The sequence below is a fragment of the Flavobacterium sp. genome (genome assembly GCF_017985075.1).
Lineage (GTDB): Bacteria > Bacteroidota > Bacteroidia > Flavobacteriales > Flavobacteriaceae > Flavobacterium.
In genome coordinates this window covers 31,929-89,599 of sequence record NZ_JAGNYF010000004.1, presented here as the reverse complement: position 1 = coordinate 89,599, position 57,671 = coordinate 31,929, and the positions used below count along the sequence as shown (strand labels likewise).

Genomic DNA, 57,671 nt, shown 5'->3' with positions numbered 1-57,671 from the left:
CAGTCATCTTTCGGTGGAACTTATAAATTGTTTTTTTATATACTTTTTGAAATAATCACACATTAATATAAAATTTAAATTTAATGAAATACAATGTCTTCATTTGTTTGTTTTTACATTTAATTACTTCTGCTCAGTCAAATTTCTGTGGTTCATCAGAGGTAAATAATAATTTAAAATTTTCAAATCAATATTACTTCGATAAACATGAAGAAGCTCAACAAAAGATGTATACTTCTTTGTTATCTAAAAAACACGAAAAGAATTCAATAGTTTATAACATTCCTGTTGTTGTTCATGTAATACATTCAGGTGAAATGTTGGGAACTCCTTATAACCCAACTGATATTCAAATAGAAAATTATATTAATTTGTTAAACCAATCATTTTCTGCAACCTTTCCTTATAATCCAGATATTTTAAATGGTGGTGTTGATGTTGGTATTCAGTTTGTTTTGGCTAAAAGAACCCCTAATTGTACCTCAACCAATGGTATAAATAGAATCAATGCTTCGAATAACCCTACATATGTTAATTATGGTGTTGGTTATTCAAGTTATCAAGGAATTTCTCATTCTGAATTAGCAAATTTGGCATTTTGGGACAGTAGAGATTATATAAATTTATGGTTGGTAAATAGAATTGGCGGTGGATATGGAGGGTATGCTTTTTATCCAATTTCTGGTTCTTTTTTTGGGGATGGTACTGTTATTCAAATTTTAGATCTTAATAGCATAAATCCCGGTACTTCACCACATGAATTTGGTCATTTATTTGATTTAAGACATACTTTTGAAGGTTATTATAATAGTGTTTGTCCACCAAATTATAATTGTCTTATTGATGGTGATTTGGTATGTGATACTGACCCTGTTGCGATGAATGGCGGTTGTAATTTTAATGAAATAAATATATGTACTGGTTTTACACAAGAAGCATTAGGTGTAAATTATATGAGTTATGCTTGTAAAAAATTGTTTACTCAAGGTCAAAAAGAAAGGATGAGAAATGCTTTATTAACCTTAAAACCAACTTTAATAAATTCATTAGGAGGACAACTTCCAGGGCCAATTCAACCCACCGTTTTGCAGATTGATAACTATCTAAAAGTTACTAATTATACAGATGGTCAAGGGCAATGGTATAATAACAATATACCAATATCAGGAGAAACAAATCATATTTTTTACCCATCAGAATCGGGATTATATTCTTTTGTAGTTTTTAATAATCTTGGTTGCTCAAATATATCCAAACCGATAGAATATAAGATTATGTTTGAAACAAAAATTTTCCCAAACCCAACAGACAAAATAATCTTTATTAAATCAAACAATATTATAATAAAGGTAGAATTTTTTGATTTACAAGGTAGAATGTTGAAGATAATTGAAGATAATAAAAATGAATTACAAATAGATATTTCGAATTTTACATCCTCAACCTATTTATTAAAAATAACTACAAATAAAGGAATTCAATCAACTAAGATAATTAAAAAATAAATTTCTTTACTACCAATTTTAAAAATTCTGAAATTCAAAAAAACATTTTTGGCTGTAATGGATAACCGTTTGAAAAGGAAATTAATAAAAAAAAACACGCTTGTAGTGCTTAAAGCAATGGAACTATAGCTTCAAAAGAGGTTGTTAATCAGAATTTCAATAATTCAAACAATTGGTTTATCTCTTCTTTTGATGAGTTTGAATTGATTTACAACACTTTATCAATTCCAAATTACTTAACATTTGATAATTCTTATTATTGGAGTTCGACAGAATTTGGTATTACAAAAGTAAAAGTTATAAATTTACAAACTGGAGCCAATAAAAATATTGAAAAAAAACAGCAGTAACATTAAAACATTAATCATTAGATATTTTTAGATAATTGAATTTAGATGAAATTATTATTGGATGTAAAAAACAAAGTATAACCCATCAAAAAGAGTTATACCTTATTTACAGCAAAACACTTTTCAACTTGAGTTTGAAGTATTGTACTTCAATTACTGAAGCAGAAGATAATTTGCACGATAGTTTCATGGAAATATACCAAAGCATTGATAAATATCAAAACATAGGTTCATTTGAGGGTTGGATTAAAAGTATTACAATTAACAAAGCAATAAGTAAGTTCAACAAACGGAGCAATTTCAAAAGTATTGACGAATATCAAAATATAGAATACGAAGAGTTTGATGTAACAGAAAGTGTTTTAAGTTTAGATATTTTATTGAAACTAATTCAACAGTTACCAAATCAGTATCGAATGGTTTTTAATCTTTATGAACTCGACGATTATTCACATAAAGAAATTGCAAAACTATTAAACATTAGCGAAGGCACATCTAAATCAAATTTATCAAAAGCCAAAGCCATACTTAAAAAGTATATTTTAGAATTTAAACCAATTAAAATTCAAAATGGAGAATAAAAAAGACATAGGTAAACTTTTTAAAGATAATTTAAGTCAATTAGATTATTCTCCTAACGAAATGGTTTGGGATAAAATTGAAATGGATTTAAAAAAAGACAAGAGAAAAAAAAGATTTTTCTTTTGGATTTTCTTTTCGGCAATTTTTATTGTTGGAATTACTTGTTTTACTTTCTATTATTTTATTTCAGTTAATAAAGAAACAAATAATGGAACAATTAGTACTACTATAATTTCAAAAACGAATAATAATAATAACATCGTTTTAAACAACTCTAAAGAAACTATAATTTCAAATAACTGTCGAAATAATAACACAAATAGTGATAATAAGTCTAACAATTTCAATTTATTTGAAAAGAGTGATTTAAAACTCAATTCGAAAAGCGTTAAAAACAATGGTTACAAAAAAAAATTAACAAAGAAATCTTTATTTTCAAATACAAACAGAACTAAAGAAAATTTAAGTTATAAAAACTATAGAAACTCAAAAAATAATAAAATAAATTCAGTCAATACGACTGATAATAATTTTTATAGTAACACTATAAAAAAAGTATCGAAACAATTAATTAACGAAAAAAAGTACAGCAATAATTTAAACAAAACAAATATTACAAATTTGGGTAAAAACAATATTTCAGTATATAATACTTCAACAGATTTAGATGAAGAAAATTTAGCAAACCATGAAGAAATTAGAATTTCAGAAATTGAAAATTGTTGTTCTGACGAAAATTATATTGTTACTACCGAAAAAATTAAAGAAAAAATACAAAAGAAAAAACTAACAGAAACCAAGGAAGATTCTGTTATTAATTCAAAAAGCAAAACATTTTTTTTTAGTCCATTTGCTGGATTTAATAGTCATAACAAAATTGGTAAAGAAAACATATTCGGAAATAGCAAAGCAACTGATAATCAACAAAAATATGGAAATGTTTTTGGTTTAAAACTAAAATGGATGTTTTCTGAAAAAACGGGGATACAATCTGGAATAAGCATAAATACATATTATTACAATACAGCAGTGAGAAATCTGAACGGTAATTTACAAACTGAAAGTATCGAATTAAATCAAGATTCAAGTACTATTAATACTCTATTTAGCAATAGTAAAAAAGTAACTTTTCAGCAACATTTTAAATATGTAGAAATTCCAATTGAAGCCTATCATTACTTCAATACAAATAAATTAAGTCATGCAGCCGCTTTTGGATTAAGTTTTTACTTGCCTCTAAAAAATGAAGTTAATGCTTATTCTGAAAATATAAGTAAAATGAATATCGGTAAATCCTTAGCCTATTTAAAGCAAGGATATAGTGTAAATTTAAATTATTATTTGAATTACAATTTAAGTAACAAAATTCAATTATTTATTTCTCCGGCTGCACAGTTTCAATTTTTAGGGAATTTTGATTATGCACAACCAACATCATATACCTTTTCAATAAGTTCTGGAATCAATTACAAATTATAAAGTTAAAAAAAACTTGATAAGCTTAATTCTGAAATTTAAATCCCGATAGTGTAAAAAGTATCGGGATTTTTATTTTTTTATAACTTTTTGTAACTTTTTTATTTTTCTTGCGTATAACAATTAGAACATTAAACGTGAAGGGGAAAATTCAATGAGACAACTTAAAATAACCAAGCAGGTTACCAATCGTGAAACTGCTTCCTTAGACAAATATTTACAAGAAATTGGTAAGGTAGATTTAATTACTGCCGACGAAGAAGTAGAATTAGCACAACGTATTAAAGCCGGTGACCAACGTGCCTTAGAAAAATTAACGAAAGCGAATTTACGTTTCGTAGTATCGGTTGCCAAACAATATCAAAATCAAGGTTTAACTTTACCCGATTTAATTAACGAAGGAAACTTAGGTTTAATTAAAGCCGCACAACGTTTTGATGAAACACGTGGTTTCAAATTCATTTCATATGCCGTATGGTGGATTCGTCAATCAATTTTACAAGCGTTAGCAGAACAATCTCGTATCGTACGTTTGCCTTTGAACAAAATTGGTTCTATCAATAAAATCAACAAAATGTATGCTTTGTTAGAGCAATCTAATGAAAGACCACCTTCTGCTGAGGAAATTGCAAAAGAATTAGATATGACCGTAAATGACGTAAAAGAGTCTATGAAAAACTCTGGTCGTCACTTATCAATGGATGCACCACTTGTAGAAGGAGAAGATTCTAATTTATACGATGTATTACGTTCCGGTGAATCACCAAATCCAGATAGAGAATTAATTCACGAATCACTTCAAACTGAAATTGAACGTGCTTTAGAAACCTTAACTCCAAGAGAAGCAGACGTAGTGCGTTTGTATTTTGGTTTAAGTGACCAGCATCCAATGACGTTAGAAGAAATTGGCGAAACTTTCGATTTAACTCGTGAGCGTGTGCGACAAATTAAAGAAAAAGCAATTCGCAGATTGAAACATACTTCAAGAAGTAAAATATTAAAAACATATTTAGGGTAATCCTATCAAAACTCCGGCTTTAATCCGGAGTTTTTTTTAATTAAAAATTTTCAATATCAACTTGGAATTTTGAATGTTGAACAAAAAAACACAATTACAGATGAAAAACACACTTATCGCTCCTTCGGTTTTAGCAGCAGACTTTGCTAATTTACAACGCGACATTGAAATGATTAATACCAGTGAAGCCGATTGGTTTCATATTGATATTATGGATGGCGTTTTTGTTCCGAATATTTCTTTTGGAATGCCGGTTTTACAAGCTATTTCAAAACACGCTAACAAAACTATAGATGTACATTTAATGATAGTAGACCCTGACAGATACATAACTACTTTTGCTAAATTAGGCGCGAATGTATTGACAGTTCATTATGAAGCTTGTAATCATTTACACCGAACGCTTCAGGCAATTAAAGCAGAAGGTATGAAAGCTGGAGTTGCAATAAATCCTCATACAAGCGTAAAAGTTTTGGAAGACATCATTCAAGATATTGACTTAGTATGTATTATGAGTGTAAATCCAGGTTTTGGCGGACAAAGTTTCATTGAAAAAACATATGACAAAGTCAGCCAATTAAAAGAAATGATACAAAGATGTAAAGCCAACACCATTATAGAAATTGATGGTGGAGTAACCAATAAAAACGCAAAACAATTAGCCGATGCTGGCGCTGATGTTTTAGTAGCTGGAAGTTACGTTTTTGGCGCACAAGACCCAATCGCCACTATTGCCGATTTGAAACAAATTACGAAATAAAAAGTAATCCAATCATAAAAAAAATCCTTCCCAAAAAGAAGGATTTTTTGTTTATAGCGATTTTCTCAATATTAACTGACTTTCGTTTTCTATTTTTTCTTTCGTATTATTCAAAATCATTTCTGCTAAACGGATTCCCATTTCACTAAAATTAGTTGAAATAGTTGTAATGCCTTTAGCAACTACTTTTTTCAAAGGCGTATCGTTATAAGAAATCAACCCAATATCTTTTCCAATTGTTAATTTACTTAAGGCTGCATTTTCAATAATTGTTACTAAATCCCTATCATTTGGTAAAATATAAACATCGCCTTTTTGAAGGGAATCCACTTTAAATTCCGACTTAATTTCATACTCAAAATGATACGTAGTACAGAAACTTTCAAAGCCCAACACCATTCCAATGGGTTCCTTTTTTCCAGGAAAAATTAAAACCAATTTCTTATATTTTTTTAAACGTTTCAACCCTTTTTCTAAAGCAGTAAAAATATCCTTCACAAAATTCTGATACACCGCTGGATACTTTTTTAAATCGTCTCGAGTTTGATCTAAAATATACGTTTCATCCAAAGGTAATTTATTAATAATTTCAGTGGTATGTTCTAAATTAGAAGGCATAATAATGTATTTGGAATAATTACCAATACTGTCTTGTATCAATTTAGCAAACACGTCTCTATTAAAATGATGAAAAAAAATATCCACATTTGCCTTGTCATTAATCGCATCTATAAACGAATTATAAATTTCTTCCTTAAAAGCATTTAATTCGTCAAACAAAAGAAAGATGCGCTGTTCGGATTTAAAATCTACACTCTTAATAAAATATCCTTTTCCTAAAATAGCATAAATAACGCCTCGTTTTTTTAATTCGTTATACGCTAACAATACCGTGTCTCTTGATAAATTATGCCTTAAGCAAATCTTATTAATGGAAGGTAGTTTCTCGTTTTTTACCAATTTATGCAACAAAATTGCCTTTTCTATTGAAAAAATAATTTGCTTATATTTCGGAATTGAAGAAGTTGTATCTATAGTTATCATAAAAACAAATGTATGAAACTGGTAGTTAAAAAACAACAAACTGGTAGGTACCGGTATGATATTATTTATAAAAAATATAAATTTGAATAGTAATCAAAATACCTTTAATAATATTGTCAAGTAGTCAAAAAGAAAATCAAAATATAACTTCATTCGGATGTACTTCGAATGGGAAAGAATCATTTTGCTATACATTACGAAATTCAAATGGTGTAGAAATAGCAATCATTGACTATGGTGCTACCATTCAATCTATAAAAATACCCGTTTCACCAACAAAAAAAGTAGATATTGTGTTGGGTTTTGATGCTGTTTCTGGTTATGAAAAATCATTTTCGCTTTCGGGTGTTCCCTTTATTGGTGCAGTGGTGGGAAGGTATGCCGGGAGAATAAAAAATGCAACTTTCAAAGTAAATGATGAGGTTTTTCAACTTAATAAAAATTTAGACGCGCATCATTTACACGGAGGAAAATCAAACTTTAGCAACAACTTTTGGAACGTTTTTTCATTTTCAAATAACAGCATCACTTTAGAATACATTTCAAAAGATTTGGAAGAAAATTATCCCGGAGAACTCACCACGCAAGTAACTTATTCCTTAAGTGAAACAGATACTCTAGCTATTGATTATACCGCAAAAACAACAAAAGATACCATAATAAATTTAACACAGCATTGCTATTTCAATTTAGACGGACACGAAAACGGAATTGAAACTCAAAAGCTACAAGTAGCAAGTTCAGAAATTTTAGAAACCGATGAAGAGAATGTTCCTACAGGAAAATTTTCAAATATTATTGATACTTCATTTGATTTTTTAACTTTCAAAAATTGCCCAACAAAAATTGATACTTCATTTGTAATTTCTGATAATTCTACGTCTGTTGCTACTTTAAAAAGTGCCACAAACAAAATACAAATGAAGGTTTTCACCAACCAACCTTCAGTTCATATTTATGTTGGTGGCGATTGCAATACTGAAGTAATAGGAAAAAATAATGTAAATTACCATCCTTTAAGTGGTATTTGCTTTGAAACGCAAAATTTTCCGGACGCTCCAAACCAAAGTCATTTTCCAAATGCGATTTTAAGAAAAGACGAAACCTACCATCAAAAAACTAGTTTTAAATTTGAAAAAATATAACCTATGAAAACTGTAATTAAATTTGTCTGTTTTATTCTTGCGCTATTTGTGCTTTCTTGTTCTTCAAATGATCCAGAAGTAACGCCTGCTCCTATTCCAAATATTCCAACTTCAGACGATTTTATTCGTGCTGCAGATATGTCGTATTTACCATTAATTGAAAGCGAAGGCACCATTTATAAGAAAAACGGAGTGGCAGAAAATGCTATCACTACTTTGAAAAATGCAGGTTGCAATACCATTAGGATCAGAGTTTGGAAAAATCCATCGACTACTAGTTCAAGCTTAGCGGAAGTTAAAGCTTTGGCTTTAAGAGTCAAACAAGCGGGAATGAAAGTTTGGTTAACTGTTCATTATTCTGATACTTGGGCAGATCCTGGCAATCAAACACCGCCATCGGATTGGGCGAGTTTATCATTTGCCAATTTAAAAACAGCCGTTAGCACTTATACTACGTTACTAATGACTGAAATTCAGCCAGACATTATCCAAATTGGAAATGAAATAAACAGCGGATTTCTTTGGCCGCAAGGGCATTTAATTAATAACGAATCGCAATGCTTACAACTTATTTCAGCAGCAAGTACTGCCATTAGAAATCAATCTGCAACAACAAAAATAATGATTCACTATGCAGGAATTGGAAGTGGCGCCACTTGGTTTTTTAATAAAATGAGTAGTATTAACTATGATTATATTGGTTTGTCTTATTATCCCGTTTGGCACGGTAAAATACTTTCAGATGTGAATGCTACCATTACTTCTTTAGGTGAAACACATAATAAAAAAGTTATTATAGCTGAAACTGCCTATCCGTTTACCTTGGGATATAACGATTATACAAATAATATTTTAGGATTGGCCAATCAATTAGTACCTACTTATCCTGCTACAAACCAAGGACAAAAGGAATTCCTTTTAGCTATAAAAAATCTTGTAAAGCAAAATTCAAGAGGATTAGGCTTTTGTTATTGGGGTGCCGAATGGGTAGCGTTTAGAGGTCCAACAGCTACTAATGGATCGTCTTGGGAAAATCAGGCGTTGTGGGATTTTAACAACAATGCACTTCCTGTGATGGATGCGTTTAGTCAAAACTAAGATGAAAAATTCACTTATATTATTTCTGGTTTCGCTAGTTTTTACTTCTTGTACAAGCACCAAAAACGCTTTTGTAAAAGGAGCTGATATTGGTTGGTTACCTCAAATGGAAGCCACAGGTTATACCTTTTATGACCAAGACGGAACAGAAAAAGAATGCTTACAATTACTGAAAGACAGAGGTATGAACTCAGTACGATTACGCGTTTGGGTAAACCCAAATACCGATAAAGCCAGCGGACATTGTAGCAAAGAAGAAACGGTTGCGATGGCATTACGAGCTCAGAAAATGGGAATGCGTGTAATGATAAACTTCCATTATTCAGATTCTTGGGCAGATCCTGCCAAACAATACAAACCAAAAGCTTGGGAAACACATTCGTTTCCAGAATTATTAAATGACGTTTACAACCATACATATGAGGTGATTTCAGCTTTAAAAGCCGCTGGCGTAACTCCAGAATGGGTACAAATAGGAAATGAAATTCCTGGCGGAATGCTTTGGCCAGAAGGCAGTACCAATAATTGGAAACAATTAGGTCAATTGTTAAACAAAGGATACGATGCTACAAAAGCAGTAGATAAAAATATAAAAGTAATTGTTCACGTTGATGAAGGCAATAACAACACTAAATTCAGAACTTTTTTTGATAATGCTACGTCACAAAACGTAAAATATGATATTATTGGTTTGTCGTATTATCCGTTTTGGATAAAAAAAGATTATACTGAAACCATTGCCGACTTAGAATTCAACCTAAACGATATGGTAAAAAGATATAATAAAGACGTGATGATAGTTGAAGTTGGCGGCGAAGATGATAAAGTTCAAAATACCTACGAATTATTAAAAGCTACAATAGAAGCCGTAAAAAAAGTACCCAATAATAGAGGTTTAGGCGTTATGTATTGGGAACCACAAGGCGCCAAATCGTGGAGTGGTTATAGCTTAAGCGCTTGGCAAAACGATGGAAAGCCCTCACCCGCTTTAGATGCTTTTAAAGAAAATTAAAACTATGAAAAACACATTAGTACTATTGAAAAACAAATCCGTTTTAATTATTTTGCTTCTTTTTGCGATTACAAACGTAATGGCGCAAGAAAAAATAAGTTTAGATGAAGATTGGAAATTTCATTTCGGTCACGCAGCAAATGCAGAAAAAGATTTCGACTATAGTAAAACCGCTTTACTTCACAAATCGAATGTTTATGCAACCACAATTGTACATCCAAAATTTGTAGATAGTACGTGGCAAAAAATCAATGTACCCCACGATTGGTTAGTGGAACTTCCGTTTGTAAAATCAGAACAGGTTGAAATGGATAGTCACGGCTACAAACCCGTTGGAGGTACCTATCCCGAAACAAGTATTGGTTGGTATCGCAAACATTTTTTGGTAGACAAATCAAATAGCAACAAACGTTTCGAAATACAGTTTGATGGCATTTACAGAAATGCCGAAATTTGGTTAAATGGTTTTTACGTAGGAACTAATTTTAGTGGCTATGTAGGCAATTCCTATGACGTATCCGATTATATTAATTTTGAAGGTGATAATGTACTCGTAATTCGTGTGGATGCTACACAATACGAAGGTTGGTTTTATGAAGGTGCTGGAATATACAGACACGTTTGGTTACACATAACAGACAAAATATTTATTCCAGAAGATGGCGTGTTTGTGTATGCGGATGTAAAAGATAAAAAAGCAACGGTTACGGTTGAAACAACGGTACAAAACAATCTTTTGAACCAAGCAAATGCTACAGTTTATTCTTATATTACCAATAGAAAAGGAACTGTTTTAGCCAAAACCGCTACTCAAAAAATCAAGTTAGACAGTCGAAAAGACCAAACCATCAAACAACAGGTAGCCATAAAAAATCCAGAACTTTGGTCGCTAGAAAATCCATATTTATACCGAGTTGTTTCTGTTTTACAATCTGAAAATAAAATCGTTCATCAAACCAAAACCCGTTTCGGAATTAAAACCGTAAAATTTGATGCCAAAGAAGGGTTTTTCTTAAATGGTAAACCCCTTAAAATTCAAGGAACTAACAACCATCAAGACCACGCGGGTATTGGAAGTGCCCTACCCGATTATATGCAATATTACCGCATAAAATTATTAAAAGAAATGGGTTGCAATGCATACAGAGCAAGTCATAACGCGCCAACTCCAGAACTTTTAGAAGCGTGTGATAGTTTAGGAATGTTAGTACTAGACGAACAACGTTTATTAAACAGCAGTCCAGAATATATCGATCAGTTTACACGTATTTTAAAGCGAGACAGAAACCATCCTTCAGTGTTTTTATGGTCTATTGGAAATGAAGAACAAAACATACAAGGCAATGAATACGGCAAAAAAATTGCACAAACGCTATTGGCCATTCAAAAAGATATCGACCCAACACGAACCAGCACGTATGCTGCCGATATGGGAAATGATTTTAAAGGCGTAAACGAAGTAATTCCTATTCGAGGATTTAATTACAGAGAATATGCTGTAGCCGATTATCATAAAGACCATCCCAATCAACCGCTTTTGGGTACCGAAATGGGAAGTACCGTAACCACAAGGGGTATTTATGAAAAAGATGAAACTAGAGCCTACGTTCCAGATCAAGATATTACGCATCCTTGGTGGGCGAGCAAAGCTGAAACGTGGTGGAAATTGGCTGCAGAAAACAACTACTGGTTGGGTGGATTTATTTGGACAGGTTTTGATTATCGCGGAGAACCTACCCCTTATAAATGGCCTAATATCAACTCGCATTTTGGAATTATGGATGTGTGTGGCTTTCCAAAAAACATTTATTATTACTATAAAAGTTGGTGGACGAATGAAGATGTGTTACACCTTTCCCCACATTGGAATTGGCCTGATAAAGTGGGCAAGCCTATTGATGTTTGGGTAAATTCAAATGCAGATGAAGTAGAACTTTTTTTAAATGAAAAAAGTTTAGGTAAAAAAACAATGGAAAGAAACAGTCATTTACAATGGAATGTATTGTACGAACCTGGAACTTTAGAAGCTATTGCTTATAAAAAAGGTAAAAAAATTACTGCAAAAATTGAAACAACAGGACAAGCGACAACTGTGGTACTCACTCCAGATAAAACTATTTTAATGGCTGATGGAAAAGATGCGACTGTTGTAAATATTTCAATTACAGACGAAAAAGGAAGAGAAGTGCCAACGGCGAATAACCAACTTGCATTTACCATTTCTGAAAACGCAAAAATAATTGGTGTAGGAAATGGCGACCCAAGTAGCCACGAAGCAGATACGTGTAAAGAGGGCAACTGGCAAAGAAGTGCGTTTAACGGAAAATGCCAAGTAATTATTCAAGCGGGTAAAAATGTGGGTGACATAACACTAGAAGCCAAATCAAACGGATTGAAATCTGGCGCAGTGCTTTTACAATTAAAAAAATAAAATACTGAAACAAATTCAGCATAAAATGAAGAAGAAACTCATTCAAAATACCAAAGACCATTTTGAAAAATTATTTCAAAAACCTGCGAAACATATCTTTCTTTCACCAGGAAGAATTAATATCATTGGCGAACACGTAGACTATAACGACGGTTATGTACTTCCGGCTGCCATTAACAAATACATTTGTTTTGCCATTTCTGAAAATAAAAATTCAGAATGTGTGCTTGTAGCTAAAGATTTGAATGATGTATATACATTTGACATAAACGACCCTTTACAACCCATTGATAAAATGTGGGCAAATTATATTTTAGGAGTACTGCATCAGTTAAAAGAAAGAGGTTTAAAACTAAAGGGCTTTACCCTTGTGTTTAGCAGTACCATTCCTATGGGTGCTGGCTTATCTTCTTCTGCAGCCTTAGAATGTGGTGTGGCTTACGCAATGAATAACCTGTTTCAACTTCAGTTGTCTAAAGAGGAAATGGCGAAAATAGGACAAAAAGCAGAACATACTTTTGCGGGTGTCAATTGCGGCATTATGGATCAATTTGCATCTGTATTTGGTAAAAAAAATAAGGTTATAAAATTAGATTGCACCACGTTAGCGTACGAATATCATCCCGCTAATTTTAACGAATACCAGTTGGTTTTGTTTGATAGTTGTGTGAAACATACCCATTTAACTTCGGGGTATAACGACAGACGAAATGAAGTAGAACAAGGATTAGCCATCATAAAAGCGAATTATCCTGAAGTAACTTCGTTTAGAAATTGTACCGAAGCAATGGTGGTGGCATTGAAAGATACGTTAGGCGAAATCATATTCAACAGGTGTTTATTTGTGGTACAAGAAATAGAACGTGTACCCTTAGCCATCGCTGCTTTATCAAAAGGAAACATAAATCAATTGGGCGAATTAATGACAAAAACCCATTATGGCTTATCGGAATTGTACGAAGTAAGTTGCCCCGAAATGGACTTTTTAGTTACCGAAGCACTCGGTGAAGCTGAGGTGGTTGGCGCACGAATGATGGGTGGTGGTTTTGGTGGCTGTACCATAAATGTAGTGAAAAAAGAAACGGCGAACAACGTAATTCAGAAGCTTACAAAAGCCTATAAAATAAAATACAACATCGATTTAAAAGCATATAAAATAAAAATTGCCAAAGGCACCAGCACGTATGGAATTTAACATTAACGAACATCCGCACAGAAGATTCAATCCGTTACTAAACGAATGGATTTTGGTCTCACCACATCGGGCAAAACGACCTTGGCAAGGGCAAAACGAAACGCCATCTACGGAAAACAGTGTAGCGCACGACGAAAATTGTTATTTGTGTGCTGGAAATACTCGATCTAATGGCGAACAAAATCCGAAGTATGACGCGTGTTATGTTTTTGATAATGATTTTCCTGCCCTATTGGAAGATGACATTACTTTTGAATCGAAATTGAATCCTTTATTTCAAATAAAACCAGAAAAAGGAATCAACAGGGTCATTTGTTTTTCACCCAAACACAACATTACGTTAGCCGAAATGGATGTGAAGGAAATTGAAAACGTAATACACACTTGGAAAGAAGAATATGCTACTTTGGGCAGTAAAGACTTTATTAATTACGTGCAAATATTTGAAAACAAAGGCAGTGTAATGGGTTGTAGCAATCCCCATCCGCACGGACAGATTTGGGCACAATCGTCGCTACCTACTCAAGTAGAAAAAACACAAAAAAGTTTGCAAGCCTATTTTGAAAAAAACAATACTAGTTTACTGGAAGATTATATAAAACAAGAATTAGTAGCACAAGAACGCATAGTCATTGAAAACGAACATTTTGTGGTTTTGGTGCCGTTTTGGGCTACTTGGCCTTTTGAAACTTTGCTAGTTAGCAAACGTCATTTTGGAAGTTTGTTAGGATTAACTACTAAAGAATCTGAAGCATTAGCCGAAGCTATACAAGGCATTACGGTAAAATACGACAATTTATTTGAAACGTCTTTTCCATATTCGGCAGGCATACACCAAGCGCCAACAGACCGAATTCCGCATCCCGAATGGCATTTACATATGCATTTTTATCCGCCGTTATTGCGCAGCGCGTCGGTGAAAAAGTTTATGGTAGGCTACGAAATGTTAGGCGAAGCACAACGCGATATTTCTCCTGAAAAAAGTGCCGAAATGTTACGTAATTTACCAAATACACATTATAAATTAACTCACAAAAATTAAAACTATGCAAACATTAGCCAACTTAGATTACTTAGTTTTCTTTATTTATTTTATCATCATTGTAGGATACGGACTTTGGGTATATCGCAAAAAAAAGAAAGCCGAAGCCAGTAGTAACGATTATTTTTTAGCTGAAGGTTCGTTAACGTGGTGGGCTATTGGTGCCTCGTTAATTGCCAGTAACATTAGTGCCGAACAATTTATTGGTATGAGTGGGAGTGGTTTTAAAATGGGATTGGCCATTGCCACATACGAATGGATGGCGGCGGCAACCTTAATTATTGTAGCGGTATTTTTTATGCCGGTATACCTAAAAAACAAAATATTCACGATGCCGCAATATCTGGAAAAAAGATACAACAGCAATGTAGCTATGATTATGGCGGTGTTTTGGTTATTACTCTATGTATTGGTTAATTTAACCTCTATTTTATATTTAGGCGCGTTAGCCATTAGCAGTATTTCTGGTTTAAACCTTACTTTTTGTATGGTAGGTTTGGCCTTTTTTGCGTTAATGATTACGCTTGGCGGAATGAAAGTAATTGGATATACCGATGTTATTCAGGTGTTCTTTTTAATTTTAGGGGGCTTGGTTACTACTTATTTGGCCTTAAACTTGGTTGCTGAATCGTTTGGAACTACTGGAGTATTAAACGGGTTTCAGTTAATGACGGAAAAAGCCAATGATCATTTTCATATGATTTTTGAGAAATCGAATCCAAATTATATGGATTTACCGGGGCTTTCAGTGTTAATTGGCGGGATGTTAATTATCAATTTAAATTACTGGGGTTGCAACCAATACATTACGCAACGCGCTTTAGGTGCCGATTTACAAACTGCTCGTTCTGGAATTTTATTTGCTGCTTTTTTGAAAATACTAATGCCTATTATTGTGGTATTACCCGGAATTGCCGCGTATGTATTATACCAAAATGGGGGCTTTCAAACAGAAATGTTACACGATGGCAGTGTGAACCCGGACCGTGCCTACCCTGTTTTGCTTAACTTATTGCCAGTGGGCTTAAAAGGATTGTCTTTTGCAGCATTAACAGCCGCTATTGTGGCATCGTTAGCAGGAAAAGCAAATAGTATAGCTACCATTTTTACGTTAGATGTGTATAAAAACAAAATTAATACAGAAGCTACCGACAAAAAACTGATTTCGATAGGAAAAATAACCATTGCCATTGCTTTATTTGTAGCCGTGTTGGTAGCGCCATTTTTAGGCATAGATAAAAAAGGCGGATTCCAGTACATACAAGAATATACCGGATTTGTGAGTCCTGGTGTGTTTGCGATGTTTATATTGGGTTTCTTTTGGAAAAAAACAACTTCTAACGCGGCTTTATTTGCTATTATTGGTGGATTTATACTTTCTATCTTGTTTAAATTTATGCCTGGTGTTGTAGACCTTTCTTTTTTAAACGGTGTAGGGTTTTCAGTACCGAATGCAGAAGGCATTTACGAAATACCATTTGTAGACCGTATGGGCTTTGTGTTTCTAATTTGCCTTATTGTAATGTATTTTATAAGTAGGTACGAAACCAAAAACGGCGTAGTAACCAACGGATTAGAAATAGAAAAATCGATGTTTAAAATGTCGCCTGGTTTTACTGTTGGCGCACTTATAATTACCGGAATTTTAGTAGCGCTATACACGGTTTTCTGGTAACAGCTACTTCTTATACAAATAAAAACCTTTGCTGATAATTGGCAAAGGTTTTTTTATTTTGTAGCCACGCGAAAGGATTCGAGCGGGAGCTGGGTATCTTGTTTTAAAATAACATTAGCCATTTTTTCTTTTTGCGGCTTTAAGTTGTTTTAAATTCTCTTCAAAGTCAAAATTTTCAACTCTTGGACTATCCAACCCTTTTTGAATTGCATTTTTCAAAGCAGTAGTTTTACTTTCTTCATCTTCTAAAAGTCGAAGTCCTGCACGAATCACTTCACTTACATTTTTATAGCGTCCTTCTATTACTTGACTGCTCACAAATTGGTCAAAATAATTTCCGAGTGATATTGATGTGTTTTTCATTTTTTAAAACTTTTATCAAAGTTACCAAAAATTGGTAAATGTGCAAATTTTTAGATTTATTTTTAGATTTGATTGTTCTTTTGCCTTTGTGTGGCTCAAAGTCGGGAGACTTTGCGCAGCGGGTTTTTTTTATATTAATAGCCACGCGAAAGGATTCGCGCGGGAGCGGGGTTTTAACTGCTACGCGAAAGGATTAACTTCGCTGAAATATTTTTCTCAAGTGAGCTTATGTGGCTTAAGCGGTATATTTAAAGGATATTAATAAAATAAAAAGCTTGTGAAAACACAAGCTGTATATTAAAAAATTAATACTTTTTTCCTGAAAGGCTTAGCCTAAAATGATGTCATTTTTCATAATAATTATTTTTAGTTTATTAACTTATAAATAAAGATAAACAAATTTAATACCAAAAATTGAAATAAACAAATAATATTTACTAATTCACTGTTAAATCGTTACCCGATAAAAATCTTTTTTCTGTTATACAATCCTTACTTAAAAAATCTTTAATAAAAACTTTATTAAATCCAGAGAGAGAATGCTTTGCAATAATTGAAAGCCTAATAAATGAACTCGGATCACTCCACATTTGCTCAATATCATCAGTCGTTCGAATCCTAACTGCGTGCAAATTATGAGGGTCATTCGTAGAATTACAAGGCATATAGGATATAAAATTATCTTTTAGTTTAATATCTTTTCCTTGTAAATTTCCTCCATTATAATCTCCTATTGGTTTATAAAATGTTAACTCTATATGAATATCAAAAATTTCAGAATCTGTCATATTAACAAATTTTATTAAATAACTATTTTCTCCATTTACAATCTGGTTTGAAATGTGTTCAGAAATAGCAACAATGGGTTTCTTTTTACTTAGAAAAAATTTCAAGAAAAAATAAGATGCTGCAATACCAGTAGCAACACCAATTATTATATTTAATAGAAAATCCATATTTTCATTTTTTACATTATTTGTTAATTATTTGTTGTTGTACTGTTTAATTTGTTTTTATTTTCAACTTAACACGCGAAAGGATTCGCGCGGGAGCGGGGGGCAGCGGTGGCTGGTTATAATTTCACTCTACAGTTTTAACTACTGTACCATACATTTGAAAGTAAAAATATGCAAAACCGTTTGTGTCAAGGTCAATATCTTGACGCATATTGATTATAGCATTACCACCTAGCATACGAGCTCGTTCTTTCATCTCCTCAACGGCAACAAAAAATGCTTTTTCAAAATCATTTTGCCCTACAGACCATTCTCCCCAAAGAAAACCCCAGTCAGCTCGTTCTCCTGAAATAGAACCTGATTTTTTCTGATCGTCAATTTGAGCTTTGTATTTTTTTACTAGTGTTCCCAAAGCACTACCAAACATACCCTTATTTGAAACTTGAAAAAACACAGGACCAATTATTTCATAATTAGTTTTTAAATCTCCTGTAGTAACAGTAACGTCAATTTTATTCATAGTATTAGTTTATTTTGTTTTAGATGCAGTAGTGAAATTTTTGTTTTCGCTATTATAGAATTCAAGGTCACCACTTAAATTTAGTATAAAGTATTCCCCATTAAATCCACCTTCTTTATAGAAATACTTAACTCCATTTTGAACTTTGAGGTCTGTTAACTCTTCTTTAGAAGTTTGACCATTTTTAAATGTTGTTTTTAAAAATGTTCTATTTTCTTTAATGTAGATAATGTAATTAGAAGAAGTATATTGCTCTTCTATCCATTTACCAATTACTTCACCGTCAATTTGTTCGCTTGAAATTTTGTTTGAATTTTCATCCTCTTTTGAAGTTGAACCAATTATTTGTATATCTAATTCTGGGTCAAAATGGCTCGTTGCCCAAGTACTTGAGCCATTCTTCATTCCCGAAAGTATATAGAAAATGTAAAACCGTCGCTGATTGTTTTTTGATTTAAGAAGTTCTTCGGCAAGTGTAGCTATTTGCCCCTCTGTCAATTTTTGATTGATTTCAAGTGTTAATTGATTTTTTTCAAGAGCATCACTACTTTTGTCTTCAATTATGTTGTAAGAAAAATTGTCGGGTAAAGGCTCTTTTTGATACTTGCCGATTTTTCCGCCATCGCAAGAAACTAAAAGAAAAAGTGTTGTAAAGATTGTAAAGATTAAATTTTTCATTTTTCTATTTTTTAAATTATTTTTTCTGAGTTTTATCTGATAAAATTACCTCCAACGTTCTTAAACTTTGAGTGTGAATAATTTTATAATGTTAAATTTTGTTTTGTGTAGCTCAAAGTCAGGAGACTTTGCGCAGCGGTTTAATTAATTAAAGATTTTCTGTAACACTAATTAAATTATAGTTTTTGTCACTAACAACTTTTGAACTACCTATAATTAAAGCATTAAATTTGTTTTTCGCTCTGTATTCTATTTTGAATTCTATTTGATTTTCTGGCAATTTTAATTTTTCTGTCGCCTTCAAATAGCTATTCTGCTTTAATATTTCTTCTTTATTATTTGCTTTCTCTGCTTTTTTAAGTTGATTTTTAATGTCTGCAATTCTTTGCTTTATGACTTCTCCACCAAAATTATCTTCTTGAAAACTAATAAATTCATAACTTGAAGGATTGTTGAGTCTTGAAATGACTTCTTTTTCGGCATCTTCTTGTAACTTTTCAATCGGTTTTTTTGGTTCGCAACTAATTATTACAAATAAGGTAAATACAATTAGGATAATTCTCTTCATAGTGAAATTTTTATTTATTTATTATTACTTTTTTTCAGATTTTTAAAAATTATTTATTTTTTTATGGATACTAATTTTAGGTTTTCCACATTTCAGTTATATGTTTTATAAAAGTCGATTTTAGAAGTTCAGCGGTAAACTGACGGCTAACTCATTTATATGCGAAATAAAACTTAGTATATACACCCATTTGGGTAGCTATGCGAAATTTTATTTTGCTTTTTATTAAAATCAAAAATAAGTAATCAATTTCAATATTATTTGTAGAATTATTCCTACAAAACAGGTAAAGGGTTTTGGGTTATATATATTTTTTTTTGAAGCACTTTTATTTATTATGAACTTCAATTTTACAGCGGATTGTGGATAACCTAAAATTTCACGTTCCAAACGTAAAAATTTAGGTTGTATAACGTAAAATTTTAGGTTCTGAACGTAAAAATTGGGGTTGCATAATGTGAAATTTTAGGTTCAGAACGTAAAAATCGGGGTTGCATAACGTAAAATTTTAGGTTCTAAACGTAAAAATTTAGGTTGTATAACGTGAAATTTCAGGTTCTAAACGTGAAAATTGGGGTTTCGTGTTGAGTGAAGGGTGTTGGGTGAAGGGAAAAAGTAGAAAGTCTGAAAGTCGAAAGTTTGAAAATTAAAAGATTTACATTTTTGCAACAGCGTGACAATTAATTATTAGAGAATGTTTTATGTGTTGCCTTCGATAAGGTGTGATGTGTTGCCTTCGAGAACCTCAGGCAACACGTATACACATAAAAAAAACCTTTGCCAATTATTTTGACAAAGGTTTTATGTGACCTCGGCAGGGTTCGAACCTGCAACCAACGGAGCCGAAATCCGTCATTCTATCCAGTTGAACTACGAAGCCTTTTTTTTAGAGTATAGAAAAAAGAGTATAGAAAATAGAAGTGTACTACTTAATCTGATGTCTATTTTCTTTTCTCTATATTCTATTTTCTATTTTTAAACCAATAATTTCTTAACAATTGTAGAAATGGTTTTTCCTTCTGCTTGTCCGCCAATTTGTGTTGCGGCTAAGCCCATAACTTTTCCCATTGCTGCAATACCTGATGCGCCGGTTTCTGCAATTATTTTAGCAACAATTGCTTCTACTTCTGCTTCTGATAATTGTGCAGGTAAAAACTTTTCGATAACTGCAATTTGCGCCAATTCTGGTTCGGCTAAATCGGCACGGTTTTGTGCTGTAAAAATTTCGTAACTGTCTTTACGCATTTTTACTAATTTTTGTAAAATTTTAATTTCGTCTGCTTCCGTAATTTCTTCTTTAGAACCTGAAGCCGTTTGCGCTAATAATATTTCTGATTTAATAGCACGTAATGCTTCAAGAGCCACTGTATCTTTGGCTCTCATCGCTTCTTTCATACTATCCATAATTTGTGTAGCTAAGCTCATATATTTTGAATTTAATTGTTTTGTGTAATTGTTATGCGAAAGTAATAAAAAATCCCGACTCGTTACTAACTTGTCGGGATTTAATAGTATTTGGTTTGTTTCTTTTTGATTAATCTACATTGTCATGTAAAAAAGAATTGTTTGAACGCAATTGCATGTCGTCATTACTATCCATTCCTAAAGACATACGCGATGGCGGGTTTTGGTTTGGCATACTCGTAACGTCTAATCCTAAACGACGAAAAGCAGGTTCCTTTTCTAAATCGTCAATACGATTTGGATTGTTAAACTTATGATTGAAGTTTTTCAATTTGCTTTTACGTTCTTCTGCTCTTGATTTTAATATTTCTTCAATTGTCATTTCCACTGGTGAAACGCCATCAAAGTTAAAATTAGGATCGAAACTAATTGGTGCTGCAACTGGCTCTGATTGTTTGATTGTGAAATTAATTTCTTCATCAATTGGCTCTGCTGCTACTTGAACTGCTGCTGCAGGTTCAAACGTTTCTTCAATTTCTTCTTCTAATGTATATTTTATTATTCCTTCTACTCCAAGTTCGGTAACTGGATAAAACTGAACGGCTTCGTTTACTTTGATGTCTTTTGTTTCTTCGCTTAATTCGAATACCACTGTGTTTTGTGTAGTTTCTGCTTTGGTATCAAACAAATCTAAAGAAAAGTTGAAATCATCCATACCTACAACAAATTCAGGATCTATCACTTCAATTTCTCTTACTGAGTTTGAAATGATTTCAAATTCTTGTACCGGTTGAACGGTTTCTACAACAGGTTGTGCTACTGGAGCTGCTGTATTGTATACAGGCGCCGCCACAACTGGTGTTTGAAATTCTGCAGATACATTTTCAAAAAATACATCTAAATTTTTAATATAGTCTGTTGTTGGAATTAAATCTGAAACAGGAGCTGTAACAACTTGTGGTTGTTCTACTTCAAAATCATTTAAATCAAAAACAATTTTAGTTACTGGTTCAGCTGGCGTTTCGATAGGTGCTGCGGCTTCAACAGTTTCAACTTTTGCGAAAGGCTCCTCAAAAGAAATAGTTGGAGTTGCCACCGCATTTGGTGTTAAATTATGTTCTACTTTTTGCTCCCCATCTAAAGAATGAATAATCTTTTTTGGTTCTGCATTTACGATTTCTATTTGTTGTTCGATATTAAATCCTGTAGCAATAACGGTTACCGAAATAGAATCGCCTAACTTTTCATCTTCACCAATTCCCATGATGATGTTTGCGTTATGCCCTGCTTCGGATTGAATGTATTCGTTAATTTCACTAATTTCATCAATAGTAATTTCATCAGAGCCAAATGTGATAAGCAACAACACATTTTTAGCACCTGTAATTTTATTATCGTTTAATAATGGAGAATCTAATGCAGATTGAATCGCAATTCTTGCTCTATCCGCACCTGAAGCAACATAAGATCCCATTATGGCTGTTCCGCTATCACTTAAAACTGTTTTAGCATCTTTTAAATCAATATTCATGGTTAAGTGATTGGTAATCACTTCTGCAATACCTTTTGAAGCTGTAGCTAACACTTCATCGGCTTTAGAGAAACCTGCTTTAAAACCAAGATTTCCGTATACTTCTCTTAATTTGTTATTATTGATAACAATTAATGAATCTACTTGTTTTCTTAATCTTTCCACACCTTCCATAGCTTGGTCGTAGCGATTTTTACCTTCAAACTGAAAAGGAATAGTAATAATTCCTACGGTTAAAATCCCTCTTTCTTTTGCCAATTGAGCAATTACTGGCGCAGCACCTGTACCGGTACCACCACCCATACCAGCTGTAATAAATACCATTTTAGTATTTACATCAAGCATTTTCTCAATTTCTTCAATGCTTTCTAATGCGGCTTGTTGACCGATTTCTGGCTTTGCTCCTGCCCCTAAACCTTCTGTTAGGTTTACACCTAATTGAATTTTGTTAGGCACTGGGCTTGTTTGAAGGGCTTGTGAGTCGGTATTACACACCACGAAATCAACGCCAATGATTCCTTGTCTGAACATGTGGTTAATGGCATTACTACCACCGCCACCTACTCCAATTACTTTAATTACGTTTGATTGATTTTTTGGTAAATCAAAAGTAAAGTTTCCAAATTCGTTGTTGCTTTCCATATATTTGGCTTTGTTTTTTTTGTGTTATTTGCTACTAATAACCTTATTCTACATTATCTAAAAACTCTTTAATTTTCCCTAAAAGGTTATTAAAGTCGTATTTCTTTTTTCTTTCTGTTGGTTCTTTTTCAACCGTTGTTGACGTAGTTTCTTCCGCTACTACTTCATTTGCTACACTTTCCTCAACCACTGGTGCTTGTGGAGTTACTACAACTGGTTCAGGGATTTTCATCTCTACAAACGGAGTTGCACTATTGGTTTGGTTACGTAAACTTTCCATAACTAAACCTACTGATGTAGCGTATAATGGACTCGATAATTCTTCGCTTGAATTTCCTGCCAAATGCTCGTTTGGATATCCTATTCTGGTGTCCATTCCTGTAATGTATTCTACTAATTGTTTAATATGTTGTAGTTGCGAACCACCACCTGTTAACACAATCCCTGCAATTAATTTTTTCTTCGGCTCGTCGTGTCCGTATAATTTTATTTCAGCGTATACTTGTTCAATAATTTCCACTACTCTGGCGTGAATAATTTTTGACAAGTTTTTTAATGAAATTTCTTTTGGTTCACGACCTCTTAATCCAGGAATAGAAACAATTTCGTTATCTTTATTTTCTCCTGGCCAAGCCGATCCGAAACGTGTTTTTAATAATTCAGCTTGTTTTTCGATAATAGAACAGCCTTCTTTAATGTCTTCTGTAATCACATTTCCTCCGAAAGGAATTACAGCAGTATGACGAATTACACCATTTTTGAAAACGGCTAAATCTGTTGTACCACCACCTATATCGATAAGTGCTACACCGGCTTCTTTTTCTTCTTCACTTAAAACGGCATCAGCTGAAGCTAAAGGTTCTAAAGTTAATCCTGTTAATTCTAAACCTGCGTTTTTAACACAACGTCCTAAATTTCTGATAGAAGCGGCTTGTCCTACTACAATATGAAAACTTGATTCAACTCTTGCCCCATACATTCCAACAGGTTCTAAAATTTCTGATTGGCCATCAATTTTAAATTCTTGAGGTAAAGCGTGAATAATTTCTTCACCAGGAAGCATTGATAAATTTTGAACTTGACATGTTAATTGTTCAATATCATATTCTCCAATTACTTCTTCTGGATTTTTTCTACTGATATAATCGGTATGTTGTATACTACGTATGTGTTGTCCTGCGATACCAACTACTACATCATTAATTCGATATCCCGAATTATTTTCTGCTTCTGAAATAGCTGCCTGAATAGATTGAATGGTTTGCGTAATGTTATTGACTACACCTCTGTGCACCCCTAAACTTTTAGATTTCCCTACCCCAAGGATTTCCAGCTTACCGTACTCATTTTTCTTGCCGATCATTGCTACAATCTTTGTTGTACCAATGTCTAAACCTACTGCAATACTTTCTTTGTTCATCATCTATTCATTATTTTGAACACACTACCTGTTGTGTGAAAATTAAATTTATTGATTTGTACTTTTCAATTATCGAATCTTTCGATGCGAATTGATAAAACGCTTTGTAATTTTTAAACTTTTTATCAATTAAAATTGGCTTTCCAAAATTTATATCGTAATCATGTTCTCTTGTTAGCATGTTCATGCTTCCGTTTTCCTGAATCGTGATTGCTATGATATGTTTTTTTAAAAATTCATCTTTTTCAATGGTCTTAAAAGTTTCTATGAAACCTTTTTTAAATTCGCCTTCAATATTTCCTTGAACAATAGGAACTCTTGATGAAAAATTATTCGACAATTGAAAAATACTACCATTTTTATCAACATATAAAACACGATTATTATTAACAACTCTTGCGACTGGGGACTTCTGCAAAACTTTAGTTATTAACATACCGTCTTCTGAAATAAATACTTCAGCATTTTCGATAAATGATTGCTTTTTTAGGGCACTTTCCAAATCTTTCAAATCTACTTTATCTTTTTGAATTGAGGAAGTCCCTCCCAAATTTTGTATTAACAAGTTATTAACCATTTCATTTGTTAAAAACATTTTGTTATTACCCTGAAACTCAACTTGTATTTTAGCAATTTTCTTGTTTTGGCTTCTGCTTTTTGTGAAAGAAAACAGAAAAATCAACACAAAAAGCATCAATACTAACCGAATATTTTGCCAATTAATTTTTTTCATTTAGTACTTTTTTTATGTCCTTTACCATTTCACCAATATCTCCTGCACCAATTGAAATATATACATCTGCATCGGAATTTTTAAAGTATGTTAATAACTTTTCTTTGGTTACTAACTGTTTATTTTTGTTAGTGATTTTTTCTAATAACCAACTTGAATTTACACCTTCAATAGGCAGTTCTCTTGCTGGATAAATTTCCAATAACAATATTTCGTCAAACTGCGACAAACTTTCTGCAAAACCATCAACAAAATCTTTTGTTCTACTAAACAAATGAGGTTGAAAACAAGCAATTATTTTTTTGTTTGGATACAATTCTCTAACCGCTTGATGCACTGCATTTATTTCGGTAGGATGATGTGCATAATCATCAATATAAACTAATTTTTCGTTTCTTATTTGAAATGAAAAACGACGTCTTACACCTTGAAATGTAGCTAATGCATTACTTATTTTGTCATTTGAAATACCGTACGATTTTGCCATAGCAAAAGCCAATAAAGCATTTGTTAAATTGTGATGACCTGGTAAGCCAAATTTTATATTTTCAATTAATTCCGTAGCGGTTTTTACATCAAAAACATAAAAACCATTTTCAATTCTTATGTTTTGAGCAACGTAATCCGCGCCTACATTTACAGCAATTGTATTTCCTTCTAAAGGCAAACCTTTAATAATAAATAAATTTTCTGAAGGTACTTTTTGTGCAAATTCTTTAAATGAAGCTTCAATAGCTGCCACATCACCATAAATATCTAAATGATCCGCATCCATTGAAGTAATGCAAGACAAATTTGGATGTAAATGTAAAAACGAACGATCAAATTCGTCAGCTTCAACAACTGTAACTGTTTTTCCTGTACCGATTAAATTAGAATCGTAACCTTCAACAATTCCGCCTAAAAAAGCAGTAACATCTACACCACTTTCATACAAAATATGTCCTAAAATACTTGATGTTGTTGTTTTTCCGTGCGTACCTGCCACTGCAAAACAAAACGTATCTTTTGTAATAATGCCTAAAACTTCTGCTCGTTTTTTTACCGTAAATCCATTGTCTAAAAAGAAGTTCCATTCGGTATGATTTTTCGGAACTGCTGGCGTAATAACCACTAATGTATTTTCTGTATTTTTAAAACGTTCTGCAATTAAATTTATATTGTCTTCAAAATGAATTTGTATACCATTTTCTTGTAACTCGGAAGTTAATTGGGTTTCTGTTTTATCATAACCTGCCACATTTTTTCCAAGGAATTGAAAATAACGCGCCAAAGCACTCATTCCGATACCACCGATACCAATAAAATAGACGTTATGTATTTGATTTAAATTCATTTTATTATTGCTGTTGCACTTGTTTTACTATTTAATTAATTTTTTTATTTCTTCAACTATCGCTTTCGTGGCATTGGGTAATGCTAATCTTTTAATATTTTGTTCTAAGCTTTGTAATTTTCCTTTATCTTTAATTACTGCTTCGAAAACAATTTTAAATTCGTCATCTAGATTTGATTCTTTAATTAAAATGGCGGCACCTCTTTCTACAATTGCTTTAGCATTTTTAGTTTGATGGTCTTCTGATACATTAGGCGATGGAATAAAAATGGTTGGCTTTCCAACAATACACAACTCGGAAACTGAAGAAGCCCCAGAACGAGAAATTACCACATCAGCCGCTGCATATACCAAATCCATTCTATCAATAAAAGCCGTTACTTGCACGTTTTCTTTTTCGTTATATTTTGAATATTCGTTTAAATAATGCTTTCCGCATTGCCAAATAATTTGAAAATCTAATTGTAATAAAAAATCAAGTTCTTTTTCAATTAGTTGATTTATTCTTCTTGCACCTAAACTTCCACCTAAAATTAGAAGTGTTTTTTTAGAGGCATCTAATTTAAAATGAGCAATTGCTTCTTCTTTTTTACTGGCCACTTCCATTAGATCCTGACGAACAGGATTTCCAGTAAAATGTAATTTTTCTTTTGGAAAAAAACGTTCTAAGTTTTCGTATGCCACACAAATAGAATTGGCTTTTTTGGCTAATAATTTATTGGTAATTCCTGGATATGAATTTTGCTCTTGAATAACAGTAGGAATACCTAACATTGAAGCAACTTTTAAAACAGCACCACTTGCAAAGCCTCCAGTTCCTATAACCACATCTGGTTTAAATCTTTTTAAAATAAAAAACGATTTAAGTAAACTTGAAGCTAATTTTATTGGAAACATTGCGTTTTGAACTGTGATTTTACGTTGCAATCCAGCAATCCAAAGTCCTTCAATTTTATAACCTGCTTGCGGTACTTTTTGCATTTCCATTTTATCTTTCGCGCCTACAAACAAAAACGTAGCATCTGGAAATTGCGCTTTTAATTCGTTTGCAATAGCAACTGCTGGATAAATGTGTCCACCAGTTCCTCCGCCGCTAATGATAAATTTATTTGCCATTATTTTTTGTTTATTACTGCATTCATTGGATTTTGTCCGTTCACCAAACTGTCGCCTTGTTCTGTTTCGTTATCTTGTTTTAAAGATTCACGAATAGAATACTTCATATCATTTATTTTATGCTCGTCTTCCGAAAGGTTTTCCACATCATTTTCAGCATTCATAACTACTACTTCTCTTTCGATTAAACGTTGTAAAGCGGCTTCTTTATCTTGAAAATCTTTTAAATCAGCGGCAATTTCATCTTCTCTTTTAGTAACACTTAATATTATCCCTAAAGACAAACACGTCATCCAAATAGAAGTTCCTCCACTACTAATTAATGGCAATGGCTGTCCTGTAACTGGTAATAATTCAACCGCTACACCCATATTAATTAATGCCTGAATTATAATTGGAAAACCAAGTCCGATGATTAATAATTTCCCAAACAAATTGGTTGTTTTATTGGCTCGTATTAAAAATCTAAAAAACAACAGCATATAAAAAAACACTAAAACATATCCGCCAATTAAACCGTATTCTTCAATAATAATGGCGAAAATAAAATCGGAAGATGATTGAGGTAAAAAATTCTTTTGAATACTTTTTCCAGGTCCTACGCCATTTATTTTCCCGACTGCAATGGCTATTTTAGCATTTTCAATTTGGTATTTATCTTCATCTGGTTTATCTGAAGTGAAATTTTCAATTCTACTCACCCAAGTATTTACACGACTAAAGGTTTTGTGTTTTGGAAAAGCTTGTGCCAATAGGAAAAAAAGCGCTAATAATGCCACACCTGAAGCTAATACAATTCCTAAATATTTTAATGGATATTGACCAATGTATAACAACATAAAAACCATTGCAAACATTAAGGCTGCCGTAGAAAAATTTGATGGTAAAATAAATATTAATACCGCTCCAACTGGTATCCATATTTGAATAACTGAATCTTTAAACGTGTATTTGGTTTCGTTAATTTTTGTTAGCGTTCGAGCTACATATACCATTAAGATTGCAAAGGCAAGCGTTGAAGGTTGAAACGAAAAATTAACAAATGGAATTTCCAACCATCGACTTGCATTCGCACCACCAATGGTTTTTCCTTGTAATAATGTAAAAAGTAACGCTGGAATAATAATCCAAATAGCAAAAATGGAATATTTTTTAAACTTTTCGAAATGTAATTTATGTATAAAAAATACAATACCTAACCCTATTATTACGTGTGTACAATGTTTTAGTAAAAGGATTAATGTAGAACCTTTTCCATTACCAACTGTATATACTAAGTTTGTACTCGCGCTATATACGGGTAAAAAAGACACCAAAGCCAGTAATACAATTACAGCCCAAATGGTTTTATCTCCTTTAAGTTGGTTTATGATTTTGTTCATTTTAATTTGTTGCTTTGATTAAAAAAATCAATTATAAATTTTGTACCGCTTGTTTGAATTTACGTCCTCTGTCTTCGTAATTTTCAAATAAATCGAAACTTGCACAAGCAGGAGAAAGTAGCACCGTATCACCTTTTTCTGCCATTTTGTTTGCAATTTTTACTGCTTCAGACATAGAAGTTGTTTCTACAAACATTTCAACCAATCCTTCAAACTTATCGGCTAACTTTTTATTGTCAACTCCTAAGCAAATGATGCCTTTTACTTTTTCACGTACCAATGCCATTAACTCGTCGTAATCATTCCCTTTATCAACACCTCCAACAATCCAAACTGTTGGTGTAATCATACTATCTAAGGCAAAAAAGGTAGCGTTTACATTCGTAGCTTTCGAATCATTAATGTATTGCACATTATTAATTTTTAACACTTTTTCCAATCTGTGTTCTGCACCCTGAAAACTGGTTAAACTTTCTCTAATAGTTGCTTTTCTAATATTCATTAATTGTGCAACCGTTGTTGCAGCCATAGCGTTTTTTACGTTATGTTTTCCTTCTAAAGCAAGTTGATGAATTGGCATAGTAAATTGGTCTTCGTTTAGGTTGATACTTATTTCGTTATTCTCTGTTATGCTTCCGCCTTTAGTTAATTGTTTTGAAATTGAAAAAGGCACTTTGTTTGCTTTTGTTTGATGTGAGGCAAACCAATTTGAAATGGCTTCGTCATCTTCATCATAAATTAAATAGTCTGTTTCTGTTTGATTCATTGTTATTCTGAACTTTGAATCGATATATAAATTATAATCGTAATTGTATCTGTCCAAATGATCTGGACTAATATTCAAAATAATCGCTATATCTGGCTTATAATTTAGTATTCCGTCTAATTGAAAACTACTTAATTCTAACACATAACAATCGTGTTTGTTTTCGGCAACTTGCCAAGCAAAACTTTTTCCAATATTTCCTGCTAAACCTACATTTAAACCGCCTTGTTTTAGGATGTGATAGGTTAGCAAGGTTGTGGTAGTTTTACCATTACTTCCAGTAATTCCGATTGTTTTTGCAGTAGTAAATGGCGCTGCAAATTCAATTTCCGAAATCACGGGAATATTTTTTTCAAGTAACTTTTTTACTATAGGCGCTTTATCTGGTATCCCAGGACTTTTCATTACTACATCGGCATTCAGAATTAAATCTTCTGTGTGCTTTTCGTCTTCCCAAGCAATTGCATTAATACTAAGAACTTCTTTATAATTTTCTTTTATTTTTCCAAAATCGGACACAAAAACATCGTATCCTTTTTTCTTTCCCAGAATAGCTGTTCCAACACCGCTTTCTCCGCCACCTAATACAACCAATCGCATATTATCTTAATTTTAAAGATACAAGTGAGAAAATTGCTAGAATTATAGCTACAATCCAAAAACGTGTTACGATTTTACTTTCGTGATAACCTTTTTTCTGATAATGATGATGTAAAGGCGACATTAAGAAAATACGACGACCTTCGCCAAATTTCTTTTTGGTATATTTGAAATAGGCTACTTGTAACACCACTGAAAAGTTTTCCGCTAAGAAAATTCCACATAAAACAGGAATCATTAATTCTTTACGAACTGCGATTGCAATTACTGCGATAATTCCCCCGATAGTCAAACTTCCTGTGTCGCCCATAAATACGGTTGCTGGATAGGTGTTGTACCATAAAAATCCAATAAGTGCTCCTACAAATGCGGCAATATATATGGTCATTTCACCCGAATTTGGGATGTACATAATATTTAAATAGTTAGAGAAAATAATATTTCCCGATACGAAGGTGAAAATACCTAAAACCAATACGGAAATGGCCGAAGTACCTGCCGCTAAACCATCGATTCCATCGGTTAAGTTAGCACCATTTGAAACCGCAGTAATGATGAAAATAACTACTGGAATAAAAATTAACCAAGCCCAATTTTGATAATCATCACCCATAAATGATAGTAATTCCGCATAATCAAACGTGTTATTTTTCATAAATGGAATAGTCGTTTCCATTGATTTCACTTCAGGTGAAGTAGTTTTAATTACTGTTTCTATTCCTTGCTTTCTTAAAACAACATCTTCTTTTATTGTTACGCTTGGATGAAAATATAAGGTAGCCCCTACTATGATTCCTAAACCAATCTGACCTATTACTTTAAACTTACCTTTTAAACCTTCTTTATCTTTTTTGAAAACTTTAATATAATCGTCTAAAAAACCAATACTTCCCATCCAAATAGTTGTCACCAAAAGCAAAATGATATAAATGTTATCTAATTTTGCCAATAGCAAAACCGGAACCAGCGTAGCTAAAATAATGATTAAACCACCCATAGTTGGCGTTCCTGCTTTTTGCACTTGCCCATCTAAACCTAACTCACGAACAGTTTCACCCACTTGTTTGTTTCGTAAATAGTTGATAATTCTTTTTCCATATATGGTAGAAATTAACAACGATAAAATAACCGCAATCCCAGAACGGAACGTGATATATTGAAACAAACCTGCACCTGGCAAATTGTAAGCTTCGTCTAAGTATTTAAAGATGTAGTATAACATAATTTTTGGGTTTAAAAGGTTAAAAGTTTATGAGTTTAAAAGGTTTTGGCAAGTTTATCCGCATCAATTACACTCCTTACTATTCACTCTTTACTTTTTACTATTTTTCTAATTGTTTTAATATTTCTTGTACGATTTGCATATCGTCAAAATCCTGACGGACTCCGTTTATTTCTTGATAGGTTTCGTGGCCTTTTCCTGCAATCAGAATAATGTCGCCTGAATTTGCCATTTGACAAGCGGTTTTTATGGCTTGTTTTCTATCTAAAATAGCTACTGTTTTTTTATAATTCTGAGCCTCTACTCCTACTTCCATTTCATCAATTATGGTTTGAGGATTTTCGGTTCTTGGATTGTCTGAAGTAAAGATGGCTTTATCGCTAAAAGAAGCAGCAATATTTGCCATAATTGGTCGTTTCGTTTTATCTCTATCGCCACCACAACCTACGATGGTAAATAATTGTTCGTTTTTAGTACGAATATTTTCTATTGTTTTCAGCACGTTTTCTAACGCATCTGGCGTATGTGCGTAATCGACAATTGCTGTAATTTTGGTAGCAGAAACCACAAACTGAAAACGACCTGAAACACTTTCTAATTCAGACAATAATCGTAATGCTTCTGTGCTTTCTATTCCTAATTCGAGTGCAACACCGTAAATGGCTAAAATATTATATGCGTTAAACGAACCAATTAGTTTCGTCCAAACTTCTTCGTTATTGATTTTTAAAACCAATCCCGTTAATTGATTTTCTAATATTTGTGCTTTAAAATCAGCATACGTTTTTAAGGCGTAAGTTTTTTTTCTTGCTGCCGTATTTTGAAACATAACTTCGCCATTTTTATCATCAACATTTGTGATAGCAAAAGCAGATTTTGGCAATCCATCGAAAAATGATTTTTTTACATCTCTATATTCTGCAAAAGTTTCGTGATAATCTAAATGGTCGTGAGATAAATTAGTAAACACACCACCTTCAAAATGTAAAGATTCGGTACGTTTTTGATGAATTCCGTGTGAGGAAACTTCCATAAAACAGAATTCGCAACCTACCGCAACCATTTCATCCAAATATTTATTAATAGTTAGCGAGTCAGGCGTAGTATGAGTCGCTTTATATTCTACCTCATCAACCATAATTTTTACGGTTGACAATAATCCTACTTTGTATCCTGCTTTTTTAAACATTTGATACAATAATGAGGCAATTGTAGTTTTTCCATTGGTACCTGTAATCCCAACTAATTTTAGTTTTTCTGACGGATTATCGTAATAATTTGCTGATAAAAAGGCTAAAGCTTGATTAGAATTTTGCACCTTCACATACGTGCAATTATCTGATAATGTAGTTGGTAAAACTTCACAAACGATAACCGATGCACCTAAAGAAATGGCTTTGTCAATAAATTGATGTCCGTCTGAAAGTGTACCTTTAATTGCTACAAAAACATCATTGTTAGAAACTTTTCTGGAGTCGAACTCGATTTTTTCTATAGTCAAATCAGTAGAACCGTGAACCGATTCAATGGCAACTTTATATAATATGTCTTTTAACTGGCTCACGATAATTCTATTGTAATGATTTGATTTTTCTTGAATGTTTCACCTGGATTAATGGATTGTTTTTTTACTTTTCCAACTCCAATAAATTTTACTTTAAACCCTAAATTTTCTAATAAAGAAACCGCATCCATTCCTGCCATTCCTTTTACGTTTGGCACTTTGTTTGTGTTTCCTTGAGATTTTTTTTCAAATTCGCTGTATAAAGCTTCTTGTTTTTTACTTTTTAATTTGATGTCAGTAAACTTATTTGTGTTTGGAACATCTGTAAATATTTTTTGCGCAATACGTTTAAAAACTGGTCCCGCTACATCAGCTCCATAATATCCTTTTGACTTATCTGGATTATGCACCACAACTATGCAAGAATATTTTGGTTGATCTGCAGGAAAATAGCCCACAAAAGAAGACGCATAAGACATTTCTGCTTTACTATAGTTTACTTGAGCAGTTCCTGTTTTACCAGCCATTGAAAAATCGGCAGAATACAAACTTTTACCTGTCCCGTTTTTAACCACATTTTCCAATACTTTTCTAACTTTTAGTAAAGTTTCATCAGAACATATTTTCGGATTAATTACCTCAGGATCGTACTTTTTAATGGTTTTACTCCACTCTTTTATTTCGCTTACAAAAATTGGTTTTACCATTTTACCATCATTTGCTACCGCATTATACAAGGAAAGTGTTTGTAAAGGCGTCATAGAAACACCATATCCAAATGCCATCCAAGGCAACGTGGTGCCATACCAATTTTTAGCTCCTGGTTGTGGAATTACTGGTTGTCCTTCTCCTTTGATTTGTAAACCCTGTTTTTTATTTAATCCGTAACTGTTGATTCTATTGATAAATTGCCAAGGATTATTTTTATAGGCCTGATAAGTTGCTTGTACTAAAATGGTGTTTGATGACACTTCAAAACCTTTTGCTAATGAGGCAATTCCGTATCCGTGATGATTTGAATCTTTTACTGGTCTGCCTTGAATCGTAACTATACCACCATTTGAATTATAAACAGAACTGGTATCTGCTTTTTTATCATCAATTAAGGCAATTAAATCCATTAATTTAAAGGTAGAGCCCGGTTCGTGAGATTCCGTTAGTGCATAATTTTGAGTTTCGAAATACGAACCATCTTCCGATTTTCCTAAATTTGAAATGGCTTTTATGTAACCCGTGTTGGTTTCCATAACCACTACACATCCGTGGTCTGCTTTATAAAACTCTAATTGTTTTAAAAGTGCGTGATGTGCGATATCTTGAATAAAAACATCAATAGTTGAAATTACATCGTACCCGTCAACTGGATCTAATTCATTAATATCAGAAATAGGTTTCCATTGATTTTTTGCAATTTTTTGCATCCAATGGTGGCCGTTTGTTCCGTTTAAATATTTACGAAACGCATATTCTAAACCTTTACCTTGATTGCCATCGCGTTCATAACCTATCGTTCTGTTTGCAATTAATCCAACAGGATGTTTACGAACGGTTTGCTGCTCGGCAATAATTCCGCCTTTATTTGCTCCCAACTTAAATAACGGGAACTCTTTTACGCGCATATATTCAGTAAACGTTAATTTTTTAGCAACTAAAAAATACCTGTTTTTAGTGTTTTTTGCTTTTCTTAAATCTCTTTGAAATTCGCCAGATGATTTTCCTACAAGTTTTGCAAGTGAATCTGACAAGGCAACATAATATTTTTCAAAATTTTCTTCAGATGGTGTCACCGCATCAAAACGGATGGTATATTCAGGAACTGAAGTAGCTAATAAACTTCCATCTGATGAGTAAATATTTCCTTTATTGGCAGGAATTTCGAAATTTTTAACGGTGCGTTGTTTGGCTAATTTTCTATAATAATCGCCACCTACCCACTGTATATTAAATAGTTTTATAGCAATCGCAAACGCAAACGCAACAACGCAAACCACCACAAATGCCAGTCGGTAAGAAATTATATTGTCGTTTTTTATTGCCATATTTTTAATTTATCTATAAAACTTTTTTCTTCAGGTTTACGTATTACAATTTTTTTTGGTGGAACAGTAGACGGCAAAATTTGTCTTGCTTCCATTTTTTTTGAAACGGTGGATTCCATTTTTAATTTCATTAGTTCAGAACGTGTATCTACAAATTTCGAACGTAACTCTTTCACTTCATTTGTTAAACTCGTAATCCTATAATTTTTTTCATCGTAGTTATGATTGAAATACACCATTAACATAGCCAATGAAAAAACGAAAATTATAAATTTCCAAGTTTTTAGCGCATCATCATCAATTAAGAATTTTGCTTTTAATAGACTATATATACTGCTTTCTTTTGCCATTATTTTTTTTCTGCTACACGAAGTTTTGCACTTCTAGCTCTATTGTTTATTTCTATTTCTGCGGCTGAAGGCACAATTAATTTTTCAATACTTTTAAAAGGCACTTCAAAATTTCCAAAAAAATCGCGTTCTGGTTCGCCTTCAAACATACCGTTTCTTATGAATCGTTTTACTAATCTGTCTTCCAATGAATGATACGAAATAACACTTAATCTTCCTCCAGACACCAATAATTCTTCCGTTTGCATTAAAAATTCTTTCAATACTTCAATCTCTTGATTTACTTCTATACGAATGGCTTGATAAATTTGAGCTAAAATTTTATTTGCTTTATGCCCTGGCAAAAAACGAGACAAAACTTCTTTTAGTTGCTCAGAATTTTTAATTTTCTTATCTGCTCTTGCGGCTACAATTACGTTTGCCATAGCGCCGCCATTTTTCAATTCACCAAAATCAACAAAAACGCGTTTTAGTTCAGTTTCTGCATAATCGTTTACCACTTCATAAGCAGAAAGTGTATCATTCTGATTCATTCTCATATCTAAAGCGGCATCAAAACGAGTAGAAAAACCTCTATCTGCCACATCGAATTGATGAGAAGAAACTCCGAAATCACCCAAAATTCCATCTACTTGCTTTACGCCGTGAAAGCGTAAGAACCTTTTAATAAATCTGAAATTCTCATTAATTAAAATAAATCGTTCATCATCTATTGCATTTGCTAACGCATCTGTATCTTGATCAAAACCAAACAATTTTCCGTTTGGCCCTAAATGCTTCATAATTTCTCTTGAATGTCCGCCGCCGCCAAAAGTGACATCAACGTAAATTCCGTCAGGTTTAATATTTAAACCCGCAACTGTTTCTTTTAAAAGTACTGGGTTATGATATTCCATCTTCCTCTTCATTTTGGTTACCCATTACTTCTTCGGCTAAATCTGCAAAATCAACCATTGCGTGATCTAATGCAGATTCGTATAAATTTTTATCCCAAATTTCAATTATCGAAACAGCAGATGACAATACAATATCTTTATCTATTTTAGAAAACAACACTAAATCTTTCGGGATTAACAACCTACCTGTTGCATCAATTTCAACCATTCTAACACCAGCAGTAAATGCTCTAATGAAATCGTTATTCTTTTTTACAAAGCGATTTAACTTATTGATTTTCTGCATGACTTTATTCCATTCCTTCATTGGATACAATTCCAAGCAAGGCTGAAATACAGAACGTTTCAATACAAAACCTTCTTCAAAATTACCCAGTTGTTTTTTTAGAGGCGCAGGTACCATTAACCTTCCTTTTGCATCAACTTTGCACTCGTATGTTCCTAAAAATGTATTCAACTTTTATAAATGAATTATTATTGAGACAAATTTAAAAAATATTTTACCACTTTTTACCACAAAATACCACTTTGTTAATAAGTTTTTGATTAAAATAGTTTGAAATACCACTTATGTACTGAAAATACTGATAATTACAAAGAATTTAAGTTTTTAACGATTAAATAAATTGTTGAAAAAACATTAAAAATTCCAGTATTAATTTTCAAAACAAATTGAAAATTAGAGTTTTAGCTTGGAAACAATTTAATAATCTGAATTATGAAAAAAATGTGAAAAAAAAATGTATTTTTGTACGTATTAGATAGTTGAACACGAAGACGTTTTTATGATAAAGAAAGAAAAAAAATATACGTATTTTGAATCAGGTGAAGGCACACCAATAATTGTGTTACATGGTTTGATGGGCGGCTTAAGTAATTTTGACGGAGTGGCTAATTTTTTTCCAAGTAAAGGATACAAAGTAATTATTCCTGAATTGCCGATTTATACGCAAAGTTTATTAAAAACTAATGTGAAAGCATTTGCCAGATATGTTAAAGACTTTATTGTTTTCAAAGGATTAGAACGTGTAATTTTGGTAGGAAATTCGTTAGGTGGACATATTGGTTTGTATTTTACGAAACAATATCCTGAATTAGTTAGAGGATTAGTAATTACTGGAAGTTCGGGATTATACGAAAGCGCCATGGGAGAAAGTTACCCTAAACGTGGAGATTATGAATACATTAGAAAAAAAGCGGAAGACGTATTTTATAAGCCTGAAGTGGCAACAAAAGAAATTATTGATGAAGTTTTTGCTACCGTAAACGACCGAATTAAATTGTTAAAAACTTTAACTATTGCCAAAAGCGCCATTCGTCATAATATGGCTAAAGATTTACCAAAAATGCATGTGCCAACTTGTATTATTTGGGGAAAACAAGATAAAGTAACGCCGCCAGAAGTAGCTGAAGAATTTAAAAAACTGCTTCCAAATTCTGAATTATATTGGATAGACAAATGTGGTCATGCCGCTATGATGGAAGAACCAGATCAATTTAATGATTTGTTATTTAATTGGCTTAGCGAGAAAAAATTATAAATTATGGAAAAATCTATTGAAAATAATTTAGAAAATATAAAATCAATATTTGCAAAATACAACGCAAAAAGTGCTTATATTTTTGGGAGTATGACAAAAAACAACCATCACGCAAAAAGTGATGTTGATTTTTTATTTAGTTTCTATGATGATTTAGATTACGAAACGTATGCTTTAAACTATTTTAGTCTCTTAAACGAATTGGAAGTTTTATTACAAAAACCAATAGAATTAGTAGCTGAAAAAACATTAAAAAATAAATACCTGATTGAAAGTATAAACGAAAGTAAATTTCAAATTATATGACGACTAGAGAAGAAAAAAAATTACTTTTGGACATTGTTGATTGTATTATTTCTATTGATGAGCATTTGGAAAATCGAAGAATTTTAGAGGAATATCTAGCAAGCAAAACTAAAAGAAGAGCCGTAGAAAGAGAATTAGAAATAATTGGAGAAGCTATGTCTAAACTTTTAAAAATAAACCCAAAAATAAAAATATCTTATTCTAGAACTATAGTTGACTTGCGAAATAAAGTAATACATGCCTATGATAGTGTTGACGATATTTTAATTTGGAAGATAATTATGAAAGATTTACCATTATTATTATCCGAATCAAATAACTTATTAAATGAAAATTAATACCGCCGAATTTGTAGTTAGTAATTCCGAAGTGGAAAAATGTCCAAAAGACAGAATTCCAGAATATGCTTTTATTGGACGATCTAATGTTGGAAAATCATCGTTAATTAATATGATTACTAACCATAAAAACCTTGCTAAAACTTCTGGAAGACCTGGTAAAACCCAATTAATCAACCATTTTTTAATTAACAAAAACTGGCATTTAGTAGATCTACCTGGTTATGGATACGCCAAAGTTTCAAAAACCACAAAAGCAAAATTTCAACAATTTATTACTGATTATTTCGAAAGTAGAGAACAACTTATTTGTGCGTTTGTTTTGGTAGATATTAGACACGAACCACAAAAAATTGATACGGAATTTATTGAATATTTGGGCGAAAGTGAAATTCCGTTTTGTATTGTTTTTACAAAAGCAGACAAATTAGGAAAAACGCATATTCACAAACACGTGGAAGCGTATAAGAAAAATTTATTAGCCAACGATTGGGCAGAAATGCCACAATATTTTATTACATCAGCCGAGAGTGCTTTAGGTAAAGAAGAAATTTTGACTTATATAGATGAAGTAAATCAGAACTTGTTTACAGGATCTGATTTTTAATATAAGTATGCGGATTTTCGGATTATTATAATTTATTAAACCCTTCTAAAATTTAAAAATCTTGAAGGGTTTTTTATTTATTTTAACAACAACGAATGTTGCGTCATGGCTTCTGGCTGAGGAATTCCCATTAAGTCTAAAATTGTTGGGGCAACATCTCCTAAAACGCCTGATTGAATTTGTATTTTATCGTTATCTACTAAAATTACAGGTACTGGATTGGTTGTATGTGCCGTATTTGGCGAACCATCTGGATTTATCATGGTTTCGCAATTTCCGTGATCTGCAATTACGATTGTAGTGTACTGATTTGCTAAAGCTGTTTCTATAATTTCTTTTACGCAAACATCAACGGCTTCACATGCTTTTATAGCTGCTGACATACTTCCTGTGTGACCAACCATATCGCCATTTGCGAAATTTAAACACACAAAATCAACTTCTCCTTTTTGTAATTCAGGTACTAAAGCATCTTTCAATTCGAAAGCACTCATTTCGGGTTGTAAATCGTAAGTGGCTACTTTTGGGGAGTTTTTTAATATTCGAGATTCTCCATCAAACGGTTCCTCTCTTCCACCAGAAAAGAAAAAAGTTACGTGTGGATATTTCTCTGTTTCTGCAATTCTGATTTGTTTTTTTCCTGATTTGGAAAGTACTTCTCCTAAGGTTTCAGTAATATTATCTTTATCATAAATAACGTGTACATTAGTATAGGTGTCGTCATAATTGGTTAACGTAACATAATACAATGGTAATTTGTGCATATTTTGTTCATGAAAATCGGTTTGCGAAAGCGCCTCGGTTAATTCTCTTCCTCTATCCGTACGGAAATTAAAGAAAATTACTACATCTTCAGGCTGAATAACTTGTCCTTCTTCAGAAAATAAAGGCTGAATAAATTCATCTGTTACGTTTTCATCATAACTTTTTTGAATACTTTCTGCGAAATTTGATGATTTTTCACCAATTCCTTTCACTAACAAATCATATGCTAATTTTACACGTTCCCAACGTTTGTCTCTATCCATTGCGTAATATCTACCAATTACTGATGCTAATTTAGCCGGAGTATTCGATAGAAAATTTTGTAAATCTTGTATATATTTTTTTCCAGATTTTGGATCTACATCTCGCCCATCTGTAAAAGCATGAACAAACATATTTGTTACACCATTTTCCTGAGCTGCTTCAATTAAGCCTCGCAAATGTGATGTATGAGAATGCACGCCGCCATCTGAAACCAACCCTAAAAAATGAACGTTTTTATGATTTGACTTTGCGTAATTAAACGCATCAAGTAAAGGTTTTTCGTTTTTTAATGTATGGTTTTTAACTGCTAAATTAATTTTAGCTAAATCTTGGTATACAATACGACCTGCACCTAAATTCATATGACCTACTTCTGAATTTCCCATTTGACCTTCGGGTAAACCTACGTGAAGTCCATCTGTACGCAATTCGGCATTTGGATAGTTTTTATATAACGAATCTATAAATGGTGTATTGGCATTATCTATGGCTGAAACTTTAGGGTCTGGAGAATGTCCCCAACCATCTAAAATCATTAAAATTACTTTTTTGTTCATCAGTGTTGTATTTAAGTTACGAAGTTACTGATTTTTTAAACGCCGACTCAAAAAAGTTAGTAACGAAAAGGTTTTCTTAATTTAATTGTAGAAAAATAATAGTATTATTTTAGAGCATTTTTGGCTTGATTATAATCAATAAAATATCGAATACTGATAGAAAATGTATGATTTAAATCTTCATGATTAAACACTTTCTTGATATTATTAACTAAATTTTTATCTATCATGTTTTCAAAAATACCAGAATTATTTCGGAATAAAAATGACATTTGACTTCCAGGTGCAAACCACCAACTATAAGACAAATCAAAGTTCCATAAATTTAAATTTTGATTGGCATTATCTGTGTAAGTATACGCTTCAGTATAACCATTTTCTAACAATTTATAGTAGGAGTTGTTTTCAGAAAACGACCAATAATGTCTTAGTTTTAATCCAAAATTCATTTTTGCAGTTATAGAATATTTTCCTTCTAAACTCGTTTCTAAGGTTTGATTGTCTCTTTTTGCGAAAATAATATCATTTCCTACTCGATCTACGCGACCTAAATCTTGGTATTCATTGAAGAAATTATTTCTATAAATTAAAGTGAATTTATCATTAAAACGATATCTCGGACTCACATCAATACCCCAATACCACCAACCTTTAGTTTCTGTAATACCAATATTCGGATTGATGTCAAACGCGAATTTATTGTTGTAGTTGGTCGAAACAAAACCCCACATACCATAATATTTTGGAAAAATCACAAATCTGCCTTCAGCTTGTGGATTGTAAAAATTATATCTTTCAAACGGATTTAAATCGACACCTAAACCTGCGGAATGATTTTTTTTATTGGATAAATTTAAATTGATATTAAAATTTTGCTCTTGGAGGTAGTTCGTCGCTTTATCAAATTGCACATACGTATTAAAATTTATCCTAAATGAGTTTAATTTTTCTGTGGATTGTAGTAGTCTGTAATTCGCATTAGCACTAATGGAATAATAATTGGTTTGAAAATTAACACCTAAATCATTATTGTCATATTCCTTTGAAACATATTCTCCAAAAACCGAAAATCTCAATTTTCCAGAGGTTTCACCAAATCCTAAATTAGCCATAATACCATTTTTATTCTGCAAATTGGCATAATTATTTACATAACTATATTTTAGGGCACCATTTAAATTGAAGGTATTCTTTTTGGTATTTAAATCGAAAGTTGTAGCGGTAACATTAGCATCTCTAAAGTTTCCATTTCGAGTTACGTTTGTATTAATTAATGATACAGAAGAATTTCCATTAAAACGCTGATCTAAAACTAATACATTATAATTGGCAATAGGTTCAACGGTTTCTGTTCTGATATTTCCAGTATTTACATCTCGAATAACTACATCTGTTTTTTTAGTAACTGTATTTAAAAAACCAACGCCTAATCCTTCTTTAGTTCGACCTGAAACTTTAACGGCATTGACCAAATCAATTGTGTTTGGAAAATCTAAAACTTCTTCCGTTTCTGAAATTTCTGGATATTTACTAGCGCGTTGCCCAATTCTTCTTGAATAAAACAATCCGCCTTTATTAAATAAATCGGTTCCTTCTGTAAAAAATGGTCTGTTTTCATTTAATATTTGTTCAAAAGGCCCTAAATTCAAAATTTTATTATCAAATCTGGTTTGACCAAAATCAGGAATCAAAACCATATCTAATGTAAATGCGTCGGTCAATCCGTATTTTAAATCTAACCCGCCTTTTATGGTTCCGAATGTTTTTTCTTTACCTAAACTATTTAAATAAAAAGAAGAGTATGGAATTAAAAACAAACGCGTTGGTGTATTAATTTTTTCAATACCTTTTAAAATTCCCGCTTGTTGCGTAAACGATCCCTTGCTATTATCTACAGGATTCCAAGTAAACATTTGTCGGTTTCTTCTTACTTCTCTAAAAAAGTTTATACCCCAAGTTTGTTTCTCTTCTTTTGAAAAACGAAGTGCGGCATACGGAATTTTCATTTCAACAACCCAACCAATATCTGTAATTTTAGCTTTACTTTCCCATATAGCATCCCACGAAGTGTCTTCATTTTCAGTAGTTCTTACTAAATCCATTTGTCCATCAGAAGCACTTACAAAAAAACTAAATTCTTGCTGACCATCATTGAAACCATTGATAAAAACTCCAAAAAAATCCGCTGCACGTATATCATCTCTTTCTGAAATTTCTTTTAAAATTTTACCGGGTTCATTATCATATAAAATTGCTCCTACATAAATTGCATCATCATCGTACACTACTTTTACTTCTGTACGCAGTTCTGGTAATTCTGGTTTTCCATTTTCTTGGTTAAACATAACAAAGTTTTTTGCTACTGGTACGTTTTTCCAATCTTCTTCATTAAGAGTAGCATCAATTTTTATTTGATTTTTAATTTTTATGGTACTAATTTCCTTTTTATTTTTCACTGAAGAAAATGAGTTTGTTGTTACCATTTCTTGAGCGAAAGATGACAGTTGAAATAAAAAGAATATACTAAAAATTTGAAAAAGCTTCATAAAATATTTTGTAAATAAAAATGATTAGTATAACTATTGCCAAATTTGTTTCATCATCAAATGTTAATTTTTGAAATTTATATAAATAGTGCCTGTTTAAAAAATTTCTACAATCATAAAAACCATATTATCGGCAAAACGTTAAAAAATATCGTTAAAAAACACTAATTTATTTTTTTTATTCAAAATTACAATTATATTTGTGCATCTGCAGTTAATTGTAACAACAAGATAAACAATGAATTATAAATTTTTGCCATTCCTTTTTTTAGTGTTTTTGTTAAGCTTTACAGTTAAATTGAGCCTAATAAAATCAACTTTTAATACCAATGAATTTGCAATAAATGTTGCAAATCCAATTGCTATGGTGAAAAATGAGGCTGATAATATTAAAGAAAAATCAGAATTATTATATTGTGACATTCAAACTGAAGGATTTTCGTTACCCGAATTAGAAATTTTCACAAAAGCATTTGAAGGGTACACGGCTTTAGAAGCGCAAGGGAAAATTAAAAACAACATATTAACAATTATTGATTTCTCTTTGTCTTCTACAAAAGACAGAATGTGGGTAATTGATATGGTTAACAAAAAAGTAATTTTACAAACATTAGTTTCTCACGGTATAAAATCTGGAAAAGAATTTGCAAAATCGTTTTCTAACCAAAATGAATCTAATAAAAGTAGCTTAGGTTTTTATTTAACCGGTGAAACCTATATTGGAAAACATGGTATTTCGTTAAAATTAGACGGTTTAGAATTTGGACTTAACGACAAAGCAAGGGAAAGAGCTGTCGTAATACATGGCGCTGAATATGTTTCTAAAAAATTAGCAAATAAACAAGGGTACTTAGGCAGAAGTCAAGGTTGTCCCGCTGTAGCAACAGCAATTGCTCCAAAATTAATTCAAACTATAAAAAATAAATCGGTGCTATTTATTTATCATCCTACAAGAATGTACGTTAATAAATCTAAATTAGTTTCTTAATTTATCGTACAATTTTTTATCTAAGTCGTACATATCGTCTCTAAATTGAAAACCCGAAGCGTTTAACCAACTTGTCCAATATAATAAATGTACGTAGGTTGGTTCTTTTATTTTTATGTAATAAGGTGCTTTATTTTTTTTAATTATAGTATCGATTTCATTTCCGTTTGCCCATCTTTCGTTGTCTTGTTTTATTAGAATTTTTTTAGCCAAATCTAACGGATTTTGTACCCGAACACACCCCGAACTTAATGCTCTATATGACAAATCGAAATAATCTCTGTGATTGGTATCATGTAAATACACGGAGTGATGGTTAGGAAAATTAAATTTCACAACACCTAGCGAATTATTGTACCCATGATTTTGAACATACCTATAACTTGTAGCTTTTGCCGGATTCCAATTTGATGGAGAAACAATATTGTTTTTTGCATTATAAATTAGAATTCTATTTCTGGTAAAATAACTTCTATTTGCTGCCGCTTCTACTGATAAATCTTCTTTAATTATTGTTGGCGGAACCGTCCAAGTCGGATTAAAAACAAAATTAGACAACTTCGAATCTAAAATTGGTGTCATCCTTTTTGGTTTCCCACAAACAATTTTATGTGTAGCTAAAGTATCCTGATTCTTGATAAAATGCAATGTATATTCCGGCAAATTTATTAATAAGTATTGCTCACCAAAATCTCTTGAAAACCAGCGCCAACGTTCTAAATTGGCTAAAATTTGTGAACGACGGGTTGCTACATTATAATTTAAAGCTTTAATGGTACCGTAACCAATAACTCCATCTGCTAATAAACCATGTCTTGCTTGAAATTTTTTTACGGCTTCAAACATTGAACGATCATAAATTGTAGAGTAATTTGTATTATTTTCGTCTAAATCTTTCCAATATACCAATCGCTTTTTAATTTCTTTAACTTCAATTGAAGTATCATTATATTTTAATTTTATCGTTTTTTTTAACGAATCGAAATTACTTTCTGGCATTTTATCTATAAGAACTAATGCCTCTTTTAACGAACTATAAATTGGATGATTTGGTAATAAATTTTTTATTGAAGATGCTATTTTTTTTGAAGAAATAGCTGCTTTCAAATGGTTTGCCATAGAAAGTGGTTTATCAAACAAATCCCAATTTTCATATACCTCATCAGGATTTAATTTTCCTCTATAATACTGATTACAAAGTTTATCATAGGATTGAGTTAATAAAATATCATAGGCTAATTTTTCATCTAAAGTTAACGAATCTAACCTAACTTCTAATTGAAATATTTTATTGATATTAAAATCTTGAGGGTTTAATCCTTCTTGTTTTGATTTTTCTATTTGTACGATTAAATCTTCTCTATTTTCCGCATCTACCCATATTTCATGATTGCCAAATGCAGCATAAATACTTTTAATACTGTCGGATTTATCCGACAATACATCTTCAGGAATGGCATGTATGGTGATTTTTCTGATGGTATCGTAATAATCTTCGCTTACAACAAATTCATCATCCTTACTGAGTTTGAAAGACACAATAATAACAATAATTAATACTACACTGAATAGAAAAAACTTTTTCATTCAATTAAAAATTTTTCAAATTTACCAAAAAATACTGGCATTATAACTCAAAAGCAAAAATGATTCCAAATTAAACATCAAAACATTTATACATTAAAAAATGTGTGCCAATCTCAGGAATTTCAAACGAAGCGCCTTTTTTAGTACATCCTAATTTTTCATAAAAAGGTACTGCCGATTCTCGAGCGTTAAACCAAAGCAATTCGACTTGAGTTGATTCAATAAAATTAAAAATCTTTTCAATTAACAACTTTCCAAAACCAGTACTTTGGTACTCCTCTAAAATTGCCATTCCACGCAATTGAAATTGATTTTTTATGTCGAAATTTTCATTATTTGATGTAAAAACAGAAGCTACTCCTATTATATTATTTTCATTATATAAACCAAAATGTGTAGTCCCAACAGCATCATCACCTAAAAAAAAGCAGGTCTCAATAGGTTTTCCTTGTCTTAAGACGGCACTTCTAACTGGAAAAGTATCTAAATAGTTGATTTTATTAATCGTAATTTTATTCATAAAGCATTATAAATTAATAATTTACAAGTGTGTTATTTAAAATTTTTATTATTTTTATTAAAAAACTTGCAATTAATCAGTTTTTCATATTATATTTGCACTCACCAAAATAAAATGCGAAAGTAGCTCAGTTGGTAGAGCGTCAGCCTTCCAAGCTGAATGTCGCGAGTTCGACCCTCGTCTTTCGCTCTAAAACTTATTGAATTTTAAAATTCTACCATGCGAAAGTAGCTCAGTTGGTAGAGCGTCAGCCTTCCAAGCTGAATGTCGCGAGTTCGACCCTCGTCTTTCGCTCTAAAGCCTCAAATTTTTTGAGGCTTTTTTATTTTAAGTTACTTAAATCCGTTCCTGTTTCAATTTCAATTGGTTCTTTACCTTGCTGAAAAAGTCGTGCAGGCAAATCACCTTTTAATGTAATTTTATTTCCTAATACTTCTAACCAACTTCCTTCTCTTAATCCTAAAACAGATTGCGGATTATACTGATGAAATTCTTTTATTCTCGTTTCTCTCGTTTCTCCCATATGTCGAGAACCTTCAATTGGATCTAAATAATGTGGATTTAAATTAAAAGAAACCAATCCTAACGTTCTAAAACTCGGCGGATACAAAATCGGCATATCATTGGTCGTATTCATAGTTAAACCACAAATATTACTTCCTGCGCTTGTTCCTAAATAGGGCGTTCCGCTTTCAACCGCTTTCTGAATAGCATCTAATATATTATACTTGTACAACATATCTACTAAAACAAACGTATTTCCTCCACCAGTAAAAATGGCTTCTGCGTTTTGTATCGCTTCAATTGGATTTTCAAACTGATGAATTCCTTTTACTTCAATATTTAATTGTTTAAAAAACGGTTTGACTTTTTCCGTATATTCATTGTGAGAAATTCCTCCTGGTCTTGCAAAGGGGATAAATACTAAATTTGAAACAGATGCAAAATGTTCTGTTAAAGTTGGTAATAAATAATCTAAAAAAGTACCTCCAAAAACAGTCGATGTACTTGCAATAAGCGCCTTTTTCATATATTATAATAAATTTACTTCATTCTTAACAAAATTTTATACCGATTGTAATTTTGTTCTATTATTTTTACAAAAAATTAATTCTGTCTACTATTAAAAAATACATACAAATATTTTTACTTTTTCTCTCCCAAATGGTAGTTTCACAAAACGATTCTATAATTAAGGGAAAAATCATTGTGGAAACAAACGACAATGAAGGCATTACAATTGTAAATATTTCAAACAAAATTAATACAATTTCTGGAAACGGCGGCTATTTTAAAATAAAAGCAAAAGTAAACGACACCATAATGTTTAGCGCCATTCATTTAGTTGGCAAAAAACACATCATTACAAAAAAAGATTTTGGCAAAGATTTACTTTTTATAAAATTAGACATTTATACCCGTCATATAAAAGAAATTATGGTTACAAATGCCGATGATATCACTGCAGAATCTTTAGGTTTAGTGCCAAAAGGGCAAAAAAAATACACGCCTGCAGAAAGACGTTTGAAAACCGCAGGAGATTTAAATGGTCAATTTGGCTTAAACACTGCATTCAGTATTGATCCATTATTAAACGCTATTTCTGGCAGAACCAAACAATTAAAAGCAGAATTAGAAGTAGAAAGAAAAGAATTTTTACAATATAAAATAAATAGTAACTTTGATTCCGAATACATTATGAATCAATTACACATTCCTGAAGAATATGTTCAAGGATTTGTTTTTTATATTGTAGAAGATGAAGAATTAAAAAACGCGGCTAAAGCAAAAAACAAAACGCTTATTTCATTTCGAATGAGCGCGCTTGCAGTTGATTTTTTGAAATTGAAAAATTTACAACCCTATTATCCAAAACCAGTTGAACCAGAAAAAAGTACAGAAGAAAATTCTGTACCAGAAACTGAAATAGAACCTAAAAAAAATGAATAAAATAAAGTTAAGCTTACTGGTAATATTATTTTCATTTTTAAGTGCTTTTACTTTCCATAAGTTTTATGTTGGGGTTTTTCAGATTGATTATTTTAAAGAAAAAAAAGCAGTTCAAATTACAGCACGTTTATTTATTGATGATTTAGAAAAAGCATTATATAAAAAACACAACAAACATATTTACATCACTACAAAAGATGAAATTGCAGAAGCCAATACTTTAATTGCTAATTATTTATCCGAAAAATTAAAAATTAAAATCAATAATAAAAGTCAATCACTACAATTTTTAACCAAAGAACAAGAAGATAATATTGTAATTTGCTATTTGAAAATTCCTTTTAAAGACAACATTAAAGATTTAGAAATTACCAATACCGTTTTATCCGATATTTTTAAAGAACAACAAAATTTAGTACATTTGAACTTAAATAGTAACAAAAAAACACTTTTGTTTACTAATACAGAAACCAACCAAAAACTGAAATATAAATAATTATGAAAAAGCTACATCTAATTGTATTCTTAATTTTTGCGTCATTTACTGCTTTCGCACAAGAAGTCAAAAAAGAAGAAACTAAAAAAGAACCTCAAGGACATACCGACATTAATAAATTTAGTCAAATGTATGCCGAAATGGCGACGCCTAATATGTTTCGTACGGCTTCTGGTGCACCAGGTCCGGCCTATTACCAACAACGTGCAGATTATAAAATTAATTTAGAATTAGACGACAAACTTTCCAGAATGTATGGTAGTGAAACCGTTACGTATTATAATAACGCACCAGAATCTTTAGATTATTTATGGGTGCAATTGGATCAAAACATCGCCAGAAGAGACTCACAAACACCTTTAATTGATTCTCAAACGATGCCACAAGCTACCTCAGCTGAAAACTTCGCCAAAACATATATGGGCAAAGGTTTTGATGGCGGATTTAACTTAGAATACGTGAAAGATGAAAAAGGCAACGGAATGAAATATACCGTTAATAATACTATGATGCGTATCGATTTGCCAAAGCCACTTAAAAAAGGGGAAAAAGTAGTTTTTTCAATCAAATGGTGGTACAATATTAACGATTATATGAAAGATGGCGGAAATGGTCGTTCTGGATATGAAGTGTTTCCTGATGGAAATAAAATTTATGTTATTGCACAATTTTACCCAAGAATGTGTGTGTATAATGATGTTGAAGGTTGGCAAAATATGCAATTTTGGGGAAGAAGTGAATTTGCTTTAACTTTTGGAAATTACGATGTTAAAATTACCGTTCCAGCAGATCATATTTTAGATGGAACTGGAGTTTTACAAAACAGAAGTGAAGTCTATACTGCAGAACAAGAAAAAAGATGGCAATTAGCCGAAAATTCTTTTGATAAGCCTGTAATAATTGTTACTCAAGCGGAAGCAACTGCTGCAGAAAAAAGCTTCGCAACTACTAAAAAAACGTGGCATTTAAAAGCTGAAAATGTAAGAGATTTTGCGTTTTCAACTTCTCGTAAATTTATTTTAGATGCGATGGCGGTTCAAGTTGGAAATAGCAAACCTATGGCCATTTCTATGTATCCAAAAGAAGCCAATCCGTTATGGGAAAACTTATCTACAAAAGCTGTAGCGCACACATTGAAAACCTATTCAAAATATACATTCGAATATCCTTATCCAAAAGCAATTTCAGTTTCTGCTGAAGACCAAGGAATGGAATACCCAATGATTTGTTGGAATTATGGTCGTCCAGATGAAAATGGAAAAATTAGCGACCGAGTAAAATACGGAATGTTAGGGGTTATTATTCACGAAGTAGGACACAACTTTTTTCCAATGATTGTAAATTCTGACGAAAGACAATGGACTTGGATGGACGAAGGTTTAAATACATTTTTAGAATATTTAACCGAACAAGAATTTGATAAAAATTTCCCAGCAGATAGAGGTCCAGCAAAATCAATAGTGCCTTATATGAAAGGAAACCAACAGTTTTTAGAACCAATTATGAGTCACGGAGATGTGGTGTACAATTTTGGTGCAAATGCTTACGGAAAACCTGCAACAGGATTGAATATTTTGCGTGAAACGATTATGGGACACGAATTATTTGACCACGCATTTAAAACGTATGCCAACCGTTGGAAATTTAAACATCCTACACCAGAAGACTTTTTTAGAACAATGGAAGATGCGTCTGCAGTTGATTTAGATTGGTTTTGGAAAGGCTGGTTCTACTCTACTGATGTAGTGGATTTAGGTATCAAAAATGTAAAACAATTTTATGTAACTGAAGATGCTTCAAAAGAAGCTGCTGCAGCTGTGAATAGAAGAGGTAGAAGAATGCCAAACAGCGGACCAATGATTTATTTAGTGAATAGTGAAAGTACAGAATTAAAGCCAGAATCAAAAACAGCGCTTGAAACAGAAAAAGTGATGGCTTTAAATGACTATTTAAACAAAAATTATAATGCTGAAGAAAAAGCCGCTCTAAAAAATCCAAAATATTTCTACGAAGTAGAGTTTGACAAACCAGGAAGTTTAATGATGCCAATTATTGCAGAATTGCAATTTGAAGATGGTACTTCAGAAACACATAAATTTCCGGTTCAAATTTGGAGGAGAAACAATACTAATGCAAAACGTGTTTTTGCAACAGAAAAAAAAGTAGTTAAAATTCAATTAGATCCAAAATTAGAAACAGCAGATATTGACGTTACCAATAATACTTGGCCAAAAGAAGCCGTTGTTGATAAATTTGAACAAATAGAAAAGAAATAAACTATTTTGAAATAAACAGATTGAAAATACTTTTAAACCATTAAGGTAGTAAGATAATTAAGATTGTTATAGACTTAATGAAACTTAATTTCTTAATGGTTTTTATTTTTTAACTAAAAAAACACTAAGTTTTACTACATTTGTAATTCATAAAACACAAAACTATGTTTGGTATTGGCGGAGGCGAAATATTTTTTATTTTAATTGTAATTCTAATGCTTTTTGGATCAGATAAAATTCCAGAAATTGCAAGAGCATTAGGTAAAGGTATGGCACAATTAAAAAACGCTACCAACGAAATTAAGCACGAAATTCAAAAAGGTGCTGAAGATAATGGTTTAGATATGCGAAGTTTAACAGGTGGTATATCCGATGAAATTGCAAGTGCAAAAGAAAGTATGACAAAAGCAATTAGTCCAACTGAATTTACAAATCCCATTACCGAAATAAAAGAAGATATTGAAAACGCTACAGGACCTATAAAACGTCAAATGTAATGCTGGATTACCTAATACATTTAGATAAAAAATTATTTGTATTTCTTAATAATTTGGGCTCTACTCCTTTTGATGACATCTGGCTATTAATCACCAAACAAATCAATTGGATTCCATTTTTTTTAATTTTACTCTTTATTTTATATAAAAAATTAGGAACAAAAAAATTAGGAATAGCTATTCTAATTCTAGCTGCCTTAATTACGTTTACTAATGAAATTACAGATGTAATTAAATTTTCAATACAACGTATTCGCCCTTGTAATGATGATACATTAGCAGGCTTAATTAGAGTAGTAAAAGACAGCGACACCTTTAGTTATTTTTCTGGACACGCATCAAATTCAACAGCAGCAATGATGTTTGTGTTTTTAATTCTTAGAAAATATTACAATTATAGCTACTTGATTTTTCTGTATCCTTTAATTTTTGCTTATAGCCGAATTTATCTAGGACTTCATTTTCCTTTAGATATTATTTCAGGATATGTATTTGGAAGTTTAACGGGGTTTATATTTTATAGATTTTATTCTATTTTGATACTTAAATTAAAATAAATGTTACTCCTTAAAGAATTTAATTCTCAAGAAAAAAAAACATTTACTTTAATAGCTTTATGTTTCTTTTTGTTTTTTTTACTACGATATTTTTCTAAAATTTACTTTTTATCAGATTCCTATGATTATTTAGAAATTGCGAAATTCATAAATTCTTTTTCATCTTTTGACTACGAACACGACGCAGAACTGTTTACACGTAGACCTTTTATTTATCCACTTTTTTTAGCTCCATTTGTAGCTTTTAAACCTGTAATCATTATTTTAATTCAAAGTGTCCTATCGTTAATAAATGTATATTTATTTTTCAAAACTTTAATTCGATTTAAAATAAAAATAAATTATAAAATTGTATTATTTTTATTACTTACACCTTCAATATTTATTTATTCACAACTAATAATGTCCGAATGGTTGGTAATGATTTGTTTAAATGTTTTATTTCTTTTATTAATTACACCTTTTAATTTAAAGAGTTTTGCATACATTCAAATTATCACATTACTAATTGCATTTGTTAAACCAATTTTTTATCCTTTTATATATTTTAATTTATTGTTTTTTGCTTTTTACTTTTACAGAAAGAAAATTTTTAGTTTTTGGTTGTTTTTTCCAATCTTAATTTTACAATTTTATTTAAATTTAAATGAAAAAGCGACTGGATATAAGCACTTTTCATCAATTGAAAATCATATTTTAATAAATTATAATATCTATTATTTTAAATCTTCTAAAAATGGTAAATCAGAAGCTGAAAAATGGCTAAAATCTGTATACGAAGATGAAAAATACACAAATCAGAGTTTTAAAAACCAAAATATTTATTTAAAAGAAATAGCATCAAAAGAAATAAAAAATGATTTTTTTGACTATTCGAAATATCATTTTTTGACTGCAATAAGAGGTGTTTTTGATCCAGGCAGATTTGATTTAATGACCTTCTTTAATGAAGAAGATGGCAAGCAAGGATTTTTAGAAATTTTAAACGGAAATAAACCTCTAAACCATTTAATAAAAAATAAAAAGAATATACTAATTTTAATTTTACTACCAATTTTTATATTCAACTTAATTAAATTATTTTATTTTTTCAAAGCCGTTATTACGGAAAAACAAAATTATTTATTTTATTACTTCTTCATTTTATTTATATATTATGTTTTAGTTTCGGGTCCAATAAATTGTTCTCGATATTTGATGCCTTTTCAAATGATACTTCTTGCTATCGCCTACAAATCCTATCTTAACAAACCTACAACACGCGAGTAACCGTCAAGCCATCACGGATAGGCAATAAAACCGTTTCTACACGACTATCCTCATTAATAATTTTATTATAATCAAGTAAAATCTGTGTACTTTTGTCGTTTGCTTTTACTTCCTCTAAAACCTTTCCACTCCACAATACATTGTCAGACAAAATTATACCGCCCTTATTCATCAATGGTACAATCAAATGAAAATAATTAATATAATTTTCTTTATCTGCATCTATAAAAACCAAATCAAATTTTTTGTTTAATGTTGGAATAATTTCAATTGCATCGCCAATATGTTGAACAATTTGATTGGAATAGTCAGATAAGTCAAAATATTTTTTTTGAATTTCTTCTAACTCTTCATTTATATCAATGGTATCTAACGTACCGTTTTCTTGTAAACCTTCTGCCAAACATAAAGCAGCATAGCCTGTATAGGTTCCAATTTCTAAAATAGTTTTTGGATTAATTATTTTAGATAACATACTTAAAAATCTACCTTGAAAATGACCACTTAACATTCGTGGTTGCAAAATTTTCTGGTGGGTTTCTTTATTCAATTGCACCAATAATTCTGGTTCTTGTTGCGAATGAGTGGCTACGTAATTTTCTAAATCTTCTGATATAAAGTGCATAACTGTTTTAAATTTCGAAGTACAAAAGTACAAATTCAATTGTTTTAAACCCAGATTAAAGAAATTTCTAAAATTAATAAAATCATCGTTTCATTAAATTGGCATATTGAAAATTGATTAATTGGCACATTAGTAGTACTTTTGCCGTATGCAAGCAGAAAAAAAAGACATACGCGCTTTATCTAAAGAGCAATTAAGAGATTTTTTTGTTACTAATGGCGATAAAGCTTTTCGTGGCAATCAAATTTATGAATGGTTGTGGAGTAAAAGTGCGCATTCATTTGAAAGCATGACCAATGTTTCGAAAGCAACTCGCGTGATGTTAGAAGCTAATTTCGTAATTAATCATGTAAAAGTGGATACGATGCAACGTAGCGAAGACGGAACCGTAAAAAATGCGGTGCGTTTACACGATGATTTAATTGTTGAAAGCGTCCTGATTCCAACAAAAACGAGAACAACTGCTTGCGTATCAAGTCAGGTAGGATGTAGTTTAGATTGTAATTTTTGCGCTACTGCCCGATTAAAACGAATGAGAAATTTAACACCTGGTGAAATTTACGACCAAGTAGTAGCTATTGATAACGAGAGTAAACTGTATTACGACAGGCCACTTTCGAATATTGTTTTTATGGGAATGGGTGAACCATTGATGAATTACCCAAATGTAATGAAAGCGATTGACATGATTACATCAAACGAAGGATTAGGCATGTCGCCAAAACGAATTACGGTTTCTACTTCGGGAGTTTCTAAAATGATTAAAAAAATGGCAGATGATGCCGTAAAATTTAATTTAGCAGTTTCTTTACATTCTGCTATTGAAGCTACTCGAAACGAAATTATGCCGTTTACTAAAAGTTTTCCATTAACCGAATTACGTGAATCATTAGAATATTGGTACGCCAAAACAAAAAGCAAAATCACCTATGAATATGTAGTTTGGAAAGGTATTAATGACGACAAAGCCTCTATTGATGCGTTAGTAAAATTTTGCAAATATGTACCTTGTAAAGTCAACTTAATTGAATATAATGCTATTGATGATGGGGATTTTCAACAAGCCGGCGAACAAGCTACAAAAGACTATATTGCTGCTTTAGAAAAAAACAATATTGTTGTAAAAGTAAGAAAAAGCAGAGGAAAAGATATAGATGCCGCTTGTGGTCAACTTGCTAATAAATCATAAAAAAAGAGAAGCAAATGCTTCTCTTTTTTTATGAATATGTGCTCTATCAATTAATTACCAATAGTAATTGTATATGAAGTTCCGTTGATTGTAAATACGGCTGCATTATCACAATCTCCGTTTCCGTAATCTAAAGTAGCGGTTACTCCATTTTTAACAAAAGTAATAACTCCTAAAACCAATAAAGGTTTATTTACTGCTAAACAACTCATTCTAGCTCTTAATGGCGTAGTAATTGTTGCTGTTTGTACCGTTCCGTTTGCATTCGTAGTAGTCCAGTTTCCTGTTATTTTATAAATATTATCTGCGAAAACCATTAGTGTATTAAATCCTTCCACTAATTCTCTTGTTCTTGTTCCTACACGTGTATACACATCTCCGTTTGGCATTGTAATTGTCATATCCAATAACATAACTACGATAGGATGTGGTGCAGCTGTTGCTGTAGCAGCAGTTAATGAACGAGTAAATGTTTTTGTTCCAACAAATTTAATATTGTTGTGATAAAAATTATCAAATGTATAAGTTACCGTATAAGAAACCGCTGTTGGTTGAAAAACAAAACTAATAATAATTTTACCTTTAACTATGTTCCCATTATTCAACGTACATCCTGTTGTGCCAAAATCAATGGTTTTTGTTACTTGAGTTCCTGGAGTGATAACCGTTCCAAAAGCTGGCACTCTTGTAATTGTAGCACAATTTGAAAACACAGAATTGTCATTGTTTATACCTCTATAAGAAATAGTACTTCCATCAACATTGTCAAATAATTGATCTGCAATATTTGAAATGTCATCACTTGCCATATCAATTTTCGCATTTACTATAGCGTCATCTGAAGTAAGCGTTTCTTGTGTCGTTTCCGTATCTTTTTCACAAGCTGTAAAAGCGGCCAATACTACTATTGGAAATAAAAATTTAATTAATTTTTTCATATCTATAATTTTAAAGTTCAATGTATTAGACACAAAAATACTAAAAAGGTTTAATATATAAAAAATATTTTTCTAATCCTTTAATGTGTAGTATCTTTGAGGAAATGAAAATAACCGAGCAAATAAAAGAACCCATAGCCTACGAGATGGAACTTTTCGAGAAAAAGTTTCAATTGGCGATGTCTTCAAAAGTCGCATTATTAAATCGTATTACGCATTATATTGTCAACCGAAAAGGGAAGCAAATGCGACCAATGTTTGTGTTCTTAACAGCAAAAATGGTTTCAGGCGGCACTGTAAATGATCGAACCTACAGAGGCGCATCGGTTATTGAATTAATTCACACAGCCACTTTAGTGCATGATGATGTAGTGGACGACAGCAATAAAAGACGCGGATTTTTCTCCATAAACGCGCTTTGGAAAAATAAAATTGCTGTTTTAGTAGGTGATTTTTTACTTTCTAAAGGACTACTACTTTCTATAGATAATAACGATTTTGACTTACTAAAAATAATTTCTGTAGCCGTAAGAGAAATGAGTGAAGGCGAATTACTTCAAATAGAAAAAGCCAGAAAATTAGACATTACAGAAGACATTTATTACGAAATTATTCGACAAAAAACAGCCACACTAATAGCTGCTTGTTGTTCGCTTGGTGCTTGTGCAGTTGCGCCAGATAAATCGAAAACAATTGAAAAAATGCGAAAATTTGGCGAATTAATCGGAATGGCATTTCAAATAAAAGATGATTTATTTGATTACACAGAAGATGCCATCGGAAAACCAACAGGCATTGACATCAAAGAACAAAAAATGACTTTGCCGCTCATTTACACGCTAAATAACTGTTCTTCAAAAGAAAAAAGTTGGGTGATTAATTCCATAAAAAATCACAATAAAGATAAAAAAAGAGTAAAAGAAGTAATTGCCTTCGTAAAAAATCAGGGTGGTTTATCTTATGCCGAACATAAAATGATACAATTTCAACAAGAAGCACTTCTTCTTATCAAAGATTTTCCTGAATCTATATATAAAGATTCCCTTGTTTTAATGGTAAACTACGTTATTAATAGAAAGATATAATTCTAGTTTGCAGTGTTCAGTTACTAGTAATCAGTGGATTTTTTACCATATTAAAACAATAATTGTCTAAACAAATAGAAGCAAAATTGGAATTTGGAATTTTTATTTTGGGGTTTTAATAAACATACAACCTTTTTTAAATCATTCTCGTCTATAGAAATAGAAGCGATTAAAATTTGATTTTTAAAAGTTTTAAAAAAAGATACAACCAATTAAAAACAATACTCGTCTTTACTGATAGAAGCATTAAAATTTGATTTTTGATATTGATATTGTCATTGAAATATGAAAGTAATCGCATTGCATAAAGAAGAAGCACAACTAATCTGTGAAGCGATTGCTAATAATCGCCAAGCACAACATTTGTTGTACACCAAATATGCTTCTAAAATGTTGAGTACTTGCAGACAG

At 31.7% G+C, this 57,671-nt stretch carries 52 protein-coding genes and 3 tRNA genes; 27 read left to right on the top strand and 28 right to left on the bottom strand.

Going from position 1 to position 57,671, the window contains the following annotated elements; translation table 11 throughout:
* Positions 1–83 precede the first annotated feature (83 nt).
* The 5 genes from KA468_RS02060 (at position 84) to rpe (ending at position 5,691) form a co-directional block, all read left to right on the top strand.
* Positions 84–1,505 (top strand): zinc-dependent metalloprotease, encoded by a 1,422-nt coding sequence (locus tag KA468_RS02060; RefSeq protein WP_291241285.1) that lies wholly within the window; start codon positions 84–86, stop codon positions 1,503–1,505.
* Between the two features lie 385 nt (positions 1,506–1,890).
* Positions 1,891–2,436 carry an RNA polymerase sigma factor gene (locus KA468_RS02055; protein WP_291241284.1) on the top strand — a complete coding sequence of 182 codons (546 nt, stop codon included), beginning with the start codon at positions 1,891–1,893 and terminating at the stop codon, positions 2,434–2,436.
* Complete coding sequence (locus tag KA468_RS02050) at positions 2,426–3,916, top strand: hypothetical protein (protein WP_291241283.1); 1,491 nt, start codon at positions 2,426–2,428, stop codon at positions 3,914–3,916. Before KA468_RS02055 ends, KA468_RS02050 begins: the two co-directional genes overlap by 11 nt.
* Before the next feature lie 151 nt (positions 3,917–4,067).
* Positions 4,068–4,931 carry a sigma-70 family RNA polymerase sigma factor gene (locus KA468_RS02045; protein WP_026718320.1) on the top strand — a complete coding sequence of 288 codons (864 nt, stop codon included), beginning with the start codon at positions 4,068–4,070 and terminating at the stop codon, positions 4,929–4,931.
* Between the two features lie 100 nt (positions 4,932–5,031).
* Complete coding sequence (rpe, locus tag KA468_RS02040; protein WP_291241282.1) at positions 5,032–5,691, top strand: ribulose-phosphate 3-epimerase; 660 nt, start codon at positions 5,032–5,034, stop codon at positions 5,689–5,691.
* A gap of 51 nt (positions 5,692–5,742) precedes the next feature.
* Here rpe and KA468_RS02035 read toward each other — a convergent pair whose 3' ends face one another.
* Complete coding sequence (locus KA468_RS02035; protein ID WP_291241281.1) at positions 5,743–6,735, bottom strand: substrate-binding domain-containing protein; 993 nt, start codon at positions 6,733–6,735, stop codon at positions 5,743–5,745.
* Between the two features lie 113 nt (positions 6,736–6,848).
* Between KA468_RS02035 and KA468_RS02030 the strand changes: the two genes are divergently transcribed.
* The 7 genes from KA468_RS02030 to KA468_RS02000 are packed head-to-tail and all read left to right on the top strand — an operon-like array spanning position 6,849 to position 16,333.
* Positions 6,849–7,880: an aldose epimerase family protein gene (locus KA468_RS02030; protein WP_291241280.1), complete on the top strand. Its 1,032-nt coding sequence runs from the start codon at positions 6,849–6,851 to the stop codon at positions 7,878–7,880.
* A 3-nt stretch (positions 7,881–7,883) separates the two neighbouring features.
* Entirely contained in the window at positions 7,884–8,978 is a 1,095-nt protein-coding gene (locus KA468_RS02025; RefSeq protein ID WP_291241279.1) for a glycosyl hydrolase 53 family protein, read from the top strand.
* A 1-nt stretch (position 8,979) separates the two neighbouring features.
* Entirely contained in the window at positions 8,980–9,990 is a 1,011-nt protein-coding gene (locus KA468_RS02020) for a glycosyl hydrolase 53 family protein (protein WP_291241278.1), read from the top strand.
* Positions 9,991–9,994: 4 nt separating this feature from the next.
* Positions 9,995–12,421, top strand: coding sequence for a beta-galactosidase GalA (gene galA / locus KA468_RS02015; protein ID WP_291241277.1), 2,427 nt, complete (start codon positions 9,995–9,997; stop codon positions 12,419–12,421).
* Positions 12,422–12,446: 25 nt separating this feature from the next.
* On the top strand, positions 12,447–13,616 hold the full coding sequence (gene galK, locus KA468_RS02010) for a galactokinase (RefSeq protein WP_291241276.1): 1,170 nt from the start codon (positions 12,447–12,449) through the stop codon (positions 13,614–13,616).
* Positions 13,606–14,658, top strand: a complete 1,053-nt coding sequence (locus tag KA468_RS02005; RefSeq protein WP_291241292.1) for a UDP-glucose--hexose-1-phosphate uridylyltransferase — start codon at positions 13,606–13,608, stop codon at positions 14,656–14,658. Before galK ends, KA468_RS02005 begins: the two co-directional genes overlap by 11 nt.
* Positions 14,659–14,662: 4 nt before the next feature.
* Positions 14,663–16,333: a sodium/sugar symporter gene (locus tag KA468_RS02000; RefSeq protein ID WP_291241275.1), complete on the top strand. Its 1,671-nt coding sequence runs from the start codon at positions 14,663–14,665 to the stop codon at positions 16,331–16,333.
* A 114-nt stretch (positions 16,334–16,447) separates the two neighbouring features.
* On the opposite strand, the gene KA468_RS01995 is transcribed toward KA468_RS02000, so the two are convergent.
* From KA468_RS01995 to mraZ, 20 genes are all read right to left on the bottom strand, one after another.
* A complete protein-coding gene (locus tag KA468_RS01995; RefSeq protein WP_291241274.1) occupies positions 16,448–16,696 on the bottom strand; it encodes a type II toxin-antitoxin system ParD family antitoxin in 249 nt (82 codons plus the stop codon).
* Positions 16,697–17,133: 437 nt separating this feature from the next.
* Positions 17,134–17,652, bottom strand: coding sequence for a hypothetical protein (locus tag KA468_RS01990; protein ID WP_291241273.1), 519 nt, complete (start codon positions 17,650–17,652; stop codon positions 17,134–17,136).
* 124 nt (positions 17,653–17,776) lie between these two features.
* A complete protein-coding gene (locus tag KA468_RS01985; protein WP_291241272.1) occupies positions 17,777–18,172 on the bottom strand; it encodes a heavy metal-binding domain-containing protein in 396 nt (131 codons plus the stop codon).
* Positions 18,173–18,181: 9 nt separating this feature from the next.
* The gene (locus KA468_RS01980) at positions 18,182–18,850 is read right to left on the bottom strand and encodes a hypothetical protein (protein WP_291241271.1); all 669 of its coding nucleotides are present in this window, start codon (positions 18,848–18,850) and stop codon (positions 18,182–18,184) included.
* Between the two features lie 148 nt (positions 18,851–18,998).
* Entirely contained in the window at positions 18,999–19,418 is a 420-nt protein-coding gene (locus tag KA468_RS01975) for a hypothetical protein (protein ID WP_291241270.1), read from the bottom strand.
* A gap of 806 nt (positions 19,419–20,224) precedes the next feature.
* Positions 20,225–20,298, bottom strand: a tRNA-Arg gene (locus KA468_RS01970).
* A 95-nt stretch (positions 20,299–20,393) separates the two neighbouring features.
* On the bottom strand, positions 20,394–20,843 hold the full coding sequence (locus tag KA468_RS01965) for a GatB/YqeY domain-containing protein (protein WP_291241269.1): 450 nt from the start codon (positions 20,841–20,843) through the stop codon (positions 20,394–20,396).
* A gap of 109 nt (positions 20,844–20,952) precedes the next feature.
* Positions 20,953–22,995, bottom strand: coding sequence for a cell division protein FtsZ (gene ftsZ, locus KA468_RS01960; RefSeq protein WP_291241268.1), 2,043 nt, complete (start codon positions 22,993–22,995; stop codon positions 20,953–20,955).
* 43 nt (positions 22,996–23,038) lie between these two features.
* A complete protein-coding gene (gene ftsA, locus KA468_RS01955; RefSeq protein ID WP_291241291.1) occupies positions 23,039–24,415 on the bottom strand; it encodes a cell division protein FtsA in 1,377 nt (458 codons plus the stop codon).
* A 10-nt stretch (positions 24,416–24,425) separates the two neighbouring features.
* Complete coding sequence (locus tag KA468_RS01950; protein ID WP_291241267.1) at positions 24,426–25,148, bottom strand: cell division protein FtsQ/DivIB; 723 nt, start codon at positions 25,146–25,148, stop codon at positions 24,426–24,428.
* Complete coding sequence (gene murC / locus KA468_RS01945; RefSeq protein ID WP_291241266.1) at positions 25,135–26,484, bottom strand: UDP-N-acetylmuramate--L-alanine ligase; 1,350 nt, start codon at positions 26,482–26,484, stop codon at positions 25,135–25,137. Before murC ends, KA468_RS01950 begins: the two co-directional genes overlap by 14 nt.
* A 27-nt stretch (positions 26,485–26,511) precedes the next feature.
* Positions 26,512–27,603, bottom strand: a complete 1,092-nt coding sequence (gene murG, locus KA468_RS01940) for an undecaprenyldiphospho-muramoylpentapeptide beta-N-acetylglucosaminyltransferase (RefSeq protein WP_291241290.1) — start codon at positions 27,601–27,603, stop codon at positions 26,512–26,514.
* Entirely contained in the window at positions 27,600–28,982 is a 1,383-nt protein-coding gene (locus tag KA468_RS01935) for an FtsW/RodA/SpoVE family cell cycle protein (protein ID WP_291241265.1), read from the bottom strand. Before KA468_RS01935 ends, murG begins: the two co-directional genes overlap by 4 nt.
* A gap of 31 nt (positions 28,983–29,013) precedes the next feature.
* Positions 29,014–30,348, bottom strand: coding sequence for a UDP-N-acetylmuramoyl-L-alanine--D-glutamate ligase (gene murD / locus KA468_RS01930; protein ID WP_291241264.1), 1,335 nt, complete (start codon positions 30,346–30,348; stop codon positions 29,014–29,016).
* Between the two features lies 1 nt (position 30,349).
* Positions 30,350–31,570 (bottom strand): phospho-N-acetylmuramoyl-pentapeptide-transferase, encoded by a 1,221-nt coding sequence (gene mraY / locus KA468_RS01925; protein WP_291241263.1) that lies wholly within the window; start codon positions 31,568–31,570, stop codon positions 30,350–30,352.
* Between the two features lie 100 nt (positions 31,571–31,670).
* Positions 31,671–33,134: a UDP-N-acetylmuramoyl-L-alanyl-D-glutamate--2,6-diaminopimelate ligase gene (locus KA468_RS01920; RefSeq protein ID WP_291241262.1), complete on the bottom strand. Its 1,464-nt coding sequence runs from the start codon at positions 33,132–33,134 to the stop codon at positions 31,671–31,673.
* Positions 33,131–35,113, bottom strand: coding sequence for a penicillin-binding protein (locus tag KA468_RS01915; RefSeq protein WP_291241261.1), 1,983 nt, complete (start codon positions 35,111–35,113; stop codon positions 33,131–33,133). Before KA468_RS01915 ends, KA468_RS01920 begins: the two co-directional genes overlap by 4 nt.
* On the bottom strand, positions 35,104–35,463 hold the full coding sequence (locus KA468_RS01910) for an FtsL-like putative cell division protein (protein WP_291241260.1): 360 nt from the start codon (positions 35,461–35,463) through the stop codon (positions 35,104–35,106). Before KA468_RS01910 ends, KA468_RS01915 begins: the two co-directional genes overlap by 10 nt.
* Positions 35,463–36,371 (bottom strand): 16S rRNA (cytosine(1402)-N(4))-methyltransferase RsmH, encoded by a 909-nt coding sequence (rsmH, locus tag KA468_RS01905; protein ID WP_291241259.1) that lies wholly within the window; start codon positions 36,369–36,371, stop codon positions 35,463–35,465. The genes KA468_RS01910 and rsmH overlap by 1 nt, the downstream gene beginning before the upstream one ends.
* The gene (mraZ, locus tag KA468_RS01900) at positions 36,346–36,816 is read right to left on the bottom strand and encodes a division/cell wall cluster transcriptional repressor MraZ (RefSeq protein WP_291241258.1); all 471 of its coding nucleotides are present in this window, start codon (positions 36,814–36,816) and stop codon (positions 36,346–36,348) included. The genes rsmH and mraZ overlap by 26 nt, the downstream gene beginning before the upstream one ends.
* A 328-nt stretch (positions 36,817–37,144) precedes the next feature.
* On the opposite strand from mraZ, the gene KA468_RS01895 reads away from it, so the two are divergent.
* From KA468_RS01895 to yihA, 4 genes are read left to right on the top strand one after another with little or no spacing between them, the layout of a single operon-like run.
* Positions 37,145–37,900 carry an alpha/beta hydrolase gene (locus KA468_RS01895; RefSeq protein ID WP_291241257.1) on the top strand — a complete coding sequence of 252 codons (756 nt, stop codon included), beginning with the start codon at positions 37,145–37,147 and terminating at the stop codon, positions 37,898–37,900.
* A gap of 3 nt (positions 37,901–37,903) precedes the next feature.
* Positions 37,904–38,206 carry a nucleotidyltransferase domain-containing protein gene (locus tag KA468_RS01890; protein WP_291241256.1) on the top strand — a complete coding sequence of 101 codons (303 nt, stop codon included), beginning with the start codon at positions 37,904–37,906 and terminating at the stop codon, positions 38,204–38,206.
* On the top strand, positions 38,203–38,544 hold the full coding sequence (locus KA468_RS01885) for a HepT-like ribonuclease domain-containing protein (protein ID WP_291241255.1): 342 nt from the start codon (positions 38,203–38,205) through the stop codon (positions 38,542–38,544). Before KA468_RS01890 ends, KA468_RS01885 begins: the two co-directional genes overlap by 4 nt.
* Positions 38,534–39,151 (top strand): ribosome biogenesis GTP-binding protein YihA/YsxC, encoded by a 618-nt coding sequence (yihA, locus tag KA468_RS01880; RefSeq protein ID WP_291241254.1) that lies wholly within the window; start codon positions 38,534–38,536, stop codon positions 39,149–39,151. Before KA468_RS01885 ends, yihA begins: the two co-directional genes overlap by 11 nt.
* A gap of 77 nt (positions 39,152–39,228) precedes the next feature.
* Here the strand turns inward: yihA and gpmI are convergent, their stop codons facing one another.
* Both gpmI and KA468_RS01870 read right to left on the bottom strand, forming a co-directional pair.
* Positions 39,229–40,737, bottom strand: a complete 1,509-nt coding sequence (gene gpmI, locus KA468_RS01875; RefSeq protein WP_291241253.1) for a 2,3-bisphosphoglycerate-independent phosphoglycerate mutase — start codon at positions 40,735–40,737, stop codon at positions 39,229–39,231.
* Between the two features lie 104 nt (positions 40,738–40,841).
* A complete protein-coding gene (locus KA468_RS01870; protein ID WP_291241252.1) occupies positions 40,842–43,283 on the bottom strand; it encodes a DUF5916 domain-containing protein in 2,442 nt (813 codons plus the stop codon).
* A gap of 298 nt (positions 43,284–43,581) precedes the next feature.
* On the opposite strand from KA468_RS01870, the gene KA468_RS01865 reads away from it, so the two are divergent.
* Positions 43,582–44,271, top strand: a complete 690-nt coding sequence (locus KA468_RS01865) for a murein L,D-transpeptidase catalytic domain family protein (protein WP_366933110.1) — start codon at positions 43,582–43,584, stop codon at positions 44,269–44,271.
* Here the strand turns inward: KA468_RS01865 and KA468_RS01860 are convergent.
* Together KA468_RS01860 and KA468_RS01855 are read right to left on the bottom strand one after the other, a co-directional pair.
* Complete coding sequence (locus KA468_RS01860) at positions 44,260–45,858, bottom strand: L,D-transpeptidase family protein (RefSeq protein WP_291241250.1); 1,599 nt, start codon at positions 45,856–45,858, stop codon at positions 44,260–44,262. The two genes, KA468_RS01865 and KA468_RS01860, sit on opposite strands and share 12 nt — an antisense overlap.
* A gap of 70 nt (positions 45,859–45,928) precedes the next feature.
* Positions 45,929–46,378 carry a GNAT family N-acetyltransferase gene (locus tag KA468_RS01855; protein WP_291241249.1) on the bottom strand — a complete coding sequence of 150 codons (450 nt, stop codon included), beginning with the start codon at positions 46,376–46,378 and terminating at the stop codon, positions 45,929–45,931.
* A 116-nt stretch (positions 46,379–46,494) separates the two neighbouring features.
* On the opposite strand from KA468_RS01855, the gene KA468_RS01850 reads away from it, so the two are divergent.
* Together KA468_RS01850 and KA468_RS01845 are read left to right on the top strand one after the other, a co-directional pair.
* Positions 46,495–46,567 (top strand) — tRNA-Gly (locus KA468_RS01850).
* A gap of 32 nt (positions 46,568–46,599) precedes the next feature.
* Positions 46,600–46,672, top strand: a tRNA-Gly gene (locus KA468_RS01845).
* Between the two features lie 28 nt (positions 46,673–46,700).
* Here the strand turns inward: KA468_RS01845 and pepE are convergent.
* Entirely contained in the window at positions 46,701–47,408 is a 708-nt protein-coding gene (pepE, locus tag KA468_RS01840) for a dipeptidase PepE (protein ID WP_291241248.1), read from the bottom strand.
* A gap of 134 nt (positions 47,409–47,542) precedes the next feature.
* Here pepE and KA468_RS01835 point away from each other — a divergent pair, with 134 nt between their 5' ends.
* The 6 genes from KA468_RS01835 to KA468_RS01810 all read left to right on the top strand — a co-directional run bounded on the left by KA468_RS01835 (position 47,543) and on the right by KA468_RS01810 (position 53,423).
* Positions 47,543–48,328: a hypothetical protein gene (locus KA468_RS01835; RefSeq protein ID WP_291241247.1), complete on the top strand. Its 786-nt coding sequence runs from the start codon at positions 47,543–47,545 to the stop codon at positions 48,326–48,328.
* A complete protein-coding gene (locus KA468_RS01830; protein WP_291241246.1) occupies positions 48,321–48,824 on the top strand; it encodes a DUF6702 family protein in 504 nt (167 codons plus the stop codon). The genes KA468_RS01835 and KA468_RS01830 overlap by 8 nt, the downstream gene beginning before the upstream one ends.
* 2 nt (positions 48,825–48,826) lie before the next feature.
* Positions 48,827–51,100: a M1 family metallopeptidase gene (locus tag KA468_RS01825; RefSeq protein WP_291241245.1), complete on the top strand. Its 2,274-nt coding sequence runs from the start codon at positions 48,827–48,829 to the stop codon at positions 51,098–51,100.
* A 164-nt stretch (positions 51,101–51,264) separates the two neighbouring features.
* Positions 51,265–51,597: a twin-arginine translocase TatA/TatE family subunit gene (locus tag KA468_RS01820; protein ID WP_291241244.1), complete on the top strand. Its 333-nt coding sequence runs from the start codon at positions 51,265–51,267 to the stop codon at positions 51,595–51,597.
* Entirely contained in the window at positions 51,597–52,154 is a 558-nt protein-coding gene (locus KA468_RS01815) for a phosphatase PAP2 family protein (protein WP_291241243.1), read from the top strand. The genes KA468_RS01820 and KA468_RS01815 overlap by 1 nt, the downstream gene beginning before the upstream one ends.
* Positions 52,155–53,423, top strand: coding sequence for a hypothetical protein (locus tag KA468_RS01810; protein WP_291241242.1), 1,269 nt, complete (start codon positions 52,155–52,157; stop codon positions 53,421–53,423). It begins immediately after the preceding gene.
* Here the strand turns inward: KA468_RS01810 and KA468_RS01805 are convergent.
* The gene (locus tag KA468_RS01805) at positions 53,407–54,048 is read right to left on the bottom strand and encodes an O-methyltransferase (RefSeq protein WP_291241241.1); all 642 of its coding nucleotides are present in this window, start codon (positions 54,046–54,048) and stop codon (positions 53,407–53,409) included. The genes KA468_RS01810 and KA468_RS01805 overlap by 17 nt on opposite strands.
* Before the next feature lie 148 nt (positions 54,049–54,196).
* Between KA468_RS01805 and rlmN the strand changes: the two genes are divergently transcribed.
* On the top strand, positions 54,197–55,237 hold the full coding sequence (gene rlmN, locus KA468_RS01800) for a 23S rRNA (adenine(2503)-C(2))-methyltransferase RlmN (RefSeq protein WP_291241240.1): 1,041 nt from the start codon (positions 54,197–54,199) through the stop codon (positions 55,235–55,237).
* Between the two features lie 50 nt (positions 55,238–55,287).
* On the opposite strand, the gene KA468_RS01795 is transcribed toward rlmN, so the two are convergent.
* Complete coding sequence (locus KA468_RS01795; RefSeq protein WP_291241239.1) at positions 55,288–56,175, bottom strand: hypothetical protein; 888 nt, start codon at positions 56,173–56,175, stop codon at positions 55,288–55,290.
* Positions 56,176–56,279: 104 nt separating this feature from the next.
* Here KA468_RS01795 and KA468_RS01790 point away from each other — a divergent pair, with 104 nt between their 5' ends.
* Positions 56,280–57,260 (top strand): polyprenyl synthetase family protein, encoded by a 981-nt coding sequence (locus KA468_RS01790; protein WP_291241238.1) that lies wholly within the window; start codon positions 56,280–56,282, stop codon positions 57,258–57,260.
* Positions 57,261–57,671: the final 411 nt, after the last annotated feature.

Excerpts from the sequence above, each read along its gene's own strand:
- KA468_RS02060 (WP_291241285.1), top strand. The coding sequence starts at position 84 with ATGAAATACAATGTCTTCATTTGTTTGTTTTTACATTTAATTACTTCT.
- KA468_RS02050 (WP_291241283.1), top strand. The coding sequence starts at position 2,426 with ATGGAGAATAAAAAAGACATAGGTAAACTTTTTAAAGATAATTTAAGT.
- KA468_RS02045 (WP_026718320.1), top strand. The coding sequence starts at position 4,068 with ATGAGACAACTTAAAATAACCAAGCAGGTTACCAATCGTGAAACTGCT.
- rpe (WP_291241282.1), top strand. The coding sequence starts at position 5,032 with ATGAAAAACACACTTATCGCTCCTTCGGTTTTAGCAGCAGACTTTGCT.
- KA468_RS02035 (WP_291241281.1), bottom strand. The coding sequence starts at position 6,735 with ATGATAACTATAGATACAACTTCTTCAATTCCGAAATATAAGCAAATT.
- KA468_RS02025 (WP_291241279.1), top strand. The coding sequence starts at position 7,884 with ATGAAAACTGTAATTAAATTTGTCTGTTTTATTCTTGCGCTATTTGTG.
- KA468_RS02020 (WP_291241278.1), top strand. The coding sequence starts at position 8,980 with ATGAAAAATTCACTTATATTATTTCTGGTTTCGCTAGTTTTTACTTCT.
- galA (WP_291241277.1), top strand. The coding sequence starts at position 9,995 with ATGAAAAACACATTAGTACTATTGAAAAACAAATCCGTTTTAATTATT.
- galK (WP_291241276.1), top strand. The coding sequence starts at position 12,447 with ATGAAGAAGAAACTCATTCAAAATACCAAAGACCATTTTGAAAAATTA.
- KA468_RS02005 (WP_291241292.1), top strand. The coding sequence starts at position 13,606 with ATGGAATTTAACATTAACGAACATCCGCACAGAAGATTCAATCCGTTA.
- KA468_RS02000 (WP_291241275.1), top strand. The coding sequence starts at position 14,663 with ATGCAAACATTAGCCAACTTAGATTACTTAGTTTTCTTTATTTATTTT.
- KA468_RS01995 (WP_291241274.1), bottom strand. The coding sequence starts at position 16,696 with ATGAAAAACACATCAATATCACTCGGAAATTATTTTGACCAATTTGTG.
- KA468_RS01990 (WP_291241273.1), bottom strand. The coding sequence starts at position 17,652 with ATGGATTTTCTATTAAATATAATAATTGGTGTTGCTACTGGTATTGCA.
- KA468_RS01985 (WP_291241272.1), bottom strand. The coding sequence starts at position 18,172 with ATGAATAAAATTGACGTTACTGTTACTACAGGAGATTTAAAAACTAAT.
- KA468_RS01980 (WP_291241271.1), bottom strand. The coding sequence starts at position 18,850 with ATGAAAAATTTAATCTTTACAATCTTTACAACACTTTTTCTTTTAGTT.
- KA468_RS01975 (WP_291241270.1), bottom strand. The coding sequence starts at position 19,418 with ATGAAGAGAATTATCCTAATTGTATTTACCTTATTTGTAATAATTAGT.
- KA468_RS01965 (WP_291241269.1), bottom strand. The coding sequence starts at position 20,843 with ATGAGCTTAGCTACACAAATTATGGATAGTATGAAAGAAGCGATGAGA.
- ftsZ (WP_291241268.1), bottom strand. The coding sequence starts at position 22,995 with ATGGAAAGCAACAACGAATTTGGAAACTTTACTTTTGATTTACCAAAA.
- ftsA (WP_291241291.1), bottom strand. The coding sequence starts at position 24,415 with ATGAACAAAGAAAGTATTGCAGTAGGTTTAGACATTGGTACAACAAAG.
- KA468_RS01950 (WP_291241267.1), bottom strand. The coding sequence starts at position 25,148 with ATGAAAAAAATTAATTGGCAAAATATTCGGTTAGTATTGATGCTTTTT.
- murC (WP_291241266.1), bottom strand. The coding sequence starts at position 26,484 with ATGAATTTAAATCAAATACATAACGTCTATTTTATTGGTATCGGTGGT.
- KA468_RS01935 (WP_291241265.1), bottom strand. The coding sequence starts at position 28,982 with ATGAACAAAATCATAAACCAACTTAAAGGAGATAAAACCATTTGGGCT.
- murD (WP_291241264.1), bottom strand. The coding sequence starts at position 30,348 with ATGCGATTGGTTGTATTAGGTGGCGGAGAAAGCGGTGTTGGAACAGCT.
- mraY (WP_291241263.1), bottom strand. The coding sequence starts at position 31,570 with ATGTTATACTACATCTTTAAATACTTAGACGAAGCTTACAATTTGCCA.
- KA468_RS01915 (WP_291241261.1), bottom strand. The coding sequence starts at position 35,113 with ATGGCAATAAAAAACGACAATATAATTTCTTACCGACTGGCATTTGTG.
- KA468_RS01910 (WP_291241260.1), bottom strand. The coding sequence starts at position 35,463 with ATGGCAAAAGAAAGCAGTATATATAGTCTATTAAAAGCAAAATTCTTA.
- rsmH (WP_291241259.1), bottom strand. The coding sequence starts at position 36,371 with ATGAAGAGGAAGATGGAATATCATAACCCAGTACTTTTAAAAGAAACA.
- KA468_RS01895 (WP_291241257.1), top strand. The coding sequence starts at position 37,145 with ATGATAAAGAAAGAAAAAAAATATACGTATTTTGAATCAGGTGAAGGC.
- KA468_RS01890 (WP_291241256.1), top strand. The coding sequence starts at position 37,904 with ATGGAAAAATCTATTGAAAATAATTTAGAAAATATAAAATCAATATTT.
- KA468_RS01885 (WP_291241255.1), top strand. The coding sequence starts at position 38,203 with ATGACGACTAGAGAAGAAAAAAAATTACTTTTGGACATTGTTGATTGT.
- yihA (WP_291241254.1), top strand. The coding sequence starts at position 38,534 with ATGAAAATTAATACCGCCGAATTTGTAGTTAGTAATTCCGAAGTGGAA.
- gpmI (WP_291241253.1), bottom strand. The coding sequence starts at position 40,737 with ATGAACAAAAAAGTAATTTTAATGATTTTAGATGGTTGGGGACATTCT.
- KA468_RS01870 (WP_291241252.1), bottom strand. The coding sequence starts at position 43,283 with ATGAAGCTTTTTCAAATTTTTAGTATATTCTTTTTATTTCAACTGTCA.
- KA468_RS01860 (WP_291241250.1), bottom strand. The coding sequence starts at position 45,858 with ATGAAAAAGTTTTTTCTATTCAGTGTAGTATTAATTATTGTTATTATT.
- KA468_RS01855 (WP_291241249.1), bottom strand. The coding sequence starts at position 46,378 with ATGAATAAAATTACGATTAATAAAATCAACTATTTAGATACTTTTCCA.
- pepE (WP_291241248.1), bottom strand. The coding sequence starts at position 47,408 with ATGAAAAAGGCGCTTATTGCAAGTACATCGACTGTTTTTGGAGGTACT.
- KA468_RS01835 (WP_291241247.1), top strand. The coding sequence starts at position 47,543 with ATGGTAGTTTCACAAAACGATTCTATAATTAAGGGAAAAATCATTGTG.
- KA468_RS01830 (WP_291241246.1), top strand. The coding sequence starts at position 48,321 with ATGAATAAAATAAAGTTAAGCTTACTGGTAATATTATTTTCATTTTTA.
- KA468_RS01825 (WP_291241245.1), top strand. The coding sequence starts at position 48,827 with ATGAAAAAGCTACATCTAATTGTATTCTTAATTTTTGCGTCATTTACT.
- KA468_RS01820 (WP_291241244.1), top strand. The coding sequence starts at position 51,265 with ATGTTTGGTATTGGCGGAGGCGAAATATTTTTTATTTTAATTGTAATT.
- KA468_RS01815 (WP_291241243.1), top strand. The coding sequence starts at position 51,597 with ATGCTGGATTACCTAATACATTTAGATAAAAAATTATTTGTATTTCTT.
- KA468_RS01810 (WP_291241242.1), top strand. The coding sequence starts at position 52,155 with ATGTTACTCCTTAAAGAATTTAATTCTCAAGAAAAAAAAACATTTACT.
- KA468_RS01805 (WP_291241241.1), bottom strand. The coding sequence starts at position 54,048 with ATGCACTTTATATCAGAAGATTTAGAAAATTACGTAGCCACTCATTCG.
- rlmN (WP_291241240.1), top strand. The coding sequence starts at position 54,197 with ATGCAAGCAGAAAAAAAAGACATACGCGCTTTATCTAAAGAGCAATTA.
- KA468_RS01795 (WP_291241239.1), bottom strand. The coding sequence starts at position 56,175 with ATGAAAAAATTAATTAAATTTTTATTTCCAATAGTAGTATTGGCCGCT.
- KA468_RS01790 (WP_291241238.1), top strand. The coding sequence starts at position 56,280 with ATGAAAATAACCGAGCAAATAAAAGAACCCATAGCCTACGAGATGGAA.